Consider the following 49,983-nt stretch of genomic DNA (forward strand, 5'->3'; position numbering starts at 1 on the left):
CGCCCGCGTTTTCGACGGACCGGCGGCCGAGGTCTCCCAGGTCGTCGGCGCGATGAAGGACCTGCGCACGATGGCTGGCACCCGCGACTTCCTGATGGTCGCCGACTCCAAGCTGGTCTCGTACGCCAACCTCTCCGCGCTGCTGGCCGCCGGGGTGCACTTCGTCGCACCGGCACCGGCCGCGCAGGTCAAGGACGAGGTCTATGCCGAACTCGACCTCGATCTGGCGGACGTCGTGGACTGGGTGCCGGACAGAGACGCCGGAAAGCCGCCCGAGCAGCGCGAGAGGTATCGCGTACTGGAGGACACCCACACCCTGAAGGGGGCGCGCAAGAGTGATCCCGAGCTCACCGTGCGGCGGATCCTGGTCCACTCCACTGCGAACGCCGCGGGCCAGCAGGCCGCCCGGAACAAGCGTCTGAGCAAGACCGCCGAGGACCTGGACAAGCTCGCCTCGGCGGCCGGCGGGCGGCACTACAAAAGTGCCGACAAGATCGTCGCCCGCGTCGGTGTGATCGCGGCGAAGCGCCGAGTCACCGCCTGCTTGCGCTATGCCGTCACCGAGAATGACAGTGGCCGACCCGCTCTGAACTGGCACTTCGACTCCGGCGTCCTGGACGCCGAAGCTGCCGTCGACGGCTGGTACGCGCTGCTGACCACCCTGCCCGCCGAGCAGGCCGATCCCGGCCAGGTCCTGATCAACTACAAGGGCCAGGGCGCGGTCGAGCGCCGCTACCACGACTTCAAAGGGCCCCTCGCGGTCGCACCGGTCTTCGTCCAGCACAACCGGCGCGTCGCCGCCCTCGTCCAGGTCATCTGCCTGGCCCTGCTGGTGTTCTGCCTGATCGAACGGCAGGTCAGACGGGCCCTGGGGCCGGAACAGACCATGACCGGCCTCTACCCCGACAACCGCCGCGTGCGCCCCACCGGCCGCATGATCTTCTACCACCTCGGCGAACTCACCCTGCGGATCGGCCACATCACCGACCCACCCACCGTCCAGATCACCCGTGGCGTTCAACTTCACCTCCTCGATCTCCTCGACACCGACATCGGACAAACCCGCTGGCCACAGACCTGAAACGGTGACCCGCGAAGTCCGGGTCTAGGGCGCTTCGAGCCACCCCTCGTACTCCGCGGCGAGCGCATCGAGTGCCGAGGAGTCCAGCCGCCGCGACGGGTCCTCCACGACCACCAGCCACTGGGCGTCCTCGGCATCGTCCTCGCCGGCCAGTGCATCGCGTACGAGCTGGGGTTCCTCGGTGACCCCGAAGCGGTCGCCGAGTTCCGCGGCCACCTCCTCCGCGGCATCGCGGTCGGGCAGCACCAGCACATGTCTTACATCGCTCACCTGCCCATTCTCCCGTACGGTGTACGCCGTTGCTTCGGCGATGGGGGTTGTCAGTGGCGCGTGGGATGCTGGACGGCGATGGCCACCAGAAGGAATTCCACCGACGATCCGCTCGCCCCCCTCACGCTCGCCGTGGGCCAGGAGGACCTGCTCCTCGACCGCGCCGTGCAGCAGGTGGTGGCGGCGGCCCGTGCCTCCGACCCCGACACGGATGTCCGCGATCTCACCTCCGACCAGCTCCAGCCCGGCACCCTTGCCGAGCTGACGAGCCCGTCGCTCTTCGCCGAGCGCAAGGTGGTGATCGTGCGCAATGCGCAGGATCTCTCCGCCGACACGATCAAGGACGTCAAGGCGTACCTCGGTGATCCGGTCGAGGAGATCACCCTCGTTCTGCTGCATGCGGGCGGAGCCAAGGGCAAGGGCCTGCTGGACGCGGCGCGCAAGGCCGGGGCGCGGGAGGTCGCGTGTCCGAAGACGACCAAGCCTGCCGAGCGGCTCTCGTTCGTGCGGTCGGAGTTCCGGGCGCTGGGGCGCTCGGCGACCCCCGAGGCGTGCCAGGCGCTGGTCGACTCCATCGGCAGCGATCTGCGGGAGCTGGCGAGTGCGGTCTCGCAGCTCGTCGCGGATGTCGAGGGCACGATCGACGAGGCGGTCGTCGCCCGCTACTACACGGGCCGTGCGGAGGCATCGAGTTTCACGGTCGCCGACCGCGCAGTGGAGGGGCGCGCTGCGGAGGCCCTTGAGGCGTTGCGCTGGTCGCTGTCGACCGGGGTGGCGCCCGTGCTGATCACCAGCGCGCTGGCACAGGGCGTACGGGCGATCGGAAAGCTGTCCTCGGCGCGCGGAGGGCGGCCCGCGGACCTCGCCCGTGAGCTGGGCATGCCGCCGTGGAAGATCGACCGGGTGCGCCAGCAGATGCGTGGGTGGACGCCGGACGGCGTGGCGGTGGCGCTGCGGGCGGTCGCGGATGCGGACGCAGGCGTCAAGGGGGGCGGCGACGATCCGGAGTACGCGCTGGAGAAGGCCGTGGTCGCGGTGGCGCGGGCGGCGCGGTCGGGGCGGTAGCCGGGCGGGGCGAGGGCGCCGGGTTCGCCCGGCGGCTGCTCTGCCCTCAAGCTCAAGCGCCGGACGGGCTCACACGCCGGACGAGCTCAAAAACCGGACGGGCTCGAAGCGATACGCCGAAGGCCCCGGGCCTCGCTCTGGGGAGAGCGGGGTCGGGGCCTTCGGTTCACGCTTGGTGCGTCGCACCCGCGTGGCGAACGCAGGTTCGGTGTGCGGCGCGGGGGCCGGGCAGGGGCGGGAGAGAGGGCCCGCTGGTCCGTTCCGGCGGTTACATCAGAAAGCTCAGCCCTGGAGGGAGGCAACCTTGGAGGCCAGCGCCGACTTCTTGTTGGCGGCGGCGTTCTTGTGGATGACACCCTTCGAGACGGCCTTGTCGAGCGCGCGGGAGGCGTCGCGAGCGGCCGTGGTGGCCTTCTCGACGTCACCGGCGACGGCAGCCTCACGGGCCTTGCGGATAGCGGTCTTGAGCGAGGACTTGACGGCCTTGTTGCGCAGGCGCGCCTTCTCGTTCGTCTTGTTCCGCTTGATCTGGGACTTGATGTTCGCCACGAAAGAGCCTTTTCAGGTTCGTTGGATCTTCGATGTGCGCCCCACGGCCTGAGAGAGTCGCGAGGCACAGCTGTCAACGGTACCAGCCCCGCTCCGACCGGCCCAAACCGGTCTCCGCCCCGCAACCATGGGACGATGGAGGCTACGTATCGATCCGACCGAACCGACATCGACCCGAGACACGGCGTTCGGCGTCTCAAGAATCAGGACCCTGCGTGCCCGCGACTCCTACCAACGTGCCCGAGCCGAGCCGTACCGACCCGGCGCTGATCCGCAACTTCTGCATCATCGCGCACATCGACCACGGCAAGTCGACCCTTGCCGACCGGATGCTTCAGCTGACGGGCGTGGTCGACCAGCGGCAGATGCGTGCTCAGTACCTCGACCGGATGGACATCGAGCGCGAGCGCGGCATCACCATCAAGTCCCAGGCGGTACGTCTGCCCTGGGCGCCCAACACAGGCGAGGACCAGGGCCGCACCCACGTCCTCAACATGATCGACACCCCGGGCCACGTGGACTTCACCTATGAGGTCTCCCGCTCGCTCGCCGCCTGCGAGGGCACGGTCCTGCTGGTCGACGCCGCGCAGGGCATCGAGGCCCAGACGCTGGCCAACCTCTACCTGGCGATGGAGAACGACCTCACCATCGTCCCGGTGCTCAACAAGATCGACCTGCCGGCCGCGCAGCCCGAGAAGTTCTCCGAGGAGCTGGCCAACCTCATCGGCTGCCAGCCGGAGGACGTGCTCAAGGTCTCCGCGAAGACCGGTGTCGGCGTGGACGTGCTGCTCGACCGGGTGGTCAAGGACGTTCCGGCCCCGGTCGGCAAGGCCGACGCCCCCGCCCGTGCGATGATCTTCGACTCGGTCTACGACTCGTACCGGGGCGTCGTCACGTACGTCCGTGTCGTCGACGGTCAGCTCAACAAGCGCGAGCGCATCAGGATGATGTCCACCGGCGCCACCCACGAGCTGCTGGAGATCGGGGTCTCCTCCCCGGAGATGACCCCGGCGGACGGCCTCGGTGTGGGCGAAGTGGGCTACATCATCACCGGTGTGAAGGACGTCCGGCAGTCCAAGGTCGGTGACACCATCACCTCCCTGAGCAAGGGCGCGACCGAGGCGCTGGGTGGCTACAAGGACCCCAAGCCGATGGTGTTCTCGGGCCTGTACCCGCTGGACGGCTCGGACTACCCGGACCTGCGCGAGGCGCTCGACAAGCTTCAGCTCAACGACGCCGCCCTGGTGTACGAGCCGGAGACCTCCGCCGCGCTCGGCTTCGGCTTCCGCGTCGGCTTCCTCGGTCTGCTCCACCTCGATGTGATCCGTGAGCGGCTGGAGCGCGAGTTCGGTCTCGAACTCATCGCCACCGCGCCCAACGTGGTCTACCGCGTCGAGATGGAGGACGGCACCGAGCACACCGTCACCAACCCGAGCGAATTCCCCGAGGGCAAGATCGACAAGGTGCACGAGCCCGTCGTGCGCGCCACGGTCCTGGCCCCCAGCGAGTTCATCGGCGCGATCATGGAGCTCTGCCAGAACCGGCGCGGCACCCTGCTCGGCATGGACTACCTCTCCGAGGACCGGGTCGAGATCCGCTACACCCTGCCGCTCGCCGAGATCGTCTTCGACTTCTTCGACCAGCTGAAGTCCAAGACGCGGGGTTACGCCTCCCTCGACTACGAGCCCACCGGCGAGCAGTCCGCCCAGCTCGTCAAGGTCGACATCCTGCTGCACGGCGACAAGGTCGACGCGTTCTCCGCGGTCACGCACAAGGACAAGGCGTACGCGTACGGCGTGCGGCTCGTCGCCAAACTGCGCGAGCTGATCCCGCGGCAGAACTTCGAGGTGCCGATCCAGGCCGCCATCGGCTCCCGGGTCATCGCCCGTGAGACCGTCCGCGCCATCCGCAAGGACGTCCTCGCGAAGTGCTACGGCGGTGACATCTCCCGTAAGCGGAAGCTGCTGGAGAAGCAGAAGGAAGGCAAGAAGCGGATGAAGATGGTCGGCAATGTGGAGGTGCCGCAGGAGGCCTTCATCGCCGTGCTGTCGACGGACGAGTCGGGCGGGGACGGCAAGGCCAAGAAGTAGCCTCCGCCGCAAGGCCGAGAAGCAACTCCCGCCCCGGACGCCACCCCGGCTCCGTCCGCCCCTACCCGGTGGTAGCCCAACGGGCCCCTGCGTCGCAGCGCACTGCGACGCAGGGGCCCGTTTGTTATGAAGCGGCGGCCCTTTGCCCCTTACGCGGCGGACGCGGGCGCTCTACCCTGATCACGGCTTCGTAGTTACTCGCCAGTTAAACAAGCGGGACCGAGCGCCGCAGGACAAGCACCGCAGGACCAAGTCACGCAGGACCGAGCGCACGGGGTGCGCGGGAACACACGTAGGAACAAGCAGCAATCAGCAGCCGGTCGTGAAGCACTGCCGCAGGCTCGGAGGATGTCGTGAGCGACACACAGACCTTGATCGAGAACCGACCGCCCTCCGTGGCGAACCTCTTCATCGATCGCGTGGCGGCCACCCCGGACGGGGAGGCCTACCGCTACCCCGTCCCTGCGGCCACCGGCGAGGGACCCGATGAGTGGAAGTCGCTGAGCTGGGCCCAGGCCGCCGAGCGGGTGTACGCCATCGCGGCAGGGCTGATCGGTCTGGGTGTGCAGCCGGAGGAGCGGATCGCGCTCGCCGCCGGCACGCGAGTGGAATGGATCCTCGTCGACCTCGGTGTGATGTGCGCGGGTGCCGCCACCACGACCATCTACCCGTCGACCAACGCCGCGGAGTCGGCGTTCATCCTCTCGGACTCCGAGAGCCGGGTCCTGATCGCCGAGGACGCCGGCCAGCTGGCCAAGGCCCGCGAGCGCCGCGCCGAGCTGCCGAACCTCGCCCATGTCGTCGTCATCGACCCCGAGGGCGCCGGACCCGCCGAGGGCGACCCCGAGGGCTGGGTGCTCACCCTTGCCGATCTGGAGGCCCGCGGCGCCGAGCACCTGGCGAAGAACCCCGATGCGGTCAAGGAGCGGGTCGCCGCCATCACGGCCGACCAGCTGGCCACCCTGATCTACACCTCGGGCACCACCGGCCGCCCCAAGGGCGTACGCCTGCCGCACGACAACTGGTCGTACATGGCCAAGGCCACCGTGGCGACCGGCCTGATCACCAAGGACGACGTCCAGTACCTCTGGCTGCCGCTCGCGCACGTCTTCGGCAAGGTCCTCACCTCCGGCCAGATCGAGGTCGGCCACGTCACCGCCGTCGACGGCCGGGTCGACAAGATCATCGAGAATCTGCCGGTGGTCCAGCCGACGTACATGGCCGCCGTCCCCCGGATCTTCGAAAAGGTCTACAACGGTGTCGCGGCCAAGGCGCGGGCCGGTGGCGGGGCCAAGTACAAGATCTTCCAGTGGGCGGCCGGGGTCGCCCGCGAGTACGCGACGGTCTCGCAGGACAACTTCCGGCGCACCGGCACGGCCTCCGTCCCGTTCGCGCTCGGTGCCAAGCACAAGGTCGCCGACGCCCTCGTCTTCGCCAAGATCCGCGAGGCCTTCGGCGGCCGGCTGCGCGCCTGTGTCTCCGGCTCCGCGGCGCTCGCCCCCGACATCGGCTACTTCTTCGCGGGCGCCGGCATCCACATCCTGGAGGGCTACGGCCTCACCGAGACCAGCGCCGCCTCCTTCGTCAACCCGGGCGAGGCCTACCGCACCGGCACCGTGGGCAAGCCGCTCCCCGGTACCGAGGTACGGATCGCCGGCGACGGCGAGATCCTGCTGCGCAGCCCCGGCGTGATGCAGGGCTACCAGGGGCTCCCGGAGAAGACCACCGAGGTGCTGGAGGCGGACGGCTGGTTCCACACCGGCGACATCGGCGAGCTGTCCGTGGACGGCTATCTCCGGATCACCGACCGCAAGAAGGACCTGATCAAGACCTCCGGCGGCAAGTACATCGCCCCGGCGGAGGTCGAGGGACAGTTCAAGGCGGTCTGCCCGTTCGTCTCCAACATCCTGGTGCACGGCGCGGACCGTAACTTCTGCACCGCCCTGATCGCACTCGACGAGCCGACCATCCTCGGCTGGGCCGCCGAGAACGGCCTGGGCGGGAAGCCGTACGCCGAAGTGGTGGCGTCCCCCAAGGCCGTCGCGCTCATCGAGGGCTATGTGAAGCGGCTCAACGAGGGGCTGCAGCGCTGGCAGACCATCAAGAAGTTCCGGCTGCTGCCCCGCGATCTCGACATCGAGCACGGCGAGCTGACGCCCAGTCTGAAGCTGAAGCGGCCGGTCGTCGAGCGTGAGTACAAGGGCCTCATCGACGACATGTACGCAGGAGCCCGCGAGGCGTAATACGGGTTCTCACCGACCGGCCGCACGGTGCGGCTGCTTCCGTTTTCCTCTGCTCACTTTCTCTGCTCACTTCGGCAACTCGTTGCTTATGAGCATGGTCCATCTGTCACTCTGTCGGTGTCGTCAGCGGCGCCCAGCGAGAACAGAACGAGAACAGACAGACAGAGCGAGAACAGGTCAGGAGCTGCACCGTGGGGCCCATTCCCTTGCAGCGGGACATCGTTCAGCGTCCCGGTATCACCGTCGGCCATGCGGATGCGCGGCCGGTCGCCCGTACGTCCCTGCCCGGAAACCTCCTCGCGCCCTCCGCCGCCCGCCGGTTCGTCCGGGCAGCGCTCACCGAGTGGACCGGGCTGGGACTGCCGGCGGCCGTGGGCTTCAGCGAACGTCTGGCCGATGATGCGGCGGTCGTCGTCAGCGAGCTGGTCACCAACGCGGTCGTGCACGCAGGGACCAATGTCGAGCTGCTCTGCCGGCTCGAGGAGGCCGCCGAGGACGAGGCCGCGGCCCTGGTGCTGGAGGTCTCCGACCACCACCCGGCCCGTGCCGTACGCAGCGAACGCCCGGAGGCCGGCAGCGCGACGGACGCAGCGGACACGGCGGAGGGCGATGCCCCCACCGGCCCCGAGGAGCCCGCCGAGTACGGTCGCGGGCTCCAGCTCGTCGGCACCCTCGCCGAGCGCTGGGGCATCACCTACCGCACCGGCCTCAAGACCGTCTGGGCCCGGCTTCCCGTCGACGACTGGAACCCGTTCCCCGAACCGTCGGCCGAGTCCGGATTCCAGCAGGGGCTGCGCGCAGCCGAGCTGCTCGCCCCCACCGCCCGGCGGGCCCTTCGCGACGACGCGGACTGGGCCGGCCGCGGCGCGCTCTCGTTCCTCGCCGAGGCCTCGGACCTGCTCGCAGGCCAGCTCGACGAGGACATCGTCGCGGCCCTCGCCGGACAGTTACTGGTGCCCAGACTCGCCGACTGGTGCGCGATCTGGCTGGAGCCCGAGAACGGCGGCCCCGCGGCCGTCCCCCGGCTCGCCAGCGCCTGGCACCGGGACGAGGCCGAGACCGGGCAGCTGCGTACGGTGCTGGAGCAGGACCCGATCCGGCTGCCCGAGCGGGTGGGCACCGGGCCCGTCTCCATGCCCTGGCCCGGCGGCGAGGAGGACGGCGGGGAATCCGAGGGGCGCGCCGGATCCGCTCTCGCCTACCGGATCACATCGGGCGGCCGGACACTCGGCGCCGTACTCCTGGGCCGGGAGGGCACGGTACGTGTCCCCGACGAAGTGACCGCCCTGATCGAGGACTTCGTACGCCGTGTCGGCCTCGCCGTCGGAGCCGCCCGTGCCTACACCCGGCAGGCCACCATCAGCCGCATCCTGCAGCGCGCGCTGCTGCCCAGCAAGGTCGCCGACATACCCGGCGTCACCAGCTCACTGGTGTACGAGCCCAGCGACGACGGGGTCGTCGGCGGCGACTTCTACGACATCTTCCCGTGCCCCGGCGACCGCTGGTGCTTCGTCCTCGGTGATGTACAGGGCAGCGGCCCCGAAGCCGCCGTCGTCACCGGCCTCGCCCGGCCCTGGCTGCGGCTGCTGGCCCGTGAGGGTTTCGGCGTCGGCGAAGTGCTGGACCGGCTCAACCGGCTGCTCCTCGACGACGCGATGGAGGCTGCCGAGGCGGCCGCGCTCATGGTGGCCGCGGCGGGCGGCCAGCAGACGGCGGACACCGGGCAGTCCCGCTTTCTCTCCCTGCTGTACGGGGAACTCGTGCCGCTGCCCGGCGGCGGCGTGCGCTGCACCCTCGCCAGCGCCGGCCACCCGCTGCCGCTGCTGCTGCGCCCCGACGGCGAGGTGCGGCCGGCCGCCGAGCCGCAGATACTGCTCGGAATCTTCGACGACGTCGCGTACGAGAGCCAGATCTTCGATCTGGCGCCCGGCGACAGCCTGCTGTGCGTCACGGACGGCGTGACGGAGCGGCGCTCCGGGACGCTGATGTTCGACGACGGGGACGGTCTGGCCCGGGCGCTGGCCGACTGTGCCGGGCTGTCGGCGGACGGGATCGCGGACCGGATCAAGCGGGCCGTGCACGAATTCGCCGAGCGGCCGCCCGATGACGATCTGGCGCTGCTGGTGCTGCAGGCGGGGTGAGGGTGCGGCGGGGCGGCCGGGGGTGCTTGCTGCGGCCCGGGTGCCGCGGTGCGGCCCGCGAGTGCGTGCCCCTTCGTGATCATGAACGTGGCTCGGAGGTCCCCGGCGGCGAGTGACAATGGGCGGTATGCCTTCCGTACTGCCCGATGGTGAACCCGTACCCGACGACGGGGCGCTGCCCCGCCATGCCCTGGAAGGCGCCGCCGACCGGCCGCTCGGCTTCTACCTGCATGTGCCGTACTGCGCGACCCGCTGCGGCTACTGCGACTTCAACACCTACACCGCCACCGAGCTGCGCGGCTCCGGCGGTGCGCTGGCCTCCCGGGACAACTACGCGGCCCATCTGATCGGCGAGGTCCGCCAGGCCCGCAAGGTCCTCGGTGACGATCCGCGTCCGGTCCGTACGGTCTTCGTCGGCGGCGGCACACCGACCCTGCTGGCCGCCGGAGACCTGGTACGGATGCTGGGGGCGATCCGCGACGAGTTCGGGCTCGCGGACGATGCCGAGATCACCACCGAGGCCAACCCGGAATCCGTCGATCCGGCGTATCTGGCCGAGCTGCGGGAGGGCGGCTTCAACCGGATCTCGTTCGGGATGCAGAGCGCGCGGCAGCACGTGCTGAAGATCCTGGACCGTACGCATACGCCGGGGCGGCCCGAGGCGTGTGTCGCCGAAGCGCGGGAGGCGGGCTTCGAGCACGTCAACCTCGATCTGATCTACGGCACGCCCGGGGAGTCCGACGACGACTGGCGGGCCTCGCTGGACGCGGCGATCGGCGCGGGGCCGGACCATGTGTCCGCGTACGCGCTGATCGTCGAGGAGGGGACGCAGCTGGCCCGGCGGATCCGGCGCGGCGAGATTCCGATGACCGATGACGACGCCCATGCGGACCGGTATCTGATCGCGGACGAGGCGATGACCGCGGCGGGCTTCTCCTGGTACGAGGTGTCGAACTGGGCCCGCACACCCGAGGGCCGGTGCCTGCACAACGAGCTGTACTGGCGCGGAGCCGACTGGTGGGGCGCCGGTCCCGGGGCGCACAGCCATGTCGGCGGGGTGCGCTGGTGGAACGTGAAGCATCCGGGGGCGTACGCGCAGGCTCTGGCCGAGGGGCGATCGCCGGGGGCCGGGCGCGAGATCCTCTCCGCCGAGGACCGGCGGGTCGAGCGGATCCTGCTGGAGCTGCGGCTCGCGGACGGGTGTCCGTTGTCGCTGCTGGCACCGGCGGGGCTGGGCGCGGCGGGGCGGGCGGTGGAGGACGGGCTGCTGGAGCGGGTGCCGTACGGGCAGGGGCGGGCGGTGCTTACGTTGCGGGGGCGGTTGCTGGCGGATGCGGTGGTGCGGGATCTGGTGGACTGAGAGGGCGGGTGCGGGGCCGGGTGGGGTGCGGGTGCGCCTGCGGCGGGCCCGTTCCCCTGCCCGCTCCTTCCCGTAACCGGGGGCTCCGCCCCCGGAGAGGCCGGGGGTCCGGCGAAGGGGCTACCGAGGCGGCGCCGTCACGAAGTCGATCAGGTGCTCCACGGAGCCCAGCAGTGCCGGTTCCAGATCCCGGTACGAGCGCACCGTGGACAGGATTCGCTGCCAGGCCGCGCCCGTGTTCTCCGGCCAGCCCAGAGCGCGGCACACGCCCGTCTTCCAGTCCTGGCCACGCGGGATCACCGGCCAGGCGGCGATGCCCACGGACGACGGCTTCACCGCCTCCCACACATCGATGTAGGGGTGGCCGACCACCAGCACGTTCGCGTCCGAGACCTGGGAGGCGATCCGGGACTCCTTTGAGCCCGGGACCAGGTGGTCGACCAGAACGCCCAGCCTGGCGTCCGGGCCGGGGGAGAACTCGCGCACGATGGCCGGGAGGTCGTCGATGCCCTCGAGGTATTCGACGACCACGCCCTCGATCCGCAGGTCGTCGCCCCAGACCCGCTCGACCAGCTCCGCGTCGTGGCGGCCCTCCACATAGATCCGGCCCGCCCGCGCGACCCGGGCGCGCGCCCCGGGGACCGCGACCGAACCCGATGCCGTACGCGCGGGGCGTACGGGAGCGGCCGCCGACGGGCGCACGAGCGTGACCACCCGGCCCTCCAGCAGGAAGCCGCGCGGCTCCATCGGGAACACCCGGTGCTTGCCGAAGCGGTCCTCCAGGGTCACCGTCGGACCCTGGGCCGTCTTCTCGCAGCGGATCACCGCACCGCAGAATCCCGTGGAGACCTCCTCCACGACCAGATCGGGATCGGCGGGGACCTCGGGAACGGGGGCGGACTTCTTCCACGGCGGGGTCAGGTCCGGCTGGTAGCTGCGCATCGGATGACGATAAGACGACAACACGTCACGACACGCCGAAGAGGACGGCCAGTTGGTCACGCTGGTCCCTGACGAACGCCGCGTCCACCACCGCCCCGTGCCCCGGAACGTACACCGCGTCCTCGCCGCCCAGCGCCAGCAGCCGGTCCAGCGTGGCCGGCCAGCGGGACGGGACGGCGTCCCGTCCCGCCTGCGGTTCGCCGGACTCCTCGACCAAGTCGCCGCAGAGCACCACCGAGGGGGAGCCGGGGACGAGCACCGCCAGATCGTGGCTGCTGTGGGCGGGGCCCACATTCGCCAGCAGCACCTGACGGCCGCCGCCCAGATCGAGCGTCCACTCGTCGCGCACTTCATGGTGCGGGGCCACCAGCGCATCGACGGCCTCGGCCGCATCGTTTTCGGACACTCCGTGGCGCACCGCGGAGGCGTGCAGATCGTCCGCCCCGAGCTTCATCAGCCCGGCCATGCCGACTGCTCCGTACACCTGGGTGCCGGAGAAGGCGGCGGTGCCCAGTACATGGTCGAAATGGGGGTGGCTGAGTGCGATATGCGTCACCTTCCGGCCGAGCAGGGCCTGTGCCTGGGCCCGGATTTCCTCACCTTCGCGGAGTGTTGATCCGGTGTCGTAGAGCAGCACTCCATCCGCTCCGACCACCAGTGCGACTGTCGCATCCCATCCGGGGAGGCGCCGTCGGCCCACTCCGTGACCGAGTCGCTCCCAGCCGAACTCTTCCCAAGAGGCGTCCATACCGCGACGCTATCGGCAACGACCTGCGCAGTCTCGCGGTAGCGTGACCGGTCGCCCTTGCTAGGCCCCCACCCGGCCGCCGTACACTGGCCGGGGGATTGCTGGCACTCGTGAGGACAGAGTGCCAGGGGGATTCCTGGGAATGAAACAGGAACGGCCCGAGAACCACCGAGGAAACACAGCTGGAGGTGTGCGCGATGCTCAGCGAACGCAGACTCGAAGTGCTGCGCGCCATCGTCCAGGACTATGTCGGCACCGAGGAGCCCGTGGGCTCCAAGGCGCTCACGGAGCGGCACAAGCTGGGGGTCTCCCCGGCCACCGTCCGCAACGACATGGCGGTGCTGGAGGACGAGGGTTTCATCGCCCAGCCCCACACCAGTGCGGGACGCATCCCGACGGACAAGGGCTACCGGCTCTTCGTCGACAAGCTTGCGGGTGTCAAGCCCCTCTCGTCGCCGGAACGTCGTGCCATTCACAATTTCCTCGACGGCGCGGTCGACCTCGACGATGTCGTGGGCCGCACCGTACGGCTGCTCGCGCAGCTGACCCGGCAGGTCGCCATCGTGCAGTACCCCTCGCTGACCCGGTCGACGGTTCGGCATGTGGAGCTGCTGTCGCTGGCAGCCGCCCGGCTGATGCTCGTGCTGATCACGGACACCGGCCGGGTCGAGCAGCGCATGATCGACTGCCCCGCTCCGTTCGGTGAGACCTCTCTCGCCGATCTGCGGGCCCGGCTCAACAGCCGGGTCGTCGGACGCCGTTTCGCGGATGTCCCGCAGCTGGTGCAGGATCTGCCGGAATCCTTCGAGAGCGAGGACCGGGGAACCGTGTCCACCGTGCTCTCCACCCTGCTCGAAACCCTTGTCGAGGAGACGGAGGAGCGGCTGATGATCGGCGGCACCTCCAACCTCACCCGCTTCGGGCACGACTTCCCTGTGATGATCCGGCCGGTGCTGGAGGCATTGGAGGAGCAGGTCGTGCTGCTGAAGCTGCTCGGCGAGGCCAAGGACTCGGGCATGACCGTACGGATCGGGCACGAGAACGCCCACGAGGGGCTCAACTCCACGTCCGTCGTCGCGGTCGGCTACGGTTCGGGCGACGAGGCAGTCGCCAAACTCGGCGTGGTCGGACCGACCCGCATGGACTACCCCGGAACGATGGGAGCGGTACGCGCAGTGGCACGTTACGTCGGACAGATCCTGGCGGAGTCGTAAGTGGCCACGGACTACTACGCCGTACTCGGCGTGCGCCGCGACGCATCTCAGGACGAGATCAAGAAGGCATTCCGTCGGCTCGCTCGTGAGCTGCATCCGGATGTGAACCCCGATCCGAAGACCCAGGAGCGGTTCAAGGAGATCAACGCCGCTTACGAGGTGCTGTCGGACCCGCAGAAGAAGCAGGTCTACGACCTCGGCGGCGACCCGCTGTCCGCCTCCGGCGGCGGTGGCGCGGGCGGATTCGGACAGGGTGGCTTCGGCAACTTCTCCGACATCATGGACGCGTTCTTCGGTACGTCGTCGCAGCGCGGACCCCGTTCGCGCACCCGGCGCGGCCAGGACGCGATGATCCGGCTGGAGATCGATCTCGCCGAGGCCGCGTTCGGCACCACCAAGGACATCCAGGTCGACACGGCCGTCGTCTGTGTGACCTGCAACGGCGAGGGCGCCGCACCCGGCACCTCCGCCCAGACCTGTGACATGTGCCGCGGCCGCGGCGAGGTCTCCCAGGTCACCCGGTCCTTCCTGGGTCAGGTCATGACCTCGCGGCCCTGCCCGCAGTGCCAGGGCTTCGGTACGGTCGTGCCGACCCCGTGCCCGGAGTGCGCCGGCGACGGCCGTATCCGGTCGAGGCGCACGCTCACCGTGAAGATCCCCGCCGGTGTCGACAACGGCACCCGCATCCAGCTCGCGGGCGAGGGCGAGGTCGGCCCCGGCGGCGGCCCGGCCGGGGATCTGTACGTGGAGATCCACGAGCTGCCGCACTCGGTGTTCCAGCGCCGCGGCGACGATCTGCACTGCACGGTCACCATCCCCATGACGGCGGGCGCGCTCGGCACCAAGGTGCCGTTGGAGACGCTCGACGGCCTGGAGGAGGTCGACATCCGGCCCGGCACCCAGTCCGGCCAGTCGGTCCCGCTGCACGGCCGCGGGATCACGCATCTGCGGGGCGGCGGGCGTGGCGATCTGATCGTGCACGTCGAGGTCTTGACCCCGACGAAGCTGGACCCGGAGCAGGAGCGACTGCTGCGGGACCTGGCGAAGCTGCGCGGCGAGGAGCGGCCCACCGGCCAGTTCCAGCCCGGGCAGCAGGGGCTGTTCTCCCGGCTGAAGGACGCCTTCAACGGGCGCTGACGGCCCCCGCACACCGTTCCCCGCCGCCGGACGGGCTCGCCTGCCGAGCCCGTCCGGCGTTTGAGGACAAAATGGACCGCAGGCCGCGCACGCCGAGGCATGCAGGACGTGACACGATGCGGTCATGTCATCCGTGTTGACCGATCTCTGCCGGTATCCGGTCGTGCAGGCCCCGATGGCGGGTGGTGCGTCCTGTCCGCAGCTCGTCGCGGCCGTCGCCGAAGCGGGCGGGCTGGGCTTCCTCGCCGCCGGGTACAAGACGGCGGACGGCATGTACAACGAGATCAAACAGCTGCGCGGGCTGACCGGTCAGCCCTTCGGCGTCAATCTCTTCATGCCGCAGCCGGGTCTCGCCGACCCGAGCGCCGTCGAGGTGTACCGGCATCAGCTGGCCGGCGAGGCCGCCTGGTACGAGACCCCGCTCGGCGACCCGGACTCCAGCGGCGACGACGGCTACGAGGCCAAGCTCGCCATCCTCCTGGAGGACCCGGTCCCGGCAGTCTCGTTCACCTTCGGCTGCCCGACACGCGACACCCTCGACGCGTTCGCAGGCGTCGGCACGTACACCGTCGTGACGGTCACCACGCCCGAGGAGGCCCAGGCCGCCCAGTGGGCGGGGGCCGACGCGGTCTGTGTCCAGGGCATAGAAGCGGGCGGCCACCAGTCCACCCACCGCGACGACCCGCAGACCGACGGCACCGGGATCGGGCTGCTCTCCCTGGTGTCCCAGGTCCGCGAGACCGTACAGGTGCCGATCATCGCCGCGGGCGGGCTGATGCGCGGGTCCCAGATCGCCGCGGTGCTCGCCGCGGGTGCGGAGGCGGCGCAGCTCGGCACGGCGTTTCTCGTCTGCCCCGAGTCCGGGGCGAATCTGCTGCACAAGCAGGCACTGACCAACCCGCTGTTCGTACGGACCGCCCTGACCCGGGCGTTCTCCGGCCGCCCGGCCCGCGGCCTGGTCAACCGCTTCATGCGCGAGCACGGCCCGTACGCCCCCGCCGCCTACCCGCAGGTCCACTATCTGACGGCGGGGCTGCGCGCGGCGGCGGCAAAGGCCGGGGACGCCCAGGGCATGGCACTGTGGGCGGGGCAGGGGCACCGGATGGCACGCGAGCTGCCCGCCGGCCGGCTGATCGGACTGCTCGCAGAAGAACTGGACGCCGCACGGACGGCAGTGAGCACAGGGAGTACGCAGTGACCGCACCGGTCTTCGTCGTCGAACAGGTCCCCGACGGGCCCGAGTTCGTCCTGGAAGGACCCGAGGGACGGCACGCCGTATCGGTGAAGCGGCTGCACGCCGGTGAGGACGTCGTGCTGACGGACGGCCACGGCCGTTGGACGGAGGGCGTCGTCAGGGCCGCCGAGGGCAAGGACCGGCTCGTGGTCGCCGCACTGGCGACGGTTCATGAGGAGCCGTGGCCCGCACCCCGTATCACCGTCGTCCAGGCCTTGCCCAAGGGGGACCGCGGCGAGGTCGCCGTCGAGACGATGACGGAGACCGGTGTCGACGCGATCGTGCCCTGGCAGGCGTCGCGCTGCATCACCCAGTGGAAGGGCGACCGCGGCCTCAAGTCCCTCGCGAAATGGCGCAACACCGCCCGGGAAGCAGGCAAGCAGTCGCGCCGGGTGCGCTTCCCCGAGGTGGCGGACGCGCTGACGACCAAACAGGTTGCCGCACTTCTGGCCGCGGCGGACTTCGCCGCAGTCCTGCACGAGGACCGGGGCCACGACAGTGAGCCGCTGGCCACCGTCCAGCTCCCCACCCAGGGCGAGATCGTGCTGGTCGTCGGCCCCGAGGGGGGTGTGTCGCCGGACGAACTGGCGGACTTCGCCGCCGCGGGGGCCCGTACCTGCCGGCTCGGAACGTCGGTTCTGCGCACCTCGACGGCGGGCACGGCGGCGACGGCACTGCTGCTGGGGCGCACCGGCCGCTGGGCGTAAGCCCCCTCCGGCGCGCCTGCGCCGCCCCGTTGTGGCCGCAAGCCGTCTACCGCGTCGTGGGGGAACGGTGGGAAACTGCCCGTATGGGGACATCAAGGGCATGGGGTCAGGGAAGAACCCGTCGCGTTCTGGCCGCGTCCGCACTCGCGGGCGCGGCGGTCGCAAGTGTCGTGGCCTGTGAGCCGACGGGCAGCATGAACTCCACATCCATCGCCGTGACCACCGACCTGACCGGCACCAGCGCCCTGGAGCGCAACGGGGTCGATGTGCGGTGGCTGAACTGCACGGCCGACGTCGACGGGGACCGGCTCCAGGGCGCGTCGCCCTCCGCCTCCGCGCGCCGGATCGCGGACGTCGACTGCACCGGAAGGACGGGGAGCGGCAAGGACATCACGATCACCGGCAAGGTGACCCAGGCTCTCGACGGGCGGTGTGTGCGGGGCGACCTGACCGCCAGGACCGGCGGGAAGGCCGTCTTCCGGTCAGATGTGCTCGGCAACTGCAACAACGCCGCCCCGTCGGCCGTCGGGGCGAATCAGCCCCGGGGCGGCGGCAGTGGCGGCGCCCGGCCGACGGTCACCGTGACGGTCACGGTGACCGAATCGCCCCTGGGTAAGTGAGTGTGACCGGCACCGGACCACCCGGCGGACTCCGGCCAACCCAGTTCCGCGGAGCACGTCAGCGGCCTAGGCTGATCCGTGTGACGCAGCCTGCCTACCTCCGATACCCCCATGTCCAGGGCGATTTGATCGCCTTCACCGCCGAGGACGATGTCTGGCTGGCGCCGCTGGACGGCGGCCGAGCCTGGCGCGTCAGCGCCGACAACCGACCTGTCACCAACCCGCGGATATCTCCCGACGGAACCCGCGTCGCCTGGACGTCCACCCGGGACGGGGCGCCCGAAGTGCACATCGCACCGGTCGACGGCGGCCCCTCCAAGCGGCTCACGTACTGGGGCGACGCACGGACCTCCGTACGCGGCTGGACGCCCGGGGGCGACGTACTGGTCATCAGCGCCCAGGGGCAGGCGTCACTGCGGCGCAGCTGGGCCAGGGCCGTACCGGTCGACGGCGGGCCCGCGCGGACCCTGCCGTACGGGCCGGTCGGCTCCCTCGCGTACGGGCCCGGCGGGCGGGTCCTGCTGCTCTCGGCCACCATGGGGCGCGAGGCCGCCGCCTGGAAGCGCTACCGGGGCGGCACCGCGGGCAAGTTGTGGATCGCGGAAGAGGGCGCGAGCGACGGCCCGGCGGAGTTCGTACGGCTGCACGAGGACCTCGACGGGAACATCGAATCCCCGATGTGGGTGGGTGACCGCGTCGCCTTCCTTTCCGACCACGAAGGCGTGGGCGCGCTCTACTCCTCGCTCCCCGACGGCTCGGATCTGCGCCGGCACACCGGCGTCGAGGGGTTCTACGCCCGCCACGCGACCACCGACGGAACCCGCGTCGGCTACTCCTCGGCGGGTGAACTCTGGCTGCTGGACGACCTCGAAGGCTCCGAGCCCCGTCGTATCGACATCCGGCTCGGCGGCCAGCGCGCCGACCTCCAGCCCCACTCGGTGCACGCCGGCAGCCACCTCGACTCCGCGTCCCCGGACCGTACGGGCCGCGGCAGTGCCGTCGGGACGCGCGGCGCCGTCCACTGGGTCACCCACCGCGAGGGCCCGGCCCGGGCGCTCGCCGTCGAACCGGGCGTACGGGCCAGGATGCCCCGTACCTTCCAGGCCGACGGCGACCAGCACGTCGTCTGGGTCACCGACGCCGAGGGCGACGACGCCCTGGAGTGCGCACCCGCCACCGGCACCGCGCCGGGCGCCGTACCGCGCCGCCTCGCCGCAGGTCGTATCGGCAGGGTCCTCGGCCTGGTGGCGGCCCCGGACGGCAGCCGGTTCGCCGTTGCCGCGCACGACGGGCGGGTACTGATCGTCGAGCGGGAGAGCGGCGAGGTCCACGAGGTGGACCGGAGCGAGCACGGCGACGCCTCAGGCCTTGTCTTCTCGCCCGACTCCGCCTGGCTCGCCTGGTCGCACCCCGGGCCCGAGCCGCTCAGGCAGCTCAAGCTCGCGCACCTCGCCGATCTGTCGGTCGCCGAGGCCACCCCGCTGCGCTTCCGGGACTTCGCCCCCGCGTTCACCACCGACGGCAAGCACCTTGCGTTCCTCTCCGAGCGGTCCTTCGACCCGGTCTACGACGCCCATGTCTTCGACCTGGCGTTCATCGGCGCCTGCCGTCCGCATCTGCTGACGCTCGCCGCCACCACGCCCTCTCCGTTCGGGCCGCAGCGCCACGGCCGTCCGGCCGAGAAGGAGAAGGGCGGCGGCGAGGGCGAGGACAACCCGACCGCGCTGCCCGTCACCCGGATCGACCTCGACGGACTCGCCGACCGGATCGTGCCGCTGCCCGTCGAGGCCGCCAGTTACTCCACGCTGCGCGCCGCGAAGGACGGGCTGCTGTGGCTGAGCCACCCGGTGACCGGGGTGCTCGGTACGAGCGGCGCCACGCCCGACGCCCGCCGGCCCGAGACCGTCGTCGAACGGTACGACCTGGAGAAGCTGCGCTGCGAGGAACTCGCCTCGGACGTCGACGGCTTCGCGGTCAGCGGCGACGGCAAGCGGATCGTCCTGTACACCCGGGGCAAGCTGCGCGTCGTACCGTCCGACAGCCGCGTCCCGGCCGGCGACGACCACGACGGCGGCAGCGACAGCAGCGTCACCGTCGACCTCTCCCGGATTCGCCGGACCCTCGACCCGGCCGCCGAGTGGCGTCAGATGTACGACGAGGCCGGGCGCATCATGCGGGACAACTTCTGGCGTCCCGACATGGGCGGCATCGACTGGGACGGAGTCCTGGACCGCTACCGCCCGGTGCTGGAGCGCGTCGCCACCCATGACGACCTGATCGACCTGCTGTGGGAGGTGCAGGGCGAGCTCGGCACCTCGCACGCCTATGTGACGCCGCCCGGCGGATGGCGCGACGACTCGGCCCGGCAGGGGCTGCTCGGTGCGGACATCTCCCGTACGGGCGAGGGAAGTTGGCGCATCGACCGGATCCTGCCGTCGGAGACCTCCGACCCTGCGGCCCGCTCGCCGCTCGCCGCACCCGGGGTGGCGGTGCGCGTCGGGGACGCGATCCTCGCCGTCGACGGGCACCTGGTCGACCCGGTGGCCGGGCCCGGACCGCTGCTCACCGGCTCGGCCGGCAAACCGGTCGAGCTGACCGTCTCACCGGTGGACGGCGGTGACCCGCGCCATGTCGTCGTCGTACCGGTCGCCGACGAGGAGGCGCTGCGCTACCACGCGTGGGTCGCCGACCGGCGGGCCTACGTCCACGAGCACTCCGACGGACGCCTCGGCTACCTCCATGTCCCCGACATGGTCGGCTCGGGCTGGGCACAGCTCCACCGCGACCTGCGGATCGAAGTGGCCCGCGAGGGGCTGGTGGTGGACGTACGGGAGAACCGGGGCGGCCACACCTCGCAGCTGATCGTGGAGAAGCTCGCCCGGCGCATCGTCGGCTGGGACCTGCCGCGCGGGAGGCAGCCGTACAGCTACCCGGAGGACGCACCGCGCGGCCCCGTGGTGGCCGTCGCCAACGAGTTCTCCGGCTCGGACGGCGACATCGTGAACGCCGCGATCAAGGCGCTGCACATCGGGCCGGTGGTCGGCACGCGTACCTGGGGCGGGGTGGTCGGCATCGACAGCCGGTACAAGCTCGTGGACGGGACGTCGGTCACCCAGCCCAAGTACGCGTTCTGGTTCGAGGGTTACGGCTGGGGTGTGGAGAACCACGGGGTCGATCCCGATGTCGAGGTCGTGATGGCGCCGCAGGACCATGCCGCGGGGCGGGATCCGCAGCTGGACGAGGCGATCCGGATCGCGCTCGCGTCGCTGGCCCAGACGCCGGCGAAGCGAGCACCGGAGCGGCCGGGGGCATAGGTGGCGGGTGCGCCTGCGGCGGGCCTTGCCCCCCAGCCGCCCCTTCCCGTACTGGGGCTCCGCCCCCGGATACGGGAAGGGGCGGCTGGGGAACGAGTCCGCCGCAGGCGTCCCGATACCATGCCGTACAACGATCACCATCGACCGAGGAGCCGACCCCATGGCGGGAGAACCGCAGCCCGACTGCCTGTTCTGCAAGATCGTCTCGGGTGACATCCCGGCAACCATCGTCCGGGAGACCGAAACCACCGTCGCCTTCCGTGACATAAACCCGCAGGCCCCCACGCACGTACTCGTCATCCCCCGCGTCCACCACCCGGACGCCGCCGCCCTCGCCGCCGCCGAGCCGGGGATCGCCGCCGACATACTGCGCGAGGCCGGACACGTCGCCGCCGACGAGAAGATCGTGGACAGCGGCTACCGGGTCGTCTTCAACACCGGCTCGGGCGCCGGACAGACCGTCTTCCACGCGCACGCCCACGTCCTGGGCGGCCGCGGACTGCAGTGGCCCCCCGGCTAGAACGGTCGATCGCACACCGTGTCCGTACGCGAACTCGTGGTCCTCGGCACCGCCAGCCAGGTCCCGACCAGGCACCGCAATCACAACGGCTATCTGCTCCGCTGGGACGGCGAGGGCATCCTCTTCGACCCGGGTGAGGGCACTCAGCGCCAGATGCTGCGGGCCGGCGTCGCCGCGCACGACATCAACCGGATCTGTGTCACGCACTTCCACGGTGACCACTCGCTCGGCCTGGCCGGGGTGATCCAGCGGATCAACCTCGACCAGGTCCCGCACCCGGTCACCGCGCACTACCCGGCGAGCGGACAGCGCTTCTTCGAGCGGCTGCGGTACGCGACCGCCTACCGCGAGTCCGTCGAGCTGACCGAGGCCCCGGTCGCCGCCGACGGGGTGCTCGCCGCCACGGACGCGTACACGCTCAGCAGCCACCGGCTCTCGCACCCCGTCGAGTCGTACGGCTACCGGCTCGTCGAGCCCGACGGGCGCCGCATGCTGCCCGCGAAGCTCGCCGAGCACGGCATCAAGGGGCCGGACGTCGGCCGGATCCAGCGGGAGGGCTCCCTCGGCGGCGTGCCGCTCGACGAGGTCTCCGAGCGCAGGCGCGGGCAGCGGTTCGCGTTCATCATGGACACAAGGCTCTGCGACGGCGTGCACGTGCTCGCCGAGGGATGCGACCTGCTGGTCATCGAGTCGACCTTCCTCGACGAGGACGAACGACTGGCCACCGACCACGGCCATCTGACCGCCGGCCAGGCGGCCCGGGTGGCCCGGGACGCGGGCGTACGGCACCTCGTGCTGACGCACTTCTCGCAGCGGTACGACGATCCGGCCGTCTTCGAGGCCCAGGCCCGCGCCGCAGGGTTCGAGGGCGAACTGACCGTCGCCCGGGACCTCGGCCGGGTTCCCGTGCCCACCCGGCACCTCTGAAACACATCAGCACCACCATTTGTGAGCGTGAAAAACCCGTGCACCTCCCCAAAGCCGAACTCCACCTCCACATCGAAGGAACCCTCGAACCCGAGCTGGCCTTCGCGCTCGCCGAACGCAACGGCGTGCAGCTGCCGTACGCGAACACCGAAGAGCTCCGCACCGCCTATCTCTTCGACGATCTGCAGACCTTCCTCGATCTGTACTACGCCCTGATGGCGGTGCTCCGGACCGAGGAGGACTTCGAGGAACTCGCCGACGCGTATCTCACCCGCGCCGCCGCCCAGGGCGTCCGGCACGCGGAGATCTTCTTCGACCCGCAGGCACACACCGCCCGCGGCGTCCCGATCGGCACCGTCGTCGACGGGCTCGGCCGGGCGCTGGACCGCAGCGAGGAGAAGCACGGCATCTCCACCCAGCTGATCATGTGCTTCCTGCGCGACCAGTCGGCCGAGTCGGCGCTGGAGACCCTGGAGGCCGCGAAGCCGTATCTGCACCGGATCAGCGCGGTCGGCCTCGACTCGGCGGAGGTCGGGCACCCGCCCGTCAAGTTCCGTGAGGTGTACGAGGCGGCCGGGGCGCTCGGGCTGCGCAAGGTCGCCCATGCCGGCGAGGAGGGCCCGCCCGAGTACATCCGGGAGGCCCTGGACGTCCTCGGGGCCGAGCGTATCGACCACGGGCTGCGCTGCATGGAGGACGCGGACCTGGTGAAGCGGCTGGCCGCCGAGCGGGTGCCGCTCACCCTCTGCCCGCTGTCCAACGTGCGGCTGCGCGCCATCGACACGCTGGAGGAGCACCCGCTGCGGGCCATGATGGCCGCCGGACTGCTCTGCACGGTGAACTCCGACGACCCCGCCTATTTCGGCGGATACGTCGGGGACACCTTCCACGCCGTCCACGAGACGCTCGGCCTGGACCACGAGCAGTTGCGTACGCTGGCGCGCAACTCCTTCGAGGCGGCCTTCCTCGACCACGACGAGGAGCGCAGGACGCGCTATCTGGCCGAGGTCGAGGCGTACGAGTTCGACTGACCGGCCGCACCCGACGGGCCGGCCGTCCGGAACGCGTTCCTGACCGGGCGCCTGCGACGCAGCGCGGGCAGGCTGATCTCCGTGACGGCCTGCTCGGGCGCGCCCAGCTTGGGCACGGCACCGGGTACCGCTCCGGTGGTGACGGCGAGCAGCGCGGCCGGTGCGCCGCCCCTGCGGCGCACCGATCCCGGCACCAGCGGGCGGCCACCGGTGTGCAGGGCGACAGCCGTGACCGGGGCCGCGACCAGGAGCGTGACGGCGCCCAGGATCAGCCCCATGACCGGGTAGCCGGCCTGCTCGGACAGCACGCTGCCGAGCACCGGTCCGCAGGCCACTCCGACGGATGACGCGGAGCCCGCGAGCACCGCCCAGCGACCGCGTACGTCCAGGGAAGCGGCCAGGCCGATCAGATACGACAGGACCACCGGGTAGACGGTGTTCCACAGGATCTCGCCGGTCGCGAACGAACCGAGATTCCCGGCCGACGAGCTGAGCACGATGCTCACCGCGATGATCACGGTGCCCATGCCGATCGGCACCGCGCGGCCGAGCCTCGCGCCCAGCACCCCGGCGCCCATCACCCCGAGCAGACCCGCACCGAGCGCGGCGGCGAACACCGCACCGACGGTGACCTCGGAGAGCCCGGCCTGGACCACACCGATCCGGCCGCTGACGCCCCACAGCGCGTTCTGTGCCATGGACCAGACGAGCATTCCGCCCGCCAGCACCAGACCGGAACGGCGGTGCGGCAACCGGCCGGCGACGGGGGCGGCGGGACCGCTGGGCGCGGCACCGCCGAGCCGCGCGGTGGCGGGCCAGACGAACAGGGCGGCCAGGGCGATCGAGGCGAACGGCAGCCGGTGGCCGCCGCCGAGGTGCGGGATCGTCAGATACAGGGCGCCCGCCGTCGCGGAGACGCTGAGCAGCCCCAGCGACGAGGTCCGGTGCGGATCGCGCTGGGCGGCGATGCCCGCTGCGGCCACCGCGGTCGCCGTGCCGGAGCCGAAGCCGCCGATCATCGCGCCCATGACCACCAGCGGCACGGAGCCTGCCAGCGCTGCGCAGCCGTACCCCACCATGGCCAGCACCAGTCCGGTCCGGGCCGCCCTTCGCGGGCCGTACACCTCGACCCGGCCCGCCAGCGTGAACCCGGCGGTGGCTGAGCTCAGCAGCAGGGCGCTGCCCACCAGACCGGCCTGGGCCGTACTGAGGCCCAGATGGACGGAGAGCCGTCCGACGATGGTGGGGAGCAGATAGGCGGCGAGGTAACCGGCGGTGAACACGGCGACCAGGGGCCACGCGGCGCGAGGGCGCGAGGACATGGGCGTTCCTGAAGACATGCCGAAGGAGGCAGAGAAGGCAGGGGAGGGCAATGCGGGAAACACGGGGGAGGCGGGGCACGCGGCGACTGTCGCCGACGGGGCTCGCGGGCCAATTTGTATCAACTGCGTCAGGCTGGCCGAAAGGCGCCCCTGTGTGATCTGGGCCACATATGCGTTTGCCCTCCGGCCGTCCGGGTAGCAGCGTTCGTTTGCGCAGGTCAGCGTCTGTATGTGCGGGGTCGCCCCCGACCCTCCGGAAGCGGCGGCGCGGACCCTCCGGTTACGGGGGTGAATCGGGCACACTGGCCAGATCTGCCACGACCGGGGAGTGCAAGTGAGCACACACATTCCAGGCATCGACCCACTGGACGGGCTGCGCGCCCCTCAGGACCCGGACTGCGACGTCTTCCTCACCGGCACGGTCTTCCTCGACATCGTCTTCACCGGCCTGGACAGCGCCCCGGTGCGCGGTACCGAGTCCTGGGCGCGCGGCATGGGTTCCAGCCCCGGCGGGGTCGCCAACATGGCCACCGCGCTGGCCCGGCTGGGACTGCACACCTCGCTGGCCGCGGCGTTCGGCGACGACCACTACGGGGAGTACTGCTGGGATGCCCTGGAGCAGGGTGAGGGCATCGACCTGTCGATGTCGCACACCGTCCCCGGCTGGCACTCGCCGGTGACCGTCTCGATGGCGTACGAGGGCGAGCGGACGATGGTCTCGCACGGCCACGAGGCCCCGGGCCCCGCTGACACCCCCGGCGTCGCGGTCCCCGCCGAGGAACCCGCGTTCCCGAGCTGCCCGCCCCGTGCCCGGGCCGCCATTGCCTCGCTCGTCCCCGGCCGCAGCGAGCCCTGGGTCGCCAGGGCGGCCAGGAACGGCGCCCGGATCTTCGCCGACGTCGGCTGGGACGAGACCGGCCGCTGGGACCTTGACGCCCTCGTCGACCTGGAGCACTGCCAGGCCTTCCTGCCCAACGCCGAGGAGGCGATGCGCTACACCCGCACCGACTGCCCGCGCGCCGCCGCCCACGCCCTGGCCGAGCGGGTGCCGCTCGCCGTGGTCACCCTGGGCGCGGAGGGCGCGTACGCGGTGGACGCGGTGACCGGGGCGAGCGCCGAGGTACCCGCGATCGAGGTCGAGGCGCTGGACCCGACCGGGGCGGGCGATGTCTTCGTCGCCGGATTCGTCACCGGCACCCTGGCGGACTGGCCGCTGGCCGACCGGCTGGCCTTCGCCGGGCTCACCGCGGCGCTCTCGGTGCAGGAGTTCGGCGGATCGCTGTCGGCGCCGGACTGGGAGGAGATCGCCGCCTGGTGGCAGCAGGTCCGCACGTTCGCCGACCAGGACCCGGCGGCGCTGCAGCGATACGCGTTCCTGGAGGAACTGCTGCCCGCGACCGCCCGGCCGTGGCCGCTGCGCCGGGCCGTCCCGACGATCGGCTTCCGCCGCCCGGCGTAACCCTGGGCACATGTGTTCGCAGCCTGTGCGAAAAAGCCCTCGGTGTTGTCAGTGCGGAGTCGTACGCTTGGTAATCCAGAGGTTGTCGATCGGCGAGAACCTTGCAACGGGAGGTATGTGCAGGCCACAGAGCCGGCCCATGACTCAGACACCCACAGCCCAGACCCCCGCGCCGGGGCAGGCACGAGCCCAGTTCACCGTTCCGGCCAAGCATCCGATGGTGACCGTTCTGGGCTCAGGTGACGCCCTGCTGCGCGTGATCGAGACGGCCTTCCCGGCGGCCGACATCCATGTCCGGGGAAATGAGGTCAGCGCCGCCGGAGACGCGACGGAAGTCGCCCTGATCCAGCGCCTGTTCGACGAGATGATGCTGGTGCTCCGCACCGGTCAGCCGATGACGGAGGACGCAGTGGAACGCTCGATCGCCATGCTCAGGGCGAGTGAGAGCGGCGAGGGGGACGGCCCTGAGACACCGGCCGAGGTGCTCACCCAGAACATCCTCTCCAGCCGCGGTCGCACGATCCGCCCCAAGACGCTCAATCAGAAGCGGTACGTCGACGCCATCGACAAGCACACAGTCGTCTTCGGTATCGGCCCCGCGGGCACCGGCAAGACCTATCTCGCCATGGCGAAGGCGGTCCAGGCCCTGCAGTCCAAGCAGGTCAACCGGATCATCCTGACCCGTCCCGCCGTCGAGGCGGGCGAGCGGCTCGGCTTCCTGCCGGGCACTCTCTACGAGAAGATCGACCCATATCTGCGCCCGCTCTACGACGCGCTCCACGACATGCTCGACCCCGACTCGATCCCGCGGCTGATGGCGGCGGGCACGATCGAGGTGGCGCCCCTGGCGTACATGCGCGGCCGCACGCTCAATGACGCGTTCATCATTCTCGACGAGGCGCAGAACACCAGCGCCGAGCAGATGAAGATGTTCCTGACCCGGCTCGGTTTCGACTCGAAGATCGTCGTCACCGGTGACGTCACTCAGGTCGACCTGCCGAACGGGACCAAGAGCGGTCTGCGTCAGGTCCAGGACATCCTGGACGGCGTCGAGGACGTGCACTTCTCCCGGCTCACCTCCCAGGATGTCGTCCGGCACAAGCTGGTCGGCCGTATCGTCGACGCGTACGAAAAGTACGACAGCCGAGACAGCCACAAACGGAAGTAGTCGCAGCGCACCATGTCGATCGACGTCAACAACGAGTCCGGAACCGAGGTCGACGAGCAGGCGATCCTCGACATCGCCCGCTACGCGCTCGCGCGGATGCGGATCCACCCGCTCTCCGAACTCTCGGTGATCGTGGTGGACACCGACGCCATGGAGCAGCTCCACATCCAGTGGATGGACCTGCCGGGACCCACGGATGTCATGTCCTTCCCGATGGACGAACTCCGTCCGCCGTCCAAGGACGACGAGGAGCCCCCGCAGGGGCTCCTCGGTGACATCGTGCTCTGCCCGGAGGTCGCCAAGAAGCAGGGTGAGGACGCGGAGACGCAGCACTCCATGGACGAGGAGCTCCAGCTCCTCACCGTCCATGGAGTGCTGCACCTCCTCGGGTACGACCACGAGGAGCCGGACGAGAAGGCCGAGATGTTCGGTCTCCAGGCCGCGATCGTCGACGGCTGGCGCGCCGAGCACGGCCTGACCGGCCCGTCGCCCGCGCCCACCGTGTCGTGAGCGTTCCCCTCGTCCTCGGTGCCGTCCTGCTGGTCGTCGTCGGCTGGCTGGCCGCCTGTGCGGAGGCGGGCATCGCCCGTACGTCCAGTTTCCGGGCCGCCGAGGCGGTCCGATCCGGCCGGCGCGGCAGCCAGAAGCTGGAACAGGTCGCGGCGGATCCGACCCGTTATCTCAATGTCGCCCTGCTGGTGCGGGTCGCCTGCGAGATGTCGGCCGGTGTGCTCGTCACGTACGCCTGTCTGAAGGAGTTCCCGGAGACCTGGGAGGCGCTGGCCGTCGCCATGGCCGTGATGGTTCTCGTCTCCTATGTCGCCATCGGTGTGTCGCCGCGCACCATCGGCCGCCAGCACCCGCTGAACACGGCCACGGCAGCGGCGTACGTCCTGCTGCCGCTGGCCAGGATCATGGGCCCCATCCCGCAGCTGCTGATCCTCATCGGCAACGCGCTGACGCCGGGCAAGGGGTTCCGCAAGGGGCCGTTCGCCAGCGAGGCCGAACTGCGGGCGATGGTCGACCTCGCCGAGCAGGAGTCGCTGATCGAGGACGAGGAGCGCCGCATGGTGCACTCGGTCTTCGAGCTCGGTGACACGCTCGTACGCGAGGTCATGGTGCCGCGGACCGACCTGGTCTGCATCGAGCGCTACAAGACGATCCGGCAGGCGCTGACCCTGGCGCTGCGCTCCGGTTTCTCGCGGATCCCCGTCACCGGGGAGAACGAGGACGACATCGTCGGCATCGTGTACCTCAAGGACCTGGTCCGCAAGACGCACATCAACCGGGAGTCGGAGGCCGATCCGGTCTCCACGGCGATACGGCCGGCGGCGTTCGTGCCCGACACGAAGAACGCCGGTGATCTGCTGCGCGAGATGCAGCAGGACCGCAGCCATGTCGCCGTTGTGATCGACGAGTACGGCGGCACGGCGGGCATCGTCACCATCGAGGACATCCTCGAAGAGATCGTCGGCGAGATCACCGACGAGTACGACCGCGAACTCCCGCCCGTCCAGGAGCTGGAGAACGGCTGCTTCCGGGTGACCGCGCGCCTCGACATCGGCGACCTCGGGGAGCTGTTCGGCCTCGACGAGTACGACGACGAGGATGTGGAAACGGTCGGCGGACTGCTCGCGAAGGCGCTGGGCCGGGTGCCGATCGCCGGGGCGTCGGCGGTCGTCGACCTGCCGGACGGCCGCCGGCTGCGGCTGACCGCGGAGTCCCCGGCGGGCCGCCGGAACAAGATCGTCACGGTGCTGGTGGAGCCCGTGGGGCCCCAGGGGGTGGACGCGGGGTGACTCCGCAGCAGCTGAGGGCGTTCTGCCTGGAGTTCAACGCGAGCGTCGAGGAGTTCCCGTTCGGGCCGGAGGCGTCCGTCTTCAAGGTGCTCGGCAAGATGTTCGCCCTCACCGCGCTGGATGCGCGACCGCTGACGGTGAACCTCAAGTGCGATCCGGACGAGGCGGTGCGGCTGCGGGAGGAGTACGACGCGGTGGTGCCGGGCTGGCACATGAACAAGCGGCACTGGAACACGGTGACGGTGTCCGGGGTGCCGGACCGGGTGCTCCGTGAGCTGATCGAGGACTCCTACGACCTGGTGGTGGCGGGGCTGCCGAAGGCGGAACGGCTGCGGCTGGACCGGGCGTAGGTCCCCGCGGGGGTGGGGCGGGGCGGGGAACAGGCCCCCCGGTTCGTATGCTCGGCACATGACTGAGAGCACCGACCTCGGCCCCGAGGACCGCAAGATCGTCACGCTGGCGCGCAGCGCCCGCGCCCGCAACGGTGTCCCGGAGGGCGCGGCCGTACGGGACGAGACCGGACGTACGTACGTCGCGGGCACCGTGCAGCTGGAGTCTCTGAAGCTCAGCGCGCTGCAGACCGCCGTGGCGATGGCCGTGGCCAGCGGCGCCACCTCGCTGGAGGCGGCCGCGGTCGTCTCCGAGGCGCAGACCCCGTCGGACACGGACCGCGCCGCGGTACGGGACCTGGGCGGCCCGGACACACCGGTACTGCTCGCCGGACCCGACGGCGCGCTGCGGGTCAGCGTGACGGCGGGCTGACGCCGACAGAATCCTCACACCGTGTACGAACGCCCCGCACCCCACCGGCGCGGGGCGTTCGCACACCGTGTGAGGGGAATGAGGATCTTGACAGCATCTGATGGCCCATCAGTCGGTGCATTTCGCTTCCATTGACTTCTCTTCGGCCGGAGTCGTCAATGGGCCCCCTGTCGGCGCAGACGAGCCGCTGCGCCGCATCCGGCAGGAGGGGGCTCCATGCGTCCGACCGTTCGAAGAATCAGCCTGCGAAGATCCGATGTCCGAAAACGTCCCGCGCGCGGCCGCCGCTGGGCCGCCGCGCTGGGCGTGGGCGCGCTCGTCGTCGCCGGGGGAGGGGGACTCGCAGGCCCCGCGCAGGCCATGGCGACGGCCTCCGTACCGGTGGACTTCCCCACCCACTGCATTCCGCCGGCCATCGCGGGTATCCCGCCGATCGACGGGCCCACGAAGGCCGAGATCACCGTCGACAACGCCGCCCCGGAGGTGGGCGACACGGTCACGGTCACGTACACCGTCGTCAAACCGGCCGCGGGCAACCCGGTCGATCTGGCGCTGCCCGCCGACATCATGACGCCGACCGGCAAGGTCACTGTCGGCGGCGCGCAGTCCGCGAGCGTCACCGTCGCGGGCCCGAAGAAGAACGACCCCGTACCCGGCAAGGGCGACTTCCCGCCGTTCTCGATGACCGGCACCTTCACGGTCACCGCACCCGGTCGGATCACGCTGTCGCCCGGCGACTACAACATCCACACCAGCTACATCATGGAGCTGGACACCCCCTGCACAGTGACGAACCCGCCCGCTCCCGTCTCCCAGACGATCATCGCGACGGACGGCGGCGGCCAGGTCAACGAGCGTGCCATCCAGCTCGGGACCGCATCCGGCAAGGCGGGCGACGCTGTCACCGTGACCGGGTCGAAGTTCACCGCGGGTGCGGACATCACCCTCGCGGGCCGGGCCGGTGACACCCGGACCGCCGACACGGCCACCGTCAAGGCGGACGGCTCCGGCGGCTTCAGCGGCCGGCTCACCGTCAACGATCCGGCGACCACCGGCATCGTCGCCTACGAGGGCGGCAACTGGGACGCGGCCAGGGGCGCGGGCCCGCAGGCCTACACCGTCACCAGTGGCGGCGGCGAGATCCCGGACGGCAGCCAGCAGCTCAACTCGTCCGTCAAGGCGGGCACGCTGTCCATGGTCCAGGCCGGGGACACCGTCGAGATGTCGGCGGTCGACTTCGGGAAGGGCGGCGCCTCCCGCGGCTCCCTGCAGACGGTGACGGTCGAGGACTACCGCGGTGGCCCCGCCGGCTGGTCCCTGACCGGAAAAGTCACCGACTTCAAGGGCCCCGGCGGCGCGACGATCGGCGCATCCGCACTCGGCTGGACCCCGGTCTGCGCGACGAAGGCCGGCAGTCCCAGCACCTGTGCGGCCGGTTCCGCGGGACCGGTCGGCAGCGCGGGCGCCACGCTGGCGTCCACGCCGAACGGGAACTTCACCGGCGGCGAGTTCACCGTCGACGCCCGGCTCGCGCTGAACGTACCGGCGTACACCGCCCCCGGCGCGTACTCCGGCGTGCTCACCCTCACCCTCACGTGACCGAGCAGCCCCGATCAACCGGTGGACCGGGCGCGCACCCGCCCGGACCGCTCCGAACCGAGACCGACCGACCCGGAGGCCCCGCACCGTGCGCAAGCTGTACGTACTCCTCGTGGCCGGCGCCCTCATGCTGATCGGAGCCCCTGCGGTCCACGCCGCGGACAACGGCAGCTGGTCGGTCTACCCGGCGACCACACAGACCGGGCAGCGCCCCTACTTCTACCTCTCCGCCGACCCCGGCGCCACGCTCGACGACAAGGTCACCGTCACCAACAAGACGGACCGGCCGCAGACCTTCCGGCTGTACGCGGCCGACGCCTACAACACCGCACGCGACGGCGGATTCGCCGTCCGTGCCCAGAACGAGAAACAGCGCTCGGTCGGCGCCTGGGCGAGGACCGACCGCGAACGGGTCACCGTGCGCCCGCACGGCTCGGTCACCGTCCTGGTCACCATCACCGTCCCGAAGGACGCCGAGCCGGGCGACCACCCCGGCGCACTCGTCGCCCTCGACGAACGCATCGACCCCGCCGACGCGGGAGCCGTCGCCGTCGGCATCCAGAAGGCGGTGGGTGCCCGGATCTATCTGCGGATCAACGGACCGACCATGCCCGCGCTCTCCGTCGACGACGTCGAGGTCGAGCACACCCAGCCGCTGGTCCCGGGCACCGGCAGGAGCCGGGCCGTCATCTCGTACACGCTCCACAACCGGGGCAATGTCACCCTCAACCCCAAGGTCGCTCTCAAGGCCGAGGGCCTCTTCGGCCGCACCCTGCTCGCCCGGGATCTCAAGAAGATCCCCTCCGAACTGCTGCCCCGCCAGCAGGTCAGGCTGACCGAACAGTGGGCCGACGCGCCCCAGCTGGAATGGGGCGAGATAGAACTGACCGCGAGCGCCCGCGACACCCGCGAGTCCGCCGCCGTCTCCTACTTCGCACTGCCCTGGCTGGTGGCCGGGGTCCTGCTGGTGATCGTCGGCGGGGGTACGGGGATGTGGATTCGGGCCCGTCGGAGCCGTACCCGCAGGGCCTGAGACGACGCGCGACAGGCCTCGCCGGGGCCCTTGGTACAGCGAGGCCGCCAGGATCGGGGACAATGGGCGCCATGAGCGTTCGACCTGACACAGAAGCCGCTGCACAGCAGGCTGCGAACAACGCCCCCCACCGGGCCGGCTTCGCCTGCTTCGTGGGCCGCCCCAACGCGGGCAAGTCCACCCTCACGAACGCTCTGGTCGGCCAGAAGGTGGCGATCACCTCCAACCGGCCCCAGACCACCCGGCACACCGTGCGCGGCATCGTGCACCGCGAGGACGCGCAGCTGATCCTCGTCGACACCCCCGGCCTCCACAAGCCGCGCACGCTGCTGGGCGAGCGTCTCAACGACGTCGTACGGACCACCTGGGCCGAGGTCGACGTCATCGGGTTCTGCCTGCCCGCCGACCAGAAGCTCGGCCCCGGCGACAAGTACATCGTCAAGGAACTCGCGGGCATCAAGAAGACCCCGAAGATCGCCGTCATCACCAAGACCGACCTGGTCGACTCCAAGCAGCTCGCCGAACAGCTGCTCGCCGTCTCCCGCCTCGGTGAGGAGCTCGGCTTCGAGTGGGCGGAGATCGTCCCGGTCTCCGCGGTCAAGGCTGAGCAGGAGGCAGGACGCAGTCCCTCGAACAAGGGTGGTGGTGGGAGAGGGGCCGGCCAGGTCGACCTGCTGGCCGATCTGATCGCCCCGCTGCTCCCGGAGAGCCCGCCGCTCTACCCGGAGGGCGACCTCACCGACGAGCCCGAGATGGTCATGGTCGCGGAGCTGATCCGCGAGGCCGCGCTCGAAGGCGTACGGGATGAGCTGCCGCACTCCATCGCGGTCGTCGTCGAGGAGATGCTGCCGCGCGAGGACCGCCCGGCGGACAAGCCGCTGCTCGATATCCACGCCAACGTCTACATCGAGCGCCCCAGCCAGAAGGGCATCATCATCGGCCCGAAGGGCAAGCGGCTGAAGGACGTCGGCACGAAGTCGCGCAAGCACATCGAGGCACTGCTCGGTACGCCGGTCTTCCTGGACCTGCATGTGAAGGTGGCCAAGGACTGGCAGCGCGATCCGAAGCAGCTGCGGAAGCTGGGGTTCTGACCGCCGCCCCGGTCCGGCGGCCGGAGGCCGGCGCAGCTGCCCGGAGCCGCTGACGCCCTCCGGGGCCGAGGGGTGCGAGGGCGGCCGTGTGGATGGGGCCCGAAGCAGCTGCGGAAGCTGGGGTTCTGACCGCCGCCCCCGGTGGATTCAGCGGTACGCCTGTCTCACGCGCCCTCCTTCAGGACGCGTGAGATCAGTGCGCGCTGGGCTTCGGTCAGTCTCGGGTCCGCGCAGTGGACCGTCCGGTCGCCGACCGTGATCCGGTAGCGGAAGCCGTCCGGTACGCCCTGGGGCGGGGTGTGGTGGCCCGCGGCGAGCGCCGATTCGGCCAGGGCCTCCCACTCTGAGGCGTCGGCCCGTCCGGTGGTGTCGACCTCGCGGTGGCGTGCGATGCCGGCGAAGCCGCCGGTCCTGCTGACCTGAATCCGCATACGGTGTCCTCCATCGCCGGACGGGCCGGAACTGTTCTACGCGGTCGGGACGCCCACCTCCGACCATGCCTTCAGGACCGCCTCCGCCTCGTCGCCCTCCCCGAAGCGGCTGCGGGCCGCGGCCACGGTCAGCCGGGCGAAGGACGCGAAGTCCGCGTCCACGGCCAGTTGACCACCTGTGAGCACATCGAACCAGAGCTGCCCGGCCCGCTCCCACGCATTGCCGCCGAGTGCCGTCGCCAGCAGATAGAACGCGCGGTTCGGGATACCCGAGTTGAGGTGCACTCCGCCGTTGTCCTCGCTGGTGTGGACGTAGTCCTCCATCGACGCGGGCTGCGGGTCCTTGCCGAGTACGTCGTCGTCGTACGCGGTTCCCGGCGCCTTCATCGAGCGCAGGGCGTCGCCGTGGACCCGGGGCGCCAGCAGCCCGGCGCCGATCAGCCAGTCGGCCTGATCGGCGCTCTGGCCCAGCGAGTACTGCTTGACCAGGGAGCCGAAGACGTCGGACACCGATTCGTTGAGTGCGCCGGACTGGCCGTAGTAGCTCAGATTGGCGGTGTACTGGGTCAGGCCGTGCGCCAGCTCATGGGCGATCACGTCGATGGCGACGGTGAAGTCCAGGAAGATCTCCCCGTCCCCGTCGCCGAAGACCATCTGCTCGCCGTCGAAGAAGGCGTTGTTGTACTTCTCGTCGTAGTGCACGGAGCCGATCAGCGGCAGCCCGTTGCCGTCGATCGAACGGCGGCCGTACGCCTTGAGCAGCAGTTCGAAAGTGGCGCCGAGTCCCGCGTACGCGCGGTTGACGCTTGCGTCCTTCGTCGGCTCCTGGCCCTCGGCGCGGACCTCGGTGCCGGGCAGCTGGGTGCGGTGACGACAGTCGTACAGCGTCCGGTCGGGCTTGTCGGACGCCTCCCCCTCGGTCGCGGGGGCGACAGGCACGGTGGTGACCGTTGCCATCTGGCGGCGGGTGCGGCGGGCGGCGTCGCTCTCCAGGGTGCGGCGGGCGGGGCCCGCGAGATCGGGGTTGTCGGACTGCGACAGCTTGTCGAGGACATGGGGCGGCACGATGGTGCAGAAGACGGGGTGGAACCCGTGCTGAGACTGAGGCTGCATGGAGCCGACTGTGGCACTGGGTGATTGTGATGTCACCGGTTGCGACCAGGATTGATGAAATGGAGTGATTGATCACTCTTGGGTGTTTCCGGCGTCCGGTCCCGCATACTGATACGGGACGGACGCATCAGACGCCTCTCGACTACTCTCGTCGCATCATGCGTTTCGGGCTGCTTCTTCTTAGCTGCCGCGGCGAGGGCCTGTAGTCGTAGGCCGACCCCCTCCCCGCGGAGTCTGGTGTTGCAGCGACACAGTCGGCCGTCCCATTGGTTGGACCCCCGAGGAGCCGTACGCCATGACCGCCGCAAATCCCGCTCAGAGCCCCGCCGAGAACGCCGTCGGCCGCCCCACGCCGATCACCAACGCGACTCAGCTGCAGAAGCCGTCCGGGATGCCGATCCACAAGTACGGCCGCTACGAGGCCGTCGAGATCCCCGACCGCACCTGGCCGGACAACCGGATCACCGTCGCGCCCCGCTGGCTGTCCACCGATCTGCGCGACGGCAACCAGGCGCTGATCGACCCGATGTCGCCGGCCCGCAAGCGTGAGATGTTCGATCTGCTCGTACGCATGGGCTACAAGGAGATCGAGGTCGGCTTCCCGTCCTCCGGCGAGACCGACTTCGCGTTCGTCCGCTCCATCATCGAAGAAGGTGCGATCCCCGAGGACGTGACGATCTCCGTACTGACGCAGGCCCGCGAGGACCTGATCGAGCGGACCGTCGAATCCATCGTCGGCGCCCGCCGCGCGACCGTGCACCTGTACAACGCGACGGCACCCACCTTCCGCCGGGTCGTCTTCCGCGGCTCGAAGGACGACATCAAGCAGATCGCCGTGGACGGCACCCGGCTGGTCATGGAGTACGCGGAGAAGCTGCTGGGCCCGGAGACGATCTTCGGCTACCAGTACAGCCCCGAGATCTTCACCGACACCGAGCTGGATTTCGCCCTGGAGGTCTGCGAGGCGGTCTGTGACGTCTGGCAGCCGGAGGAGGGCCGCGAGATCATCCTCAACCTGCCCGCCACCGTGGAGCGTTCGACCCCGTCCACGCACGCGGACCGGTTCGAGTGGATGTCGCGCAACCTGTCGCGCCGCGAGTTCGTCTGTCTGTCGGTCCACCCGCACAACGACCGCGGCACCGCCGTCGCCGCCGCCGAACTGGCCATCATGGCCGGTGCGGACCGGATCGAGGGCTGCCTGTTCGGCCAGGGCGAGCGCACCGGCAACGTCGACCTGGTCACCCTGGGCATGAACCTGTTCTCGCAGGGTGTCGACCCGCAGATCGACTTCTCGCAGATCGACGAGATCCGCCGCACCAGCGAGTACTGCAACCAGATGGAGGTCCACCCGCGCCACCCCTACGCGGGCGACCTGGTCTACACCGCCTTCTCCGGCTCCCACCAGGACGCCATCAAGAAGGGCTTCGACGCCATGGAGGCCGACGCGGCCGCCCAGGGCAGGACGGTCGACGACATCGAGTGGGCGGTGCCGTACCTGCCGATCGACCCGAAGGATGTCGGCCGCAGTTACGAGGCCGTCATCCGGGTCAACTCGCAGTCCGGTAAGGGCGGAATCGCCTACGTCCTGAAGAACGACCACAAGCTGGACCTGCCGCGCCGGATGCAGATCGAGTTCTCCCGGATCATTCAGGCCAAGACCGATGCCGAGGGCGGCGAGGTCACGCCGACGCAGATCTGGTCCACGTTCCAGGACGAGTACCTGCCGAGCCCGGACAACGCTGCGGCTCAATGGGGTCGCGTACAGATCCGCTCCGGCCAGACCACGACCGGCTCCGACGGCCAGGACACCATCACCGTCGAGGCGACGGTGGACGGCGCGGACACCGTACTGACCGGTACCGGCAACGGCCCGATCTCCGCGTTCTTCGAAGCGCTGCAGGCCATCGGCATCGATGCCCGTCTGCTGGACTACACCGAGCACACCATGAGCGAGGGCGCCAGCTCCCAGGCCGCCTCGTACATCGAGTGCGCGATCGACGGAAAGGTCCTGTGGGGCATCGGCATCGACGCCAACACCACGCGCGCGTCGCTGAAGGCGGTCGTCTCCGCCGTCAACCGCGCCACCCGCTGACCCGGTGCCCGAAAGGGCATGAAGTCGCACGGCCGAAGACCCCGTCCACCCGCATCCGGGGGGCGGGGTTCGGCCATCTCCGGCGGTTGTGACGATCGAGGTGCTGACGTCACATCATGACTGTGGTTAACATCACGTCCACACGGCAATGTTGCCGGAGGGGGCACCTCCCGTGCCCTTGGGGCTACGGGGGAGTTACGGAGGTGTGCGACGTGCGGTCAGCCCTGGGACAACGCGCCATGAAGCTGCGTATCTGCGGCATCCGCACCATCTGGGACACCGTCGGTGACGGCGAGTTCTTCTGCCCCGGCTGCGGCGGCGACCGCAACTACCGTCGGCTCACCGGCCGTCGCCGCTTCGCGGTGCTCGGCGTGCCGATGCTGCGGCGCGGCACCGCGGGCCCCGTCGTCGAATGCGCCGCCTGCCGGGCGCAGTTCGACACCGATGTGCTCGACCACCCCACCACCACCCGGTTCTCCGCCATGCTCCGGGACGCCGTCCACACGGTCGCGCTCGGTGTCCTCGCGGCCGGCGGCACCACCTCCCGTACGGTTCTGGAGACCGCTGCCGCCACCGTGCGCGACGCCGGATTCGACGACTGCACGGAGGAACAGCTCTCCACCGTCGTCGAGGTCCTCTCCGCCGACATCGGCAACGGCTCCGCCTTCGACCCGGCGGCCGAGGCCTGCGGAGCGGCCCTCGCCATCGAACTGCACGAGGCGCTGGAACCCCTCGCCCCGCATCTGGCCCCCGCCGGACGCGAGTCGATCCTCCTGCAGGGCGCCAGGATCGCCCTCGCCGACGGCCCGTACGGGCCGTCGGAGCGCGAGGTGCTGACCACGGTCGGCGCGGCGCTGCAGCTCTGCGCCGAGGACACGGCCCGGCTGCTCGCCGCAGCGGCACGTACCCCCTCCTGAACGGCCCCGTCTGCACCGGGCGCATACTCCCGCGGGAGTAATCGGCCCCGTGCGCCCACCGTGGCAGTAGCCGCGAAGTCGGCCCCGGGCGCGACGTACCGGCCGCTTTGCGCCGGGAGTCTGGACAGGAACCAGACACCCGGCGGAAGGGGGCCCGTCATGAGGGCCGTAGTGGAATCACGTGGTACGCGGTCGCGGCCACGCAACCGGCGGCACGTACTGCCCTGGGCGATCCTGGCGCTCTGGGTCGCCGCGATCGCGCTCGCCGGGCCGTTGGCGGGCAAGCTCGGCGGCGTACAGACCAACCGTGCCGTCGACTACCTCCCGGCGAGCGCCGACTCCACCCAGGTGGCGAAGGTCCAGGACGCGCTGCCCGGCGGTGAGGCCACCGAACTCGTGCTCGTCTACCACCGCGACGGTGGACTGACCGCCGCCGACCGGACCCTGGCCGCCGAGCAGACCGCCCGGATCGCGAGCGGTCACCCGCTCACCGGGACCCCGCGCGCCGTCCCGTCCGAGGACGGTACGACGCTGATGTACCCGGTCTCCTCCACCGGCCCGGGACAGGACGACGACGCCAGGAACGCCTTCGTCGACGACGTCCGCGCGGTCGCCGAGGGCGGCGGCGGACTGAGCGTCGACGTCGGCGGCCCGGGGGCGCTGAACACCGACGCGAAGAAGGTCTACGCGTCCCTCGGCGGACCGCTGCTCTACACGACCGTCGCCGTCGTGGCGATCCTGCTGATCCTCATCTACCGCAGCCCGCTGCTGTGGCTGGTGCCGCTCGTCGTCGCGGGCGTCGCCGACGCCCTGTCCATGGCCGTGGTGTACGGGCTCAACCGCGGCTTCGACGTCACCGTCACCGGCCAGAGCTCCGCCGTGATGACCATCCTCGTCTTCGGCGCGGGCACCGACTACGCGCTGCTGCTCGTCTCCCGCTACCGGGAGGAACTCAGCCGCTTCGCCCGGCCGTACGACGCCATGGCCGCCGCCCTGCGCGGCTGCGGGCCCGCGGTCGTCGCCTCCTCGGGCACCGTCGCCGCCGGCCTGCTGTGCCTGCTCGCGGCCGACCTCAGCAGCAGCCGGGGCATGGGCCCCATCGCCGCCGTCGGGGTGCTCTGCGCGCTGCTCGCCATGACGACACTGCTGCCGGCGCTGCTGGTACTGCTCGGCCGCCGGGTGTTCTGGCCGCTCGTCCCCGCGTACGGTGGCGTGCCCGCTCGGCGACGTTCGCTGTTCGCCGCGATGGGCGGTACGGCCGGGCGCAGGCCGGTGGCCGTGCTCGCCTGCGGAGGCGTGCTGCTGGGCGCGCTGGCGCTCGGCGCGTTCAACCTGCCCGGAGATCTCAAGCAGGAGGACTCCTTCTCCAGCAAGCCGGAGTCGATCGCGGCGATGCAGACCCTTGCCGCCGCCTATCCAGGCCGCTCCACCCAGCCGATCACCGTGATCACCCCCACCGAACGGGCCGGTGCGACCCTGGCCGAGGCCCGTGCCACCGAGGGCGTCGCCGCCGTCGCACGCGGCCGCAGCGGCGGCGGCTGGACCGAACTGTCCGTCGTCGCCACCGACCGGCCCGAATCACCGGGGGAGCGGGCGACCATCGAGACCCTGCGCGACTCCTTGGACGGCAGCCATGTCGGCGGGCCCAGTGCCCAGCAGATGGACGCGGAGACGGCCAATGACCGCGACCTCAAGGCCGTCGTCCCGCTCGTCCTGATCTCCGTCCTGCTGATCCTGATCGCCCTGCTGCGCAGCCTCGTCGCGCCGCTGCTGCTCGTCGCCGCCGTCGTCGCCGTGTGGGGCGCCTCGCTCGGCATCGGCGGACTCGTCTTCGGACCGCTCTTCGGCATGAAGGGCACCGACCCCGGGCTGCCGCTGCTGAGCTTCGTCTTCCTGGTGGCGCTCGGCGTCGACTACGGCATCTTCCTGATGCACCGGGTCCGCGAGGAGACCCTCTCCGGCGCTACGCCGACCACCGCCGCGCTCACCGCGCTGCGCACCACGGGCGGCGTGATCGCCTCGGCGGGCCTGGTCCTCGCGGCCACCTTCGGGGTCCTGCTGAACATGCCGATCGTGAGCCTGGTCCAGATGGGCTTCGTCGTCGCCGTCGGCGTACTCCTCGACACCTTCCTCGTCCGCACCTATCTGGTCACCTCGGCGAGCGTGGCACTCCAGCGGAAGATCTGGTGGCCGGGCGCGCTCAGCCGGACCCCCGCCGCACCGGACGGCCCCCGCGAACCCGAACTCCTCACAACCGCCTGACGGTTCACCCACCCGTACCGGAGGATGGCAAGCGTGTCCCGAACCACGCGCCGTCGTGAGCGCATCCTGGCCGTCGTCAACCGCGACCCCATGGAAGCACCGCACAAGACGCGCACCGACGCCCTCATAGCCGGGGGCGCCGGTGCGCTCTGCGCCGTACTGGCCCTTCTCACCGACACCGCCCGGTCGCCCGACGCGCTCGGCTGGGTGCTGCTCATCGCGAGCGCCGTGCCGATCGTCTGGCGGCGGCGCAACCCGCTGCTCGCGCTGCTCGCCATGATTGCGCTCCTCATCCCGTACCACGCGCTCGACAACGCGCACACGGCGCCGATGCCGCAGACCTGGATCGCCCTCTACACCGTGGCGGTGACCGGCCGTCCGCTGCGCACAGTGCTGACCGGGGTCGGCGTCCTGTCCGTCATGGTGACGGTGGTGCTCACCATCAACACCCATGAGGGCTTGCAACTGCTGCGTATCTCGGGCTGGATCGTCGCCGTGCTGTTCTGCGGCGTCGACATGCGCGTCTACCGCCAGTACATGGCCTCCGTGCTGGAACGCGCCGAACGCGCCGAACGCACCCGTGAGGAGGAGGCCCGGCGGCGGGTCGCCGAGGAACGGCTGCGGATCGCCCGCGATCTGCACGATCTGCTGGCCCACAGCATCACCCTCATCGGCGTCCAGACCTCGGTGGCGTCGCACATCCTGACCGTCGACCCGGACCGGCTCGACCGGCGCGCGATCGCCGCATCGCTCGAGGACATCGCCGACACCTGCCGGGAGGCCCGGGCCGAGCTGCGCACCACCCTGGAGGTGCTGCGCGACGGCAGGCACGACAGTCACGGCCGGCACGACGCCGAAGGCCCGTTGCCCGATCTGGCGGCGCTGCCCGGTCTCGTACGGGCCGCCGAGGCGGCCGGGGCACACGTCGACCTCGCGGTACGCGCACCGGCCGGCCGGCTCGCCCCGGCGACCGGCGCGGCCGCGTACCGCATCGTGCAGGAGTCGCTGACCAACGCGGTACGGCACGCGGGAGCCGGTGTACAGGTCAGGGTCGCCGTGGCACCGGACGGCGGCAACGCGCTGCGAGTCACCGTCACCGACGACGGCACAGGACCCCCGAAGGGCGGTTCCGCACCAGGGTTCGGCATTGTGGGCATGCGGGAACGGGCCCGCAGCACGGGCGGCACGCTGGACGCGGGACCCCGCCCCGGAGGCGGATTCGAGGTCTCGGCGCTGCTGCCGTTCCAGGAGGTGGAGGCCACACCATGATCCGCGTACTGCTCGCCGACGACCAGACCCTGGTACGGGCGGCCTTCGCGATGCTTGTCGAGTCCGACCGGGACATGGAGGTCGTCGGCCAGGCAAGCAACGGTCTCGAAGCCGTCGAGCTGACCCGCGCGCACCGGCCCGACCTCGTCGTCATGGACATCCGGATGCCCGAGCTCGACGGCATCGAGGCGACCCGCCGCATCGCCGCCGACGAACACCTCGCCGGAGTGAAGGTGCTGGTCCTGACCACGTACGACACCGATGAACACATCGTCGACGCACTGCGCGCGGGCGCCTGTGGCTTTCTCGTCAAGGACACCAGGCCCGCCGAGCTCCTGGCCGCCATCAGGACCGTGGCGGCGGGCGAGTCCCTGCTCTCGCCCGGGCCGACCGCCCGGCTCATCGCCAGGCTGCTGAGCAGCCCCCGGACCCCGCCCGCCGGAGTACCGGGCGGTCCGGACCGCCTCTCCGAACGGGAGCGTCAGGTGCTCTGCCTCGTCGGGCGCGGGCTGAACAACGCCGAGATCGCCGAGACCCTCGGCCTCAGCCCGCTCACCGCGAAGACCCATGTCAGCCGGATCATGGGCAAGGTCGGCGCCCGCGACCGGGCCCAGCTGGTGATCGTCGCGTACGAATCGGGGCTGGTCGTACCGGCCGCCGGTGGGGCGGACGGAAAGTGAGCGGCCCCGGCCCGGGGGCGGGCCCGATGAGCCGTTCCCGTACCGGACAATGGACGCATGAGCTTGTTCCGGGACGACGGCGTGGTGCTGCGCACGCAGAAGCTGGGCGAGGCCGACCGGATCATCACGATCCTGACCCGCGGCCACGGCCGGGTGCGGGCCGTCGCGCGCGGCGTGCGGCGTACGAAGTCCAAGTTCGGGGCACGGCTGGAACCTTTCTCCCACGTCGACGTGCAGTTCTTCGCCCGGGGCAGCGAGCTGATCGGCCGCGGTCTGCCGCTCTGCACCCAGAGCGAGACGATCGCCCCGTACGGCGGCGGCATCGTGACCGATTACGCCCGCTATACCGCGGGCACCGCGATGCTGGAGACCGCCGAGCGGTTCACCGACCACGAGGGCGAGCCCGCGGTTCAGCAGTACCTGCTGCTCGTCGGAGGGCTGCGCACCCTCGCCCGCGGCGAACACGAGCCGCATCTCGTCCTCGACGCCTTCCTGCTGCGTTCGCTCGCCGTCAATGGCTACGCACCCAGCTTCGAGGACTGCGCGAAGTGCGGAATGCCCGGACCGAACCGGTTCTTCTCCGTCGCGGCAGGCGGCGTCATATGCGGCGACTGCCGGGTACCCGGCAGCGTCGTACCCTCGGCTGAGGCCGTCACCCTGCTGAGCGCGCTGCTCACCGGCGACTGGGAGACGGCGGACGCGTGCGAGGCGCGTCATGTCAGGGAGGGCAGCGGACTGGTGTCCGCCTATCTGCACTGGCATCTGGAGCGCGGACTGCGCTCACTGCGGTACGTAGAGAAGTGACACAGGCAGATCAGACACAGGGAGCGAGACAGTTCATGGCAGTACGCGGGATTCTCGGCGGCCGTAACCGGCGCGACTACAAGACCCCGGAGCCGCACCCCTCCGGTGCCACGCCCCCGAAGATCCCCGGCGAGCTGGTGCCCAAGCACGTCGCCGTCGTGATGGACGGCAACGGCCGCTGGGCCAAGGAACGCGGCCTCCCGCGCACCGAGGGCCACAAGGTCGGCGAGGGCGTCGTCATGGACGTCCTCAAGGGCTGCATCGAGATGGGCGTCAAGAACCTCTCGCTGTACGCGTTCTCCACGGAGAACTGGAAGCGGTCCCCGGAGGAAGTGAAGTTCCTGATGAACTTCAACCGGGACGTCATCCGCCGCCGCCGCGACGAGATGGACGAACTGGGCATCCGCATCCGCTGGGTGGGGCGCATGCCGAAGCTGTGGAAGTCCGTCGTCCAGGAGCTCCAGGTCGCCCAGGAGCAGACGAAGGACAACGACAAGATGACGCTGTACTTCTGCGTCAACTACGGCGGCAGGGCCGAAATCGCCGACGCCGCGCAGCGCATTGCCGAGGACGTCGCGGCCGGGAAGCTGGACCCGTCCAAGGTCAACGAGAAGACGTTCGCGAAGTACATCTACTACCCGGACATGCCGGACGTCGACCTCTTCGTCCGCCCCAGTGGCGAGCAGCGCACGTCCAACTACCTGATCTGGCAGAGCGCATACGCCGAGATGGTCTTCCAGGACGTGCTCTGGCCGGACTTCGACCGTCGCGACCTGTGGCGGGCATGCCTGGAGTTCGCCCAGCGGGACCGGCGCTTCGGCGGTGCGGTGGAGGCGGCCCAGGAGCCGAAGGGCTGAGGCAGGGGGGTCCGGGGGCGCCGCCCCCGGACCGTCATCCCTTCGCGCTCGCGCACTCCGCACACGTCCCGAAGATCTCCACCGTGTGGGCCACGTTCACATACCCGTGCTGCGCGGCGATCGTCTCCGCCCACTGCTCCACCGCGGGCCCCTCGACCTCCACGGCCTTGCCGCACATCCGGCACACCAGATGGTGGTGGTGGTCGCCGGTCGAGCAGCGCCGGTACACGGACTCGCCGTCCGTGGTGCGCAGCACATCGACCTCGCCCGCATCGGCGAGGGACTGAAGCGTGCGGTAGACGGTGGTCAGCCCGACCGAGTCACCGCGGTGCTTGAGCACGTCGTGCAGCTCCTGGGCGCTGCGGAACTCGTCCACCTCGTCGAGCGCCGCAGCCACCGCCGCCCGCTGCCGGGTCGACCGGCCGCGTACCGGGGCCGCGTTCGTTCCACTGATCGGCGCCGTCGCCACAGCAGCCTCCTCGTGTCGCCCGTACCTGTGTCGGGCCATTGTGCCAGCCCGTCCGGGCACCACGGTCAAACCCGGAGTTCGTCCGTGGCCGGGCGGGAGGCCGGTACCTCAAGAGTGCACTCCTCGGACGCCGCTTCGCTCCGGCGGGCGCGCCTTCTGGCCAGCGGGGTCGCGAGCAGCGTCAGGGCGACGAAGACCACGATGGCCAGCAGCACGATCGTCGCGCCGGGCGGGACGTCCTGGTAGTACGAGGTCACGGTGCCGGCCAGGGTCACCGCCGTACCGATGACGACGGACAGTACGAACGTCACCTTGAAGGACCTGGAGATCTGCTGGGCGGCCGCGACCGGCACCACCATCAGCGCGCTGACCAGCAGCAGCCCGACGACCCGCATCGCCACGGTGACCGTCACCGCCGCCGTCACGGCGACCAGCAGATTCAGTGCGCGCACCGGCAGCCCGGTGACCCGGGCGAACTCCTCGTCCTGGCTGACCGCGAACAGTTGCCGGCGCAGCCCCAGCGTCACCAGCAGCACGAAGGCGGCCAGCAGGCAGATCGCGGTGATGTCCTCGGTGGAGACCGTGGAGAGGGAGCCGAAGAGGTACGAGGTGAGGTTGGCGTTGGAGCCGGTGTCGGAGAGGTTGATCAGCAGGACGCCGCCCGCCATGCCGCCGTAGAACAGCATGGCCAGCGCGATGTCGCCGCGGGTGCGTCCGTACCAGCGGATCAGCTCCATCGCGACGGCGCCGATGACGGCGACCGCCGTGGCCATCCACACCGGGCTGGTGGAGAGCAGGAAGCCGAGGCCGACACCGGTCATCGCGATATGGCCGATGCCGTCGCCCATCAGGGCCTGGCGGCGCTGGACGAGGTAGATGCCGACGGCGGGGGCGATGACGCCGACCAGTACGGCGGCGAGCAGGGCCCGCTGCATGAAGGGAGGGTCGAGGAATTCCATGATCAGCTCAGCAGTCCCGTCCGGACGGGCTCGGAGGCCGCGTGGGGGTGTACATGGTCGTGGCCGGGCAGGGCGTGCTGGCCCAGCGCCTTCGGGGGCGGTCCGTCGTGCATCACACAGCCGTCGCGCAGCACGATCGCGCGGTCGATCAGCGGCTCCAGCGGGCCGAGCTCGTGCAGCACGAGCAGCACCGTGGTGCCGGCCGCGACCTGTTCGCGGAGCGTCGCGGCGAGGATCTCCTGGCTGGCCAGGTCGACGCCGGCCATCGGCTCGTCCATGATCAGCAGCTCCGGTTCGGCGGCCAGCGCCCGGGCGATCAGCACCCGCTGGTGCTGCCCGCCGGAGAGCGCGCTCACGGAGTCCTTGGCCCGGTCGGCGAGGCCCACGAGGTCGATGGCCCGGTCGACGGCGGCCCGGTCGGCCTTGCGGAGCAGCCCCAGTTTCGTACGGGACAGGCGCCCGGAGGAGACGACCTCACGGATCGTGGCGGGCACCCCGCCGGCCGCCGTGGTGCGCTGGGGTACGTAACCGATGCGCGCCCAGCTGCGGAAGCGGCGCAGTGGGGTGCCGAACAGTTCGATGGAGCCGCCGGTGAGCGGGACCTGGCCGATGACGGAGCGTACGGCGGTCGACTTGCCCGAGCCGTTGGCGCCGAGCAGGGCGACGACCTCGCCGCGGTGGACGGTCAGGTCGATGCCGCGCAGCACCGGACGCGCGCCGAGCGTGGCCGTGGCGCCGCGCAGGGCTATCACGGGTTCGGTCGTGGTGCTCCCGGGCTCGGACATGAGCGCCTCCGATGCTGCTGTGGCGAGTGTTACGTGGGTCACTTCGCGCCGAGCGCCTTCTGCAGGGCGGCGAGATTGGACTGCATGACCTCGATGTAGTCATCGCCCTTGGACTTGTCCGTGATTCCCTCCAGGGGGTCCAGGACGTCGGTCTTCAGGCCGGTGTCCTTGGCGAGGGTCTTCGCGGTCTTGTCGCTGGCGAGCGTCTCGAAGAATACGGTGGTGACCTTGTTCTTCTTCGCGACGGCGTGGATCTCGCTGATCCGGGCGGGGCTGGGCTCGGCCTCGGGGTCGACTCCGGCGACGCCCTCCTGGGTGAGGCCGTAGCGCTCGGCGAGGTACCCGAAGGCGGAGTGGGTGGTGATGAAGGTCTTGGTCGCGGTGTTCTTCAGGCCCGTCTCGTACGCCGTGTTCAACGCGTCGAGCTTGTCGACCAGCGCGTCCGTGTTCTTGCGGTAGTCCGCGGCGTGGTCGGGGTCGGTCTTCTCCAGGGACTTTCCGACGCCCTTGGCGACCTCGGCGTACTTCACCGGGTCCAGCCAGATGTGGGGGTCGGCTCCGGCCTCGTCGCCGCGGTGCTCATGACCGTGTTCGTCGGCCCCGGTCTCGGTGCCGTGGTCTTCCAGCACGGTGAGGGCCGAGGCGTCGACGACGTCCTTCGAGCCGGACTGCTTGATGGCGTCGTCGACGGCGGGCTGGATGCCCTTGAGGTACAGGATGTAGTCGGCGTCGCCGAGTCCGCCGATCTGCCGCGGGGTGAGTTCCAGATCGTGCGGCTCGACCCCCGGCTTGGTCAGCGTGGTGACCGAGACGTGCTTCCCGCCGATCTGCTCGGCCAGGAACTGCATCGGATAGAACGAGGCCACCACGTTCAGCTTGTCGCCGTTCTTGTGGTCGGCGGCATCCGAGGTGGAGCAGGCGGTGAGGGCGGTGAGGCCGAGGACGACCGCTCCGGCGACGGCGGCTGTGGGTATGAGGCGGCTTACGTTCATGACAGTCATTTTCAACAAAACTGGAAACGATTGTCAACAAGGCTGATGAGATGACCGCTCGGCCGTCCGCGCCGATACCGATTTGATCGAAGGGGCGTGCCCGCCGGTAATCTGAAGCATTCGCCCGCCCGTCTCCCGACCACCACCCCCACCGAGGCGCTTCGCGCCACCCCTGTCCAATTTCGTCGTCGTAATGAAGAGAGCACCGTGGCCGCCGACAAGATCGACTCCATCGTCAGCCTGAGCAAGCGCCGTGGCTTCGTCTATCCCTGCAGTGAGATCTACGGTGGTCAGCGTGCCGCCTGGGACTACGGGCCGCTGGGCGTCGAGCTGAAGGAGAACCTCAAGCGCCAGTGGTGGCGCTACATGGTCACCTCGCGCGACGACGTGGTCGGACTCGACTCGTCGGTCATCCTGGCCCCCGAGGTCTGGGTTGCCTCCGGTCACGTCGCCACGTTCACCGACCCGCTGACCGAGTGCACCTCCTGCCACAAGCGCTTCCGCGCCGACCACCTGGAGGAGGCGTACGAGGAGAAGCACGGCCACGCGCCCGCGAACGGTCTGGCCGAGCTCAACTGCCCCAACTGCGGCAACAAGGGCACGTTCACCGAGCCCAAGCAGTTCTCGGGTCTGCTCTCCACCCACCTCGGCCCGACCCAGGACTCCGGCTCGGTCGCCTATCTGCGTCCCGAGACCGCGCAGGGCATCTTCACCAACTTCGGCCAGGTGCAGCAGACTTCGCGCAAGAAGCCGCCGTTCGGTATCGCCCAGATGGGCAAGTCCTTCCGGAACGAGATCACTCCGGGCAACTTCATCTTCCGCACCCGCGAGTTCGAGCAGATGGAGATGGAGTTCTTCGTCAAGCCGGGTGAGGACGAGAAGTGGCAGGAATACTGGATGGAGCAGCGCTGGAACTGGTACACCGGCCTGGGCCTGCGCGAGGAGAACATGCGGTGGTTCGAGCACCCGCAGGAGAAGCTCTCGCACTACTCCAAGCGCACCGCTGACATCGAGTACCGCTTCCGCTTCGGCGGCAGCGAGTGGGGCGAGCTGGAGGGCGTGGCCAACCGCACGGACTACGACCTCAAGGCGCACTCCAAGGCCTCGGGCACGGACCTGTCCTTCTTCGACCAGGAGGCCGGCGAGCGCTGGACTCCGTACGTCATCGAGCCGGCAGCCGGTGTAGGCCGCGCGATGCTCGCCTTCCTCCTCGACGCCTACATCGAGGACGAGGCGCCCAACGCCAAGGGCGTCATGGAGAAGCGCACCGTGATGCGTCTCGACCCGCGCCTCGCGCCGGTCAAGGTCGCCGTCCTGCCGCTGTCCCGCAACCCGCAGCTCTCGCCGAAGGCCAAGGGCCTCGCGACCGACCTGCGGAAGAACTGGAACATCGAGTTCGACGACGCGGGCGCCATCGGCCGCCGCTACCGTCGTCAGGACGAGATCGGTACGCCGTTCTGTGTCACCGTCGACTTCGACACCCTCGACGACAACGCGGTGACCGTACGCGAGCGCGACACCATGAAGCAGGAGCGCGTCTCCCTGGACCAGATCCAGGCCTACCTCGGCGCCCGACTGCTGGGCTGCTGACGCACCACGGTTTCACGGCGAAGCCCCCGGTTCCTCGTACGGAACCGGGGGCTTCGTTGCACACTGTCCACGCTGAGCAGTTGCGTCAACGCGTCAATGCGTCAACAGGAGGCTCGGATGCCGTCCATGACCACGAGCAAGGTCAGCAGATGGGATCAGCACGGCCGTGAACATGTCGTCCATGTACGGAAGTCGGGGATGCAGCGGCAGCTGAGCTGCGACACCTGCGGCTGGCGCAAGGGTGTCCAGTTCCTGCCCTGGCTCAAGGCCGAGGAACATCTCGCCGAGGCCCACCAGGCGACGGTCGACCCGACCGCCTGAGAGCCGGGCGCAGGGACCGGCGCGCGGACCGGCCGAAAACCGGGTGCGGGGGCACGCCGGGCCGGGGTACGGTTCCGGCATGTCTTCGTTCTTCCAGATTTACGAGTGAGAGCGCGGCGGGTCCGACCACCCGCCGCCCATCGGACCGATTCCAGGTCGTTTCAGACCTCACTTCTCACCACGAATGGGAGAACGCCGTGGCCAAGAGCCGCAACAACCTCCTCGGTGTGGGCGGACAGCGCAAGAAGCTGTCCCGCGCCGAGCAGCAGGGCGCGGGCTCTGCGCGCAATGCCGACCGCAAGACGGCTGCCGAGCAGAAGCAGGAGCTGCTGCGCAAGATGCGTGAGCGCGCGCAGTCCGGATCCTCCGCCGCGCAGACGGAGCCGTCGTCGGACGACGCCGCCTGCGCGGGCGCGCCCGAGCAGGACGCCCCGGCACAGAGCTGACGCCTCCTCGCCACCCGTACGACCGTGGGCCCGGATCACCTCGTGATCCGGGCCCACGCCCTTGTCCGTGCCCCGTTGCCGCCCCGTGCTCACGCCACCCTGCGCGGCAGCCGCAGACTGAGCAGCGTCGTCAGCACCACCTCGGCCAACTGCACCAGCAGCGTCACGGCCGGCGCGTCCAGCATGCCCGCGCCCGGGACCAAGGAGAGGAACAGCGTGCCGGGCGTGGCCGACCCAGGGCCGGCGCGGCCTGCTGAGACCGACCGGCACATGGGGGGTGGGAGAAGGGGCGAGGCTGGGTGCGTGCAGGTGCAAGGCGGAGGAGGGAAGCAACGCGAAGGGGGTCCCCCCATGCCTTCAGGGCTATGGGGGAGTTGTTGACCGACGACAACGCCGGAGGGGGTCCCCCTGGCCCTTAAGGCCTTGGGGGAGTGCGTGCCCAGCTCCGCGACGCCGCCCCCCCCATGTGCCGGTCGGTCCGAGTCGTCGGCATCACCGTTCCTGGCCGGGGCGGGGGGGGGGGGGGCGGGCCCCCCCCCCCCCCCCCGCCCCCCCCCCCCCCCCCCCGGA

Annotated in this window: 45 protein-coding genes and 1 pseudogene; 34 read left to right on the top strand and 12 right to left on the bottom strand. The window is 70.4% G+C overall.

What is annotated here, in order from left to right; translation table 11 throughout:
• A partial coding sequence (locus ACIPEK_RS27435; RefSeq protein ID WP_402001149.1) for a hypothetical protein occupies positions 1-1,081 on the top strand: 1,081 nt, incomplete at its 5' end.
• 24 nt (positions 1,082-1,105) lie between these two features.
• Here the strand turns inward: ACIPEK_RS27435 and ACIPEK_RS27440 are convergent.
• On the bottom strand, positions 1,106-1,351 hold the full coding sequence (locus ACIPEK_RS27440) for a hypothetical protein (protein WP_402001152.1): 246 nt from the start codon (positions 1,349-1,351) through the stop codon (positions 1,106-1,108).
• 78 nt (positions 1,352-1,429) lie between these two features.
• On the opposite strand from ACIPEK_RS27440, the gene holA reads away from it, so the two are divergent.
• Positions 1,430-2,416: a DNA polymerase III subunit delta gene (gene holA / locus ACIPEK_RS27445; protein WP_093897084.1), complete on the top strand. Its 987-nt coding sequence runs from the start codon at positions 1,430-1,432 to the stop codon at positions 2,414-2,416.
• Positions 2,417-2,698: 282 nt separating this feature from the next.
• Here the strand turns inward: holA and rpsT are convergent, their stop codons facing one another.
• Positions 2,699-2,965, bottom strand: a complete 267-nt coding sequence (rpsT, locus tag ACIPEK_RS27450; protein ID WP_093897085.1) for a 30S ribosomal protein S20 — start codon at positions 2,963-2,965, stop codon at positions 2,699-2,701.
• 215 nt (positions 2,966-3,180) lie between these two features.
• Here rpsT and lepA point away from each other — a divergent pair, with 215 nt between their 5' ends.
• The 4 genes from lepA (at position 3,181) to hemW (ending at position 10,799) form a co-directional block, all read left to right on the top strand.
• Positions 3,181-5,055 carry a translation elongation factor 4 gene (gene lepA / locus ACIPEK_RS27455; protein WP_383070336.1) on the top strand — a complete coding sequence of 625 codons (1,875 nt, stop codon included), beginning with the start codon at positions 3,181-3,183 and terminating at the stop codon, positions 5,053-5,055.
• Between the two features lie 353 nt (positions 5,056-5,408).
• Positions 5,409-7,298, top strand: a complete 1,890-nt coding sequence (locus tag ACIPEK_RS27460; RefSeq protein ID WP_402001156.1) for an AMP-dependent synthetase/ligase — start codon at positions 5,409-5,411, stop codon at positions 7,296-7,298.
• A gap of 206 nt (positions 7,299-7,504) precedes the next feature.
• Positions 7,505-9,439: a SpoIIE family protein phosphatase gene (locus ACIPEK_RS27465; RefSeq protein WP_402001499.1), complete on the top strand. Its 1,935-nt coding sequence runs from the start codon at positions 7,505-7,507 to the stop codon at positions 9,437-9,439.
• A 118-nt stretch (positions 9,440-9,557) separates the two neighbouring features.
• Positions 9,558-10,799 carry a radical SAM family heme chaperone HemW gene (gene hemW, locus ACIPEK_RS27470; protein WP_402001159.1) on the top strand — a complete coding sequence of 414 codons (1,242 nt, stop codon included), beginning with the start codon at positions 9,558-9,560 and terminating at the stop codon, positions 10,797-10,799.
• A 120-nt stretch (positions 10,800-10,919) separates the two neighbouring features.
• Here the strand turns inward: hemW and ACIPEK_RS27475 are convergent, their stop codons facing one another.
• Together ACIPEK_RS27475 and ACIPEK_RS27480 are read right to left on the bottom strand one after the other, a co-directional pair.
• Positions 10,920-11,741, bottom strand: a complete 822-nt coding sequence (locus tag ACIPEK_RS27475) for a DUF3097 domain-containing protein (RefSeq protein WP_402001162.1) — start codon at positions 11,739-11,741, stop codon at positions 10,920-10,922.
• Between the two features lie 25 nt (positions 11,742-11,766).
• Complete coding sequence (locus tag ACIPEK_RS27480) at positions 11,767-12,489, bottom strand: MBL fold metallo-hydrolase (protein ID WP_402001164.1); 723 nt, start codon at positions 12,487-12,489, stop codon at positions 11,767-11,769.
• Positions 12,490-12,686: 197 nt separating this feature from the next.
• Here ACIPEK_RS27480 and hrcA point away from each other — a divergent pair, with 197 nt between their 5' ends.
• The 9 genes from hrcA (at position 12,687) to ACIPEK_RS27525 (ending at position 23,193) form a co-directional block, all read left to right on the top strand.
• The gene (hrcA, locus tag ACIPEK_RS27485; protein WP_072483581.1) at positions 12,687-13,703 is read left to right on the top strand and encodes a heat-inducible transcriptional repressor HrcA; all 1,017 of its coding nucleotides are present in this window, start codon (positions 12,687-12,689) and stop codon (positions 13,701-13,703) included.
• A complete protein-coding gene (gene dnaJ / locus ACIPEK_RS27490; protein WP_402001166.1) occupies positions 13,704-14,840 on the top strand; it encodes a molecular chaperone DnaJ in 1,137 nt (378 codons plus the stop codon). It abuts the gene before it with no gap.
• Positions 14,841-14,964: 124 nt separating this feature from the next.
• Positions 14,965-16,038, top strand: coding sequence for a nitronate monooxygenase (locus ACIPEK_RS27495; protein WP_383070324.1), 1,074 nt, complete (start codon positions 14,965-14,967; stop codon positions 16,036-16,038).
• Positions 16,035-16,781: a 16S rRNA (uracil(1498)-N(3))-methyltransferase gene (locus ACIPEK_RS27500; protein ID WP_402001170.1), complete on the top strand. Its 747-nt coding sequence runs from the start codon at positions 16,035-16,037 to the stop codon at positions 16,779-16,781. The genes ACIPEK_RS27495 and ACIPEK_RS27500 overlap by 4 nt, the downstream gene beginning before the upstream one ends.
• A 194-nt stretch (positions 16,782-16,975) precedes the next feature.
• Positions 16,976-17,401, top strand: coding sequence for a hypothetical protein (locus tag ACIPEK_RS27505; protein WP_402001172.1), 426 nt, complete (start codon positions 16,976-16,978; stop codon positions 17,399-17,401).
• A gap of 80 nt (positions 17,402-17,481) precedes the next feature.
• The gene (locus tag ACIPEK_RS27510) at positions 17,482-20,715 is read left to right on the top strand and encodes a S41 family peptidase (protein ID WP_402001175.1); all 3,234 of its coding nucleotides are present in this window, start codon (positions 17,482-17,484) and stop codon (positions 20,713-20,715) included.
• A gap of 160 nt (positions 20,716-20,875) precedes the next feature.
• Complete coding sequence (locus ACIPEK_RS27515; RefSeq protein ID WP_093897094.1) at positions 20,876-21,235, top strand: histidine triad nucleotide-binding protein; 360 nt, start codon at positions 20,876-20,878, stop codon at positions 21,233-21,235.
• An 18-nt stretch (positions 21,236-21,253) separates the two neighbouring features.
• Positions 21,254-22,162 (top strand): ribonuclease Z, encoded by a 909-nt coding sequence (locus ACIPEK_RS27520; RefSeq protein ID WP_402001178.1) that lies wholly within the window; start codon positions 21,254-21,256, stop codon positions 22,160-22,162.
• Positions 22,163-22,200: 38 nt separating this feature from the next.
• Positions 22,201-23,193 carry an adenosine deaminase gene (locus ACIPEK_RS27525; protein ID WP_383070314.1) on the top strand — a complete coding sequence of 331 codons (993 nt, stop codon included), beginning with the start codon at positions 22,201-22,203 and terminating at the stop codon, positions 23,191-23,193.
• Here the strand turns inward: ACIPEK_RS27525 and ACIPEK_RS27530 are convergent.
• Complete coding sequence (locus ACIPEK_RS27530) at positions 23,157-24,515, bottom strand: MFS transporter (protein ID WP_402001181.1); 1,359 nt, start codon at positions 24,513-24,515, stop codon at positions 23,157-23,159. The genes ACIPEK_RS27525 and ACIPEK_RS27530 overlap by 37 nt on opposite strands.
• A 334-nt stretch (positions 24,516-24,849) precedes the next feature.
• Between ACIPEK_RS27530 and ACIPEK_RS27535 the strand changes: the two genes are divergently transcribed.
• The 9 genes from ACIPEK_RS27535 to ACIPEK_RS27575 all read left to right on the top strand — a co-directional run bounded on the left by ACIPEK_RS27535 (position 24,850) and on the right by ACIPEK_RS27575 (position 33,426).
• A complete protein-coding gene (locus ACIPEK_RS27535; protein ID WP_402001184.1) occupies positions 24,850-25,974 on the top strand; it encodes a carbohydrate kinase family protein in 1,125 nt (374 codons plus the stop codon).
• Positions 25,975-26,113: 139 nt separating this feature from the next.
• A complete protein-coding gene (locus ACIPEK_RS27540; protein ID WP_402001187.1) occupies positions 26,114-27,142 on the top strand; it encodes a PhoH family protein in 1,029 nt (342 codons plus the stop codon).
• 12 nt (positions 27,143-27,154) lie between these two features.
• Positions 27,155-27,652: an rRNA maturation RNase YbeY gene (ybeY, locus tag ACIPEK_RS27545; protein WP_327275325.1), complete on the top strand. Its 498-nt coding sequence runs from the start codon at positions 27,155-27,157 to the stop codon at positions 27,650-27,652.
• Entirely contained in the window at positions 27,649-28,941 is a 1,293-nt protein-coding gene (locus ACIPEK_RS27550) for a hemolysin family protein (protein WP_402001190.1), read from the top strand. The genes ybeY and ACIPEK_RS27550 overlap by 4 nt, the downstream gene beginning before the upstream one ends.
• Positions 28,938-29,291 carry an MmcQ/YjbR family DNA-binding protein gene (locus ACIPEK_RS27555; protein ID WP_383967632.1) on the top strand — a complete coding sequence of 118 codons (354 nt, stop codon included), beginning with the start codon at positions 28,938-28,940 and terminating at the stop codon, positions 29,289-29,291. Before ACIPEK_RS27550 ends, ACIPEK_RS27555 begins: the two co-directional genes overlap by 4 nt.
• A 58-nt stretch (positions 29,292-29,349) precedes the next feature.
• On the top strand, positions 29,350-29,703 hold the full coding sequence (locus tag ACIPEK_RS27560) for a cytidine deaminase (RefSeq protein ID WP_402001193.1): 354 nt from the start codon (positions 29,350-29,352) through the stop codon (positions 29,701-29,703).
• Positions 29,704-29,919: 216 nt separating this feature from the next.
• On the top strand, positions 29,920-31,302 hold the full coding sequence (locus ACIPEK_RS27565; RefSeq protein WP_402001196.1) for a beta-xylosidase: 1,383 nt from the start codon (positions 29,920-29,922) through the stop codon (positions 31,300-31,302).
• 88 nt (positions 31,303-31,390) lie between these two features.
• A complete protein-coding gene (locus tag ACIPEK_RS27570) occupies positions 31,391-32,335 on the top strand; it encodes a WxL protein peptidoglycan domain-containing protein (RefSeq protein WP_402001199.1) in 945 nt (314 codons plus the stop codon).
• Between the two features lie 62 nt (positions 32,336-32,397).
• Entirely contained in the window at positions 32,398-33,426 is a 1,029-nt protein-coding gene (locus ACIPEK_RS27575) for a GTPase Era (protein WP_402001202.1), read from the top strand.
• A gap of 164 nt (positions 33,427-33,590) precedes the next feature.
• On the opposite strand, the gene ACIPEK_RS27580 is transcribed toward ACIPEK_RS27575, so the two are convergent.
• Complete coding sequence (locus ACIPEK_RS27580; RefSeq protein ID WP_383070294.1) at positions 33,591-33,857, bottom strand: protealysin inhibitor emfourin; 267 nt, start codon at positions 33,855-33,857, stop codon at positions 33,591-33,593.
• A 36-nt stretch (positions 33,858-33,893) separates the two neighbouring features.
• Positions 33,894-34,970, bottom strand: a complete 1,077-nt coding sequence (locus ACIPEK_RS27585; RefSeq protein ID WP_402001205.1) for a M4 family metallopeptidase — start codon at positions 34,968-34,970, stop codon at positions 33,894-33,896.
• A 295-nt stretch (positions 34,971-35,265) separates the two neighbouring features.
• Here ACIPEK_RS27585 and leuA point away from each other — a divergent pair, with 295 nt between their 5' ends.
• From leuA to ACIPEK_RS27620, 7 genes are all read left to right on the top strand, one after another.
• Entirely contained in the window at positions 35,266-37,062 is a 1,797-nt protein-coding gene (leuA, locus tag ACIPEK_RS27590; RefSeq protein ID WP_402001208.1) for a 2-isopropylmalate synthase, read from the top strand.
• Between the two features lie 239 nt (positions 37,063-37,301).
• The gene (locus ACIPEK_RS27595) at positions 37,302-37,979 is read left to right on the top strand and encodes a TerB family tellurite resistance protein (RefSeq protein WP_383070288.1); all 678 of its coding nucleotides are present in this window, start codon (positions 37,302-37,304) and stop codon (positions 37,977-37,979) included.
• A 159-nt stretch (positions 37,980-38,138) separates the two neighbouring features.
• On the top strand, positions 38,139-40,241 hold the full coding sequence (locus ACIPEK_RS27600; RefSeq protein ID WP_402001211.1) for an MMPL family transporter: 2,103 nt from the start codon (positions 38,139-38,141) through the stop codon (positions 40,239-40,241).
• 24 nt (positions 40,242-40,265) lie between these two features.
• The gene (locus ACIPEK_RS27605) at positions 40,266-41,510 is read left to right on the top strand and encodes a sensor histidine kinase (protein WP_402001214.1); all 1,245 of its coding nucleotides are present in this window, start codon (positions 40,266-40,268) and stop codon (positions 41,508-41,510) included.
• The gene (locus ACIPEK_RS27610) at positions 41,507-42,190 is read left to right on the top strand and encodes a response regulator (RefSeq protein ID WP_402001216.1); all 684 of its coding nucleotides are present in this window, start codon (positions 41,507-41,509) and stop codon (positions 42,188-42,190) included. Before ACIPEK_RS27605 ends, ACIPEK_RS27610 begins: the two co-directional genes overlap by 4 nt.
• Positions 42,191-42,247: 57 nt before the next feature.
• Positions 42,248-42,994: a DNA repair protein RecO gene (gene recO / locus ACIPEK_RS27615; protein ID WP_093897111.1), complete on the top strand. Its 747-nt coding sequence runs from the start codon at positions 42,248-42,250 to the stop codon at positions 42,992-42,994.
• Positions 42,995-43,029: 35 nt separating this feature from the next.
• Entirely contained in the window at positions 43,030-43,851 is an 822-nt protein-coding gene (locus tag ACIPEK_RS27620; RefSeq protein ID WP_383070280.1) for an isoprenyl transferase, read from the top strand.
• A gap of 34 nt (positions 43,852-43,885) precedes the next feature.
• Here ACIPEK_RS27620 and ACIPEK_RS27625 read toward each other — a convergent pair whose 3' ends face one another.
• The 4 genes from ACIPEK_RS27625 to ACIPEK_RS27640 form a co-directional block, all read right to left on the bottom strand.
• A complete protein-coding gene (locus ACIPEK_RS27625) occupies positions 43,886-44,320 on the bottom strand; it encodes a Fur family transcriptional regulator (protein ID WP_266361624.1) in 435 nt (144 codons plus the stop codon).
• Positions 44,321-44,385: 65 nt separating this feature from the next.
• The gene (locus ACIPEK_RS27630) at positions 44,386-45,279 is read right to left on the bottom strand and encodes a metal ABC transporter permease (protein ID WP_402001221.1); all 894 of its coding nucleotides are present in this window, start codon (positions 45,277-45,279) and stop codon (positions 44,386-44,388) included.
• Positions 45,280-45,281: 2 nt separating this feature from the next.
• The gene (locus ACIPEK_RS27635) at positions 45,282-46,064 is read right to left on the bottom strand and encodes a metal ABC transporter ATP-binding protein (protein WP_402001224.1); all 783 of its coding nucleotides are present in this window, start codon (positions 46,062-46,064) and stop codon (positions 45,282-45,284) included.
• Positions 46,065-46,102: 38 nt separating this feature from the next.
• Positions 46,103-47,056 (bottom strand): metal ABC transporter substrate-binding protein, encoded by a 954-nt coding sequence (locus ACIPEK_RS27640; protein WP_402001227.1) that lies wholly within the window; start codon positions 47,054-47,056, stop codon positions 46,103-46,105.
• Positions 47,057-47,263: 207 nt separating this feature from the next.
• Here ACIPEK_RS27640 and ACIPEK_RS27645 point away from each other — a divergent pair, with 207 nt between their 5' ends.
• The 3 genes from ACIPEK_RS27645 to ACIPEK_RS27655 all read left to right on the top strand — a co-directional run bounded on the left by ACIPEK_RS27645 (position 47,264) and on the right by ACIPEK_RS27655 (position 49,413).
• Positions 47,264-48,646, top strand: coding sequence for a glycine--tRNA ligase (locus ACIPEK_RS27645; RefSeq protein WP_383037465.1), 1,383 nt, complete (start codon positions 47,264-47,266; stop codon positions 48,644-48,646).
• A gap of 117 nt (positions 48,647-48,763) precedes the next feature.
• Positions 48,764-48,967: a hypothetical protein gene (locus ACIPEK_RS27650; RefSeq protein ID WP_266361629.1), complete on the top strand. Its 204-nt coding sequence runs from the start codon at positions 48,764-48,766 to the stop codon at positions 48,965-48,967.
• Positions 48,968-49,164: 197 nt separating this feature from the next.
• A complete protein-coding gene (locus ACIPEK_RS27655) occupies positions 49,165-49,413 on the top strand; it encodes a DUF6243 family protein (protein ID WP_402001231.1) in 249 nt (82 codons plus the stop codon).
• An 89-nt stretch (positions 49,414-49,502) separates the two neighbouring features.
• Here the strand turns inward: ACIPEK_RS27655 and ACIPEK_RS27660 are convergent.
• Positions 49,503-49,649 (bottom strand): annotated as a pseudogene (locus tag ACIPEK_RS27660) (MFS transporter); the annotation flags it as partial.
• Positions 49,650-49,983 lie beyond the last annotated feature (334 nt).

It is taken from the genome of Streptomyces sp. NPDC088246, from assembly GCF_044741025.1.
In the GTDB taxonomy this organism is placed as follows: domain Bacteria; phylum Actinomycetota; class Actinomycetes; order Streptomycetales; family Streptomycetaceae; genus Streptomyces.

Bases quoted from the DNA above. Each gene is read 5' to 3' on its own strand.
- ACIPEK_RS27530 (WP_402001181.1), bottom strand. From the start codon at position 24,515: ATGTCCTCGCGCCCTCGCGCCGCGTGGCCCCTGGTCGCCGTGTTCACC.
- ACIPEK_RS27585 (WP_402001205.1), bottom strand. From the start codon at position 34,970: ATGCAGCCTCAGTCTCAGCACGGGTTCCACCCCGTCTTCTGCACCATC.
- hemW (WP_402001159.1), top strand. From the start codon at position 9,558: ATGGGCGGTATGCCTTCCGTACTGCCCGATGGTGAACCCGTACCCGAC.
- ACIPEK_RS27480 (WP_402001164.1), bottom strand. From the start codon at position 12,489: ATGGACGCCTCTTGGGAAGAGTTCGGCTGGGAGCGACTCGGTCACGGA.
- ACIPEK_RS27630 (WP_402001221.1), bottom strand. From the start codon at position 45,279: ATGGAATTCCTCGACCCTCCCTTCATGCAGCGGGCCCTGCTCGCCGCC.
- ACIPEK_RS27595 (WP_383070288.1), top strand. From the start codon at position 37,302: ATGAAGCTGCGTATCTGCGGCATCCGCACCATCTGGGACACCGTCGGT.
- ACIPEK_RS27640 (WP_402001227.1), bottom strand. From the start codon at position 47,056: ATGAACGTAAGCCGCCTCATACCCACAGCCGCCGTCGCCGGAGCGGTC.
- ACIPEK_RS27560 (WP_402001193.1), top strand. From the start codon at position 29,350: ATGACTGAGAGCACCGACCTCGGCCCCGAGGACCGCAAGATCGTCACG.
- ACIPEK_RS27540 (WP_402001187.1), top strand. From the start codon at position 26,114: ATGACTCAGACACCCACAGCCCAGACCCCCGCGCCGGGGCAGGCACGA.
- ACIPEK_RS27515 (WP_093897094.1), top strand. From the start codon at position 20,876: ATGGCGGGAGAACCGCAGCCCGACTGCCTGTTCTGCAAGATCGTCTCG.
- ACIPEK_RS27575 (WP_402001202.1), top strand. From the start codon at position 32,398: ATGGGCGCCATGAGCGTTCGACCTGACACAGAAGCCGCTGCACAGCAG.
- ACIPEK_RS27600 (WP_402001211.1), top strand. From the start codon at position 38,139: ATGAGGGCCGTAGTGGAATCACGTGGTACGCGGTCGCGGCCACGCAAC.
- ACIPEK_RS27580 (WP_383070294.1), bottom strand. From the start codon at position 33,857: ATGCGGATTCAGGTCAGCAGGACCGGCGGCTTCGCCGGCATCGCACGC.
- hrcA (WP_072483581.1), top strand. From the start codon at position 12,687: ATGCTCAGCGAACGCAGACTCGAAGTGCTGCGCGCCATCGTCCAGGAC.
- ACIPEK_RS27565 (WP_402001196.1), top strand. From the start codon at position 29,920: ATGCGTCCGACCGTTCGAAGAATCAGCCTGCGAAGATCCGATGTCCGA.
- ACIPEK_RS27635 (WP_402001224.1), bottom strand. From the start codon at position 46,064: ATGTCCGAGCCCGGGAGCACCACGACCGAACCCGTGATAGCCCTGCGC.
- ACIPEK_RS27475 (WP_402001162.1), bottom strand. From the start codon at position 11,741: ATGCGCAGCTACCAGCCGGACCTGACCCCGCCGTGGAAGAAGTCCGCC.
- leuA (WP_402001208.1), top strand. From the start codon at position 35,266: ATGACCGCCGCAAATCCCGCTCAGAGCCCCGCCGAGAACGCCGTCGGC.
- recO (WP_093897111.1), top strand. From the start codon at position 42,248: ATGAGCTTGTTCCGGGACGACGGCGTGGTGCTGCGCACGCAGAAGCTG.
- ACIPEK_RS27650 (WP_266361629.1), top strand. From the start codon at position 48,764: ATGCCGTCCATGACCACGAGCAAGGTCAGCAGATGGGATCAGCACGGC.
- ybeY (WP_327275325.1), top strand. From the start codon at position 27,155: ATGTCGATCGACGTCAACAACGAGTCCGGAACCGAGGTCGACGAGCAG.
- holA (WP_093897084.1), top strand. From the start codon at position 1,430: ATGGCCACCAGAAGGAATTCCACCGACGATCCGCTCGCCCCCCTCACG.
- ACIPEK_RS27505 (WP_402001172.1), top strand. From the start codon at position 16,976: ATGAACTCCACATCCATCGCCGTGACCACCGACCTGACCGGCACCAGC.
- ACIPEK_RS27605 (WP_402001214.1), top strand. From the start codon at position 40,266: ATGGCAAGCGTGTCCCGAACCACGCGCCGTCGTGAGCGCATCCTGGCC.
- ACIPEK_RS27495 (WP_383070324.1), top strand. From the start codon at position 14,965: ATGTCATCCGTGTTGACCGATCTCTGCCGGTATCCGGTCGTGCAGGCC.
- ACIPEK_RS27610 (WP_402001216.1), top strand. From the start codon at position 41,507: ATGATCCGCGTACTGCTCGCCGACGACCAGACCCTGGTACGGGCGGCC.
- ACIPEK_RS27620 (WP_383070280.1), top strand. From the start codon at position 43,030: ATGGCAGTACGCGGGATTCTCGGCGGCCGTAACCGGCGCGACTACAAG.